The 55,521-nt window shown below is 68.6% G+C and carries 56 protein-coding genes and 3 pseudogenes (2 of these 59 running past the window's edge); 34 read left to right on the top strand and 25 right to left on the bottom strand.

Features of this window, described 5'->3' with window-relative positions; genetic code table 11:
* From LUX31_RS18295 to LUX31_RS18275, 5 genes are all read left to right on the top strand, one after another.
* Nucleotides 1–258, top strand: the end of a protein-coding gene (locus tag LUX31_RS18295; protein WP_235475850.1) for a phosphatase. 558 nt of this gene lie to the left of the window's left edge; 258 of the gene's 816 nt are visible here — the last part of the coding sequence; its start codon lies beyond the left edge, outside the window; the stop codon is at nt 256–258.
* Between the two features lie 131 nt (nt 259–389).
* Entirely contained in the window at nt 390–602 is a 213-nt protein-coding gene (locus LUX31_RS18290) for a helix-turn-helix domain-containing protein (RefSeq protein WP_004984898.1), read from the top strand.
* A 164-nt stretch (nt 603–766) separates the two neighbouring features.
* A complete protein-coding gene (locus tag LUX31_RS18285) occupies nt 767–865 on the top strand; it encodes a 30S ribosomal protein bS22 (protein WP_003948845.1) in 99 nt (32 codons plus the stop codon).
* A 145-nt stretch (nt 866–1,010) separates the two neighbouring features.
* On the top strand, nt 1,011–2,099 hold the full coding sequence (locus tag LUX31_RS18280) for an NAD-dependent epimerase/dehydratase family protein (RefSeq protein ID WP_235475849.1): 1,089 nt from the start codon (nt 1,011–1,013) through the stop codon (nt 2,097–2,099).
* 56 nt (nt 2,100–2,155) lie between these two features.
* Complete coding sequence (locus LUX31_RS18275) at nt 2,156–3,256, top strand: lysophospholipid acyltransferase family protein (protein ID WP_235475848.1); 1,101 nt, start codon at nt 2,156–2,158, stop codon at nt 3,254–3,256.
* 88 nt (nt 3,257–3,344) lie between these two features.
* Here the strand turns inward: LUX31_RS18275 and LUX31_RS18270 are convergent, their stop codons facing one another.
* The 3 genes from LUX31_RS18270 to LUX31_RS18260 form a co-directional block, all read right to left on the bottom strand.
* Nucleotides 3,345–4,655, bottom strand: a complete 1,311-nt coding sequence (locus LUX31_RS18270; protein WP_235475847.1) for a DUF5667 domain-containing protein — start codon at nt 4,653–4,655, stop codon at nt 3,345–3,347.
* Between the two features lie 352 nt (nt 4,656–5,007).
* Entirely contained in the window at nt 5,008–5,784 is a 777-nt protein-coding gene (locus tag LUX31_RS18265; protein WP_235475846.1) for an ECF subfamily RNA polymerase sigma factor, BldN family, read from the bottom strand.
* A 456-nt stretch (nt 5,785–6,240) separates the two neighbouring features.
* Entirely contained in the window at nt 6,241–7,185 is a 945-nt protein-coding gene (locus tag LUX31_RS18260; protein WP_235475845.1) for an HAD family hydrolase, read from the bottom strand.
* 102 nt (nt 7,186–7,287) lie between these two features.
* Between LUX31_RS18260 and LUX31_RS18255 the strand changes: the two genes are divergently transcribed.
* The 6 genes from LUX31_RS18255 to hemB all read left to right on the top strand — a co-directional run bounded on the left by LUX31_RS18255 (nt 7,288) and on the right by hemB (nt 14,442).
* Nucleotides 7,288–7,575 (top strand): glutaredoxin family protein, encoded by a 288-nt coding sequence (locus tag LUX31_RS18255; RefSeq protein ID WP_235475844.1) that lies wholly within the window; start codon nt 7,288–7,290, stop codon nt 7,573–7,575.
* Nucleotides 7,576–7,921: 346 nt separating this feature from the next.
* Complete coding sequence (locus LUX31_RS18250; RefSeq protein WP_235475843.1) at nt 7,922–8,731, top strand: redox-sensing transcriptional repressor Rex; 810 nt, start codon at nt 7,922–7,924, stop codon at nt 8,729–8,731.
* A complete protein-coding gene (locus tag LUX31_RS18245; protein WP_235475842.1) occupies nt 8,728–10,482 on the top strand; it encodes a glutamyl-tRNA reductase in 1,755 nt (584 codons plus the stop codon). Before LUX31_RS18250 ends, LUX31_RS18245 begins: the two co-directional genes overlap by 4 nt.
* A complete protein-coding gene (hemC, locus tag LUX31_RS18240; protein WP_235475841.1) occupies nt 10,479–11,459 on the top strand; it encodes a hydroxymethylbilane synthase in 981 nt (326 codons plus the stop codon). The genes LUX31_RS18245 and hemC overlap by 4 nt, the downstream gene beginning before the upstream one ends.
* Complete coding sequence (locus tag LUX31_RS18235; protein WP_235475840.1) at nt 11,456–13,165, top strand: uroporphyrinogen-III synthase; 1,710 nt, start codon at nt 11,456–11,458, stop codon at nt 13,163–13,165. Before hemC ends, LUX31_RS18235 begins: the two co-directional genes overlap by 4 nt.
* Nucleotides 13,166–13,452: 287 nt before the next feature.
* Nucleotides 13,453–14,442 (top strand): porphobilinogen synthase, encoded by a 990-nt coding sequence (gene hemB, locus LUX31_RS18230; protein ID WP_235475839.1) that lies wholly within the window; start codon nt 13,453–13,455, stop codon nt 14,440–14,442.
* Here the strand turns inward: hemB and LUX31_RS18225 are convergent.
* The gene (locus LUX31_RS18225) at nt 14,409–14,615 is read right to left on the bottom strand and encodes a hypothetical protein (protein WP_235475838.1); all 207 of its coding nucleotides are present in this window, start codon (nt 14,613–14,615) and stop codon (nt 14,409–14,411) included. The two genes, hemB and LUX31_RS18225, sit on opposite strands and share 34 nt — an antisense overlap.
* Before the next feature lie 273 nt (nt 14,616–14,888).
* Here LUX31_RS18225 and LUX31_RS18220 point away from each other — a divergent pair, with 273 nt between their 5' ends.
* Nucleotides 14,889–15,791 (top strand): SAM-dependent methyltransferase, encoded by a 903-nt coding sequence (locus LUX31_RS18220; protein ID WP_235475837.1) that lies wholly within the window; start codon nt 14,889–14,891, stop codon nt 15,789–15,791.
* Between the two features lie 108 nt (nt 15,792–15,899).
* Here LUX31_RS18220 and LUX31_RS18215 read toward each other — a convergent pair whose 3' ends face one another.
* The gene (locus tag LUX31_RS18215; protein ID WP_235475836.1) at nt 15,900–16,691 is read right to left on the bottom strand and encodes a DUF4253 domain-containing protein; all 792 of its coding nucleotides are present in this window, start codon (nt 16,689–16,691) and stop codon (nt 15,900–15,902) included.
* Nucleotides 16,692–17,072: 381 nt separating this feature from the next.
* Between LUX31_RS18215 and LUX31_RS18210 the strand changes: the two genes are divergently transcribed.
* The 5 genes from LUX31_RS18210 (at nt 17,073) to LUX31_RS18190 (ending at nt 19,951) form a co-directional block, all read left to right on the top strand.
* Nucleotides 17,073–17,429: a DUF805 domain-containing protein gene (locus LUX31_RS18210; protein ID WP_235475835.1), complete on the top strand. Its 357-nt coding sequence runs from the start codon at nt 17,073–17,075 to the stop codon at nt 17,427–17,429.
* Between the two features lie 116 nt (nt 17,430–17,545).
* On the top strand, nt 17,546–17,794 hold the full coding sequence (locus LUX31_RS18205) for a hypothetical protein (protein WP_235475834.1): 249 nt from the start codon (nt 17,546–17,548) through the stop codon (nt 17,792–17,794).
* A 266-nt stretch (nt 17,795–18,060) separates the two neighbouring features.
* Entirely contained in the window at nt 18,061–18,333 is a 273-nt protein-coding gene (locus LUX31_RS18200) for a hypothetical protein (protein ID WP_235475833.1), read from the top strand.
* A gap of 95 nt (nt 18,334–18,428) precedes the next feature.
* Nucleotides 18,429–18,965, top strand: coding sequence for an RNA polymerase sigma factor (locus LUX31_RS18195; RefSeq protein ID WP_235475832.1), 537 nt, complete (start codon nt 18,429–18,431; stop codon nt 18,963–18,965).
* Nucleotides 18,966–19,336: 371 nt separating this feature from the next.
* Nucleotides 19,337–19,951: a pentapeptide repeat-containing protein gene (locus LUX31_RS18190; RefSeq protein WP_235475831.1), complete on the top strand. Its 615-nt coding sequence runs from the start codon at nt 19,337–19,339 to the stop codon at nt 19,949–19,951.
* 10 nt (nt 19,952–19,961) lie between these two features.
* Here the strand turns inward: LUX31_RS18190 and LUX31_RS18185 are convergent, their stop codons facing one another.
* Together LUX31_RS18185 and LUX31_RS18180 are read right to left on the bottom strand one after the other, a co-directional pair.
* Nucleotides 19,962–20,195 carry a DUF397 domain-containing protein gene (locus LUX31_RS18185; protein WP_235475830.1) on the bottom strand — a complete coding sequence of 78 codons (234 nt, stop codon included), beginning with the start codon at nt 20,193–20,195 and terminating at the stop codon, nt 19,962–19,964.
* Nucleotides 20,192–21,034 (bottom strand): helix-turn-helix domain-containing protein, encoded by an 843-nt coding sequence (locus LUX31_RS18180; RefSeq protein WP_235475829.1) that lies wholly within the window; start codon nt 21,032–21,034, stop codon nt 20,192–20,194. The genes LUX31_RS18185 and LUX31_RS18180 overlap by 4 nt, the downstream gene beginning before the upstream one ends.
* Before the next feature lie 112 nt (nt 21,035–21,146).
* On the opposite strand from LUX31_RS18180, the pseudogene LUX31_RS18175 reads away from it, so the two are divergent.
* Together LUX31_RS18175 and LUX31_RS18170 are read left to right on the top strand one after the other, a co-directional pair.
* Nucleotides 21,147–21,320 (top strand): annotated as a pseudogene (locus LUX31_RS18175) (ATP-binding protein); the annotation flags it as partial.
* Between the two features lie 536 nt (nt 21,321–21,856).
* Nucleotides 21,857–23,317, top strand: a pseudogene (locus LUX31_RS18170) (reverse transcriptase domain-containing protein); the annotation flags it as partial.
* 47 nt (nt 23,318–23,364) lie between these two features.
* Here the strand turns inward: LUX31_RS18170 and LUX31_RS18165 are convergent.
* Nucleotides 23,365–24,545 (bottom strand): IS3 family transposase gene (locus tag LUX31_RS18165; RefSeq protein WP_235474007.1). Its coding sequence is split into 2 segments (ribosomal slippage): nt 23,365–24,281 and nt 24,281–24,545, totalling 1,182 coding nucleotides; the frame shifts between segments, so codons are not numbered across the junction.
* Between the two features lie 179 nt (nt 24,546–24,724).
* Here LUX31_RS18165 and LUX31_RS37885 point away from each other — a divergent pair.
* Both LUX31_RS37885 and LUX31_RS18160 read left to right on the top strand, forming a co-directional pair.
* Complete coding sequence (locus LUX31_RS37885; RefSeq protein ID WP_443045976.1) at nt 24,725–24,952, top strand: HNH endonuclease; 228 nt, start codon at nt 24,725–24,727, stop codon at nt 24,950–24,952.
* A complete protein-coding gene (locus LUX31_RS18160) occupies nt 24,945–25,370 on the top strand; it encodes an ATP-binding protein (RefSeq protein WP_235475827.1) in 426 nt (141 codons plus the stop codon). The genes LUX31_RS37885 and LUX31_RS18160 overlap by 8 nt, the downstream gene beginning before the upstream one ends.
* On the opposite strand, the gene LUX31_RS18155 is transcribed toward LUX31_RS18160, so the two are convergent.
* From LUX31_RS18155 to LUX31_RS18145, 3 genes are all read right to left on the bottom strand, one after another.
* On the bottom strand, nt 25,342–25,953 hold the full coding sequence (locus LUX31_RS18155) for a hypothetical protein (protein ID WP_235475826.1): 612 nt from the start codon (nt 25,951–25,953) through the stop codon (nt 25,342–25,344). The genes LUX31_RS18160 and LUX31_RS18155 overlap by 29 nt on opposite strands.
* Nucleotides 25,954–26,019: 66 nt before the next feature.
* Entirely contained in the window at nt 26,020–26,856 is an 837-nt protein-coding gene (locus tag LUX31_RS18150) for a helix-turn-helix domain-containing protein (RefSeq protein WP_235475825.1), read from the bottom strand.
* A 20-nt stretch (nt 26,857–26,876) separates the two neighbouring features.
* Nucleotides 26,877–27,728 carry a peptidoglycan-binding protein gene (locus LUX31_RS18145; protein ID WP_235475824.1) on the bottom strand — a complete coding sequence of 284 codons (852 nt, stop codon included), beginning with the start codon at nt 27,726–27,728 and terminating at the stop codon, nt 26,877–26,879.
* Nucleotides 27,729–28,110: 382 nt separating this feature from the next.
* Between LUX31_RS18145 and LUX31_RS18140 the strand changes: the two genes are divergently transcribed.
* Nucleotides 28,111–28,551, top strand: a complete 441-nt coding sequence (locus LUX31_RS18140) for a peptidoglycan-binding domain-containing protein (protein ID WP_235475823.1) — start codon at nt 28,111–28,113, stop codon at nt 28,549–28,551.
* 102 nt (nt 28,552–28,653) lie between these two features.
* Here LUX31_RS18140 and argS read toward each other — a convergent pair whose 3' ends face one another.
* Nucleotides 28,654–30,435, bottom strand: a complete 1,782-nt coding sequence (argS, locus tag LUX31_RS18135) for an arginine--tRNA ligase (RefSeq protein ID WP_235475822.1) — start codon at nt 30,433–30,435, stop codon at nt 28,654–28,656.
* Nucleotides 30,436–30,871: 436 nt separating this feature from the next.
* On the opposite strand from argS, the gene lysS reads away from it, so the two are divergent.
* Nucleotides 30,872–32,623 (top strand): lysine--tRNA ligase, encoded by a 1,752-nt coding sequence (gene lysS / locus LUX31_RS18130; RefSeq protein WP_235479968.1) that lies wholly within the window; start codon nt 30,872–30,874, stop codon nt 32,621–32,623.
* Nucleotides 32,624–32,702: 79 nt separating this feature from the next.
* Here the strand turns inward: lysS and LUX31_RS18125 are convergent, their stop codons facing one another.
* From LUX31_RS18125 to LUX31_RS18115, 3 genes are all read right to left on the bottom strand, one after another.
* A complete protein-coding gene (locus LUX31_RS18125) occupies nt 32,703–34,106 on the bottom strand; it encodes a DUF2637 domain-containing protein (protein ID WP_235475821.1) in 1,404 nt (467 codons plus the stop codon).
* A 79-nt stretch (nt 34,107–34,185) separates the two neighbouring features.
* Nucleotides 34,186–35,157: a DUF3558 family protein gene (locus LUX31_RS18120; RefSeq protein WP_235475820.1), complete on the bottom strand. Its 972-nt coding sequence runs from the start codon at nt 35,155–35,157 to the stop codon at nt 34,186–34,188.
* A gap of 136 nt (nt 35,158–35,293) precedes the next feature.
* A complete protein-coding gene (locus LUX31_RS18115) occupies nt 35,294–36,148 on the bottom strand; it encodes a DUF3558 domain-containing protein (RefSeq protein WP_235475819.1) in 855 nt (284 codons plus the stop codon).
* A gap of 241 nt (nt 36,149–36,389) precedes the next feature.
* On the opposite strand from LUX31_RS18115, the gene LUX31_RS18110 reads away from it, so the two are divergent.
* Nucleotides 36,390–37,583 carry an RtcB family protein gene (locus LUX31_RS18110; protein ID WP_235475818.1) on the top strand — a complete coding sequence of 398 codons (1,194 nt, stop codon included), beginning with the start codon at nt 36,390–36,392 and terminating at the stop codon, nt 37,581–37,583.
* Between the two features lie 44 nt (nt 37,584–37,627).
* Here the strand turns inward: LUX31_RS18110 and LUX31_RS18105 are convergent, their stop codons facing one another.
* Nucleotides 37,628–38,461 carry an LAGLIDADG family homing endonuclease gene (locus LUX31_RS18105; protein ID WP_235475817.1) on the bottom strand — a complete coding sequence of 278 codons (834 nt, stop codon included), beginning with the start codon at nt 38,459–38,461 and terminating at the stop codon, nt 37,628–37,630.
* A gap of 304 nt (nt 38,462–38,765) precedes the next feature.
* On the opposite strand from LUX31_RS18105, the pseudogene LUX31_RS18100 reads away from it, so the two are divergent.
* A pseudogene (locus LUX31_RS18100) lies at nt 38,766–39,948 on the top strand (cytochrome P450).
* 35 nt (nt 39,949–39,983) lie between these two features.
* Here the strand turns inward: LUX31_RS18100 and LUX31_RS18095 are convergent.
* The gene (locus tag LUX31_RS18095) at nt 39,984–40,208 is read right to left on the bottom strand and encodes a hypothetical protein (protein WP_235475816.1); all 225 of its coding nucleotides are present in this window, start codon (nt 40,206–40,208) and stop codon (nt 39,984–39,986) included.
* Nucleotides 40,208–40,987 carry an SDR family NAD(P)-dependent oxidoreductase gene (locus LUX31_RS18090; RefSeq protein WP_235475815.1) on the bottom strand — a complete coding sequence of 260 codons (780 nt, stop codon included), beginning with the start codon at nt 40,985–40,987 and terminating at the stop codon, nt 40,208–40,210. The genes LUX31_RS18095 and LUX31_RS18090 overlap by 1 nt, the downstream gene beginning before the upstream one ends.
* Nucleotides 40,988–41,165: 178 nt before the next feature.
* Here LUX31_RS18090 and LUX31_RS18085 point away from each other — a divergent pair, with 178 nt between their 5' ends.
* Nucleotides 41,166–41,603 (top strand): ester cyclase, encoded by a 438-nt coding sequence (locus LUX31_RS18085; RefSeq protein WP_235475814.1) that lies wholly within the window; start codon nt 41,166–41,168, stop codon nt 41,601–41,603.
* Between the two features lie 12 nt (nt 41,604–41,615).
* On the opposite strand, the gene LUX31_RS18080 is transcribed toward LUX31_RS18085, so the two are convergent.
* Entirely contained in the window at nt 41,616–41,951 is a 336-nt protein-coding gene (locus LUX31_RS18080) for a YnfA family protein (protein WP_235475813.1), read from the bottom strand.
* Between the two features lie 190 nt (nt 41,952–42,141).
* On the opposite strand from LUX31_RS18080, the gene LUX31_RS18075 reads away from it, so the two are divergent.
* A complete protein-coding gene (locus tag LUX31_RS18075; protein WP_235479967.1) occupies nt 42,142–42,615 on the top strand; it encodes a hypothetical protein in 474 nt (157 codons plus the stop codon).
* A gap of 24 nt (nt 42,616–42,639) precedes the next feature.
* Here LUX31_RS18075 and LUX31_RS18070 read toward each other — a convergent pair whose 3' ends face one another.
* Nucleotides 42,640–42,945: a hypothetical protein gene (locus LUX31_RS18070; protein ID WP_235475812.1), complete on the bottom strand. Its 306-nt coding sequence runs from the start codon at nt 42,943–42,945 to the stop codon at nt 42,640–42,642.
* Between the two features lie 148 nt (nt 42,946–43,093).
* Between LUX31_RS18070 and LUX31_RS18065 the strand changes: the two genes are divergently transcribed.
* The 4 genes from LUX31_RS18065 to LUX31_RS18050 all read left to right on the top strand — a co-directional run bounded on the left by LUX31_RS18065 (nt 43,094) and on the right by LUX31_RS18050 (nt 47,561).
* Nucleotides 43,094–44,185 (top strand): LLM class flavin-dependent oxidoreductase, encoded by a 1,092-nt coding sequence (locus LUX31_RS18065; protein ID WP_235475811.1) that lies wholly within the window; start codon nt 43,094–43,096, stop codon nt 44,183–44,185.
* 249 nt (nt 44,186–44,434) lie between these two features.
* Complete coding sequence (locus LUX31_RS18060) at nt 44,435–45,181, top strand: response regulator transcription factor (RefSeq protein WP_235475810.1); 747 nt, start codon at nt 44,435–44,437, stop codon at nt 45,179–45,181.
* Entirely contained in the window at nt 45,182–46,582 is a 1,401-nt protein-coding gene (locus LUX31_RS18055) for a sensor histidine kinase (protein WP_235475809.1), read from the top strand.
* 394 nt (nt 46,583–46,976) lie between these two features.
* Entirely contained in the window at nt 46,977–47,561 is a 585-nt protein-coding gene (locus tag LUX31_RS18050; RefSeq protein ID WP_235475808.1) for a GNAT family N-acetyltransferase, read from the top strand.
* Nucleotides 47,562–47,588: 27 nt separating this feature from the next.
* Here LUX31_RS18050 and LUX31_RS18045 read toward each other — a convergent pair whose 3' ends face one another.
* The 3 genes from LUX31_RS18045 to LUX31_RS18035 form a co-directional block, all read right to left on the bottom strand.
* Entirely contained in the window at nt 47,589–48,185 is a 597-nt protein-coding gene (locus LUX31_RS18045; protein ID WP_235475807.1) for a DUF305 domain-containing protein, read from the bottom strand.
* Between the two features lie 63 nt (nt 48,186–48,248).
* Nucleotides 48,249–48,695, bottom strand: a complete 447-nt coding sequence (locus LUX31_RS18040) for a DUF6153 family protein (RefSeq protein ID WP_328285670.1) — start codon at nt 48,693–48,695, stop codon at nt 48,249–48,251.
* An 86-nt stretch (nt 48,696–48,781) separates the two neighbouring features.
* Nucleotides 48,782–50,140, bottom strand: coding sequence for a histidine-type phosphatase (locus tag LUX31_RS18035; protein WP_235475805.1), 1,359 nt, complete (start codon nt 50,138–50,140; stop codon nt 48,782–48,784).
* Between the two features lie 180 nt (nt 50,141–50,320).
* Between LUX31_RS18035 and nagZ the strand changes: the two genes are divergently transcribed.
* Nucleotides 50,321–51,796 carry a beta-N-acetylhexosaminidase gene (nagZ, locus tag LUX31_RS18030; RefSeq protein ID WP_235475804.1) on the top strand — a complete coding sequence of 492 codons (1,476 nt, stop codon included), beginning with the start codon at nt 50,321–50,323 and terminating at the stop codon, nt 51,794–51,796.
* A 136-nt stretch (nt 51,797–51,932) separates the two neighbouring features.
* Here the strand turns inward: nagZ and LUX31_RS18025 are convergent, their stop codons facing one another.
* A complete protein-coding gene (locus LUX31_RS18025) occupies nt 51,933–52,100 on the bottom strand; it encodes a hypothetical protein (protein WP_235475803.1) in 168 nt (55 codons plus the stop codon).
* Between the two features lie 14 nt (nt 52,101–52,114).
* Nucleotides 52,115–53,374: a glycoside hydrolase 5 family protein gene (locus LUX31_RS18020; protein WP_235475802.1), complete on the bottom strand. Its 1,260-nt coding sequence runs from the start codon at nt 53,372–53,374 to the stop codon at nt 52,115–52,117.
* An 84-nt stretch (nt 53,375–53,458) separates the two neighbouring features.
* Between LUX31_RS18020 and LUX31_RS18015 the strand changes: the two genes are divergently transcribed.
* Together LUX31_RS18015 and LUX31_RS18010 are read left to right on the top strand one after the other, a co-directional pair.
* On the top strand, nt 53,459–54,616 hold the full coding sequence (locus LUX31_RS18015) for an N-acetylglucosamine kinase (protein WP_235475801.1): 1,158 nt from the start codon (nt 53,459–53,461) through the stop codon (nt 54,614–54,616).
* A 71-nt stretch (nt 54,617–54,687) separates the two neighbouring features.
* Nucleotides 54,688–55,521 carry the 5' end (the start) of a glycoside hydrolase family 3 N-terminal domain-containing protein gene (locus tag LUX31_RS18010; protein WP_235479966.1) on the top strand. Its footprint extends 1,383 nt past the window's final position, so only the first 834 of its 2,217 coding nucleotides appear in the window; the start codon lies at nt 54,688–54,690; its stop codon lies off the right edge, out of view.

Here is a 55,521-nt window from a genome sequence, read left to right as displayed (position 1 = left end):
CGGACCGTTCTGGGTGCTGTTGCCGACGTCGGCGGGGTGCTGCCGGAGCTCGTGATCGGGGACCACGGGTGGGTCTGCGGTGCAGGTCAGCTGGGGTTCGAGGCCATTGGGCTGGCCGATACGGACGACCCCGCGCTCTTCGTGGGGGAGGCGGAGGGATCCGTGTCCGTCGTCGTTCCACTTGATGACGCTGTGCGGTCTGATTACTACCGGCCGATTACCCGCTACGTACTCAATCGAGCGTGTCTGTCACAGTAGGCCGCCGATGGGTGCACCTCTTCCCCACTCGCATCACCCGCCCCTACATTGGGGAGTGAGCACGCAGCGACGAAGAGTCACCGGAAGGGGAAGCCGGTGGCCGGGTCGAGTGCGGAAGGTTCAGGTGTGTCATGGCTGCAGCTGGCGAGAGGCCTCTGAACGAGGTTCAGTTCCTTACCGTGGCGGAAGTCGCCTCGGTGATGCGAGTGTCGAAGATGACCGTGTACCGGTTGGTGCACAGCGGTCATCTGCCCGCGATTCGGGTGGGGCGGTCCTTCCGTGTCCCCGAGCAAGCGGTTCACGAGTACCTCCGCGAGAGCTATGTGGGGGTGGAGACAGCCTGACGGCGGTCGAGGGGGGCGTGGATGGGGACCCTCGGGTCCCTCCCTGAACTCCTCGGTTGTCCTCGATTACGACCTCAGCGCTCGGACGGGTAGGCTGGCCCCTTGTAGGTCGTATGGGCCCATGGCGCCCAACGCCGAGTGATGAGAAGTGAGCGAGGGTAGTCGTGGGCTCTGTTATCAAGAAGCGGCGCAAGCGGATGGCTAAGAAGAAGCACCGCAAGCTGCTTAAGCGCACGCGTGTTCAGCGTCGCAACAAGAAGTAGAAGTAGTAGCTGCAAGGCACTGCTTGCTGTGGCCCTCCACCGGTATTCGGTGGGGGGCCACAGTGACTTCATGCATCCGGCGGTCATCACAGCGCAACAACAACCCGCTAGGTTGGGCTTCACACACCGAAGGAAGGCGCTGATCTTGGGCAAGGTCGTGCTTGTGACCGGAGTGGCCCGTCAGCTGGGGGGCCGGTTCGTACGACGGATCCAGCGTGACCCGCAGGTCGACCGGGTCATCGCGGTGGACGCGGTTCCGCCCGAGCACCACCTGGGCGGCGCGGACTTCATCCAGGCCGACATCCGGCAGCCCACCATCGCGCGTGTGCTCGCCGAGACGAACGCCGACACGGTCGTCCACATGGACGTCACGGGTATCGCGCTGGGCAGCGTCAGCCGGGCCACGGTCAAGGAGACCAACGTCATCGGCACGATGCAGCTGTTGGGCGCCTGCCAGAAGTCGCCGACCGTCAAGCGGCTGGTCGTGAAGTCCAGTACGAATGTGTATGGGTCCGCTCCTCGTGACCCGGCCGTCTTCACCGAGACCACCCCGCCCAAGTCGCTGCCCAGCGGCGGCTTCGCCAAGGACGCGGTGGAGGTCGAGGGGTATGTGCGCGGGTTCGCGCGGCGGCGGCCCGACGTCGCCGTGTGTGTGCTGCGCTTCGCCAACATCCTGGGGCCGACCGCGGACTCGCCGCTCGCCCAGTACTTCGGGCTGCCGGTCCTGCCGACCGTGTTCGGCTACGACCCCCGGCTCCAGTTCGTGCACGAGGACGACGTGATCGAGGTCCTGCGCATCGCCTCGCACGACCCGGCACGCGGAACGCTCAACAGCGGCACGTTCAACATCGCCGGCGACGGGGTGCTGTTGCTGTCGCAGTGTTCGCGGCGGCTCGGCCGACCCACCGTGCCGTTGCTGCTGCCCGCCGTCACCTGGGCCGGCTCGCTGGTGCGTACGCTGGGCATCACGGACTTCTCGCCCGAGCAGATCCGGCTGCTCACGCACGGCAGGGTCGTGGCGACGAACCAGATGCGCGAGACGCTGGGCTACCGGCCGAAGTTCACGACCGCCGAGACGTTCACGGACTTCGCGCGTGTCCGCGGTCCCGGTCTGCTGCCGCCGGAGGCCCTCGCGGGGGCCGTCGACCGGATCGCGGCACTGCCCTTCGTACCCTTCCCGGGCGGTGGCGGTACCCCGGTCACGACAGCCGTGACACCCACGACAGCGACCTGACGGAGACGGCCTGAGGGTCAACCGACGCAGAGCGCCAACCGAGGAGCGCATCAACGATGGCGGATGCCAAGGTCATTCCGTTCGACGACGACAGGTCCCGCGCGGGCACCTCCCCGCGGCCGTCGCGCCGCCGGGGCTCGGGGAGCAGCCGGCGCAAGGGCGAATCGGCGGTAGTACGTGAGGTCCAGCCCCTGCCGGGACTGGCGCGCCCGCAGGATGATGTTCGTGTGACACGAGAGCAACAGCCGTCCCAGCCGCCCAAGGAACAGTCCGGGCAGCAGCCGTCTCCGTCGACCTCCCCGCACGGCGGTGTCGTCGGTGGTCTGGAGCGGCGGGTCGCGGGCGGTCTGTCCTTCCTGCGGCGCCGGCTCACCGGGGACTACGAGGTCGACGACTTCGGCTACGACGCCGAACTCACCGACCAGGTCCTGATGTCGCTGGTGCGCCCGCTGTACGAGAAGTACTTCCGGGTCGAGGTCAAGGGCATCGAGAACATCCCGACCGACGGCGGCGCCCTGATCGTCGCCAACCACTCCGGGACGCTGCCGCTGGACGGCGTGATGATGCAGGTCGCCGTGCACGACAACCATCCGGCGGGCCGGCATCTGCGGCTTCTCGCGGCGGACCTGGTCTTCATGCTGCCGGTGGTCAACGAGCTGGCCCGCAAGGCCGGTCACACCCTGGCCTGCGCCGAGGACGCCGAACGGCTCCTGGAGCGCGGCGAACTCGTGGGTGTGATGCCGGAGGGCTTCAAGGGCATCGGCAAGCCGTTCAGCGAGCGGTACAAGCTGCAGCGCTTCGGGCGTGGCGGCTTCGTGTCGACGGCGCTGCGGCAGGGTGCGCCGATCATCCCGTGCTCGATCGTCGGGGCGGAGGAGATCTACCCGATGATCGGCAACGCCAAGACGCTGGCCCGGGTGCTCGGTTTCCCGTACTTCCCGATCACTCCGACGTTCCCGTGGCTGGGCCCACTGGGCGCACTCCCGCTCCCCACGAAGTGGACGATCCAGTTCGGCGAGCCGATCCCCACGGACGGCTATCCACCGGAGGCGGCCGAGGACCCGATGCTGATGTTCAACCTGACGGACCAGGTCAGAGAACAGATCCAGCACACGCTGTACAAGTTGCTGGTGGAGCGGCGGTCTGTGTTCTTCTGACGCCGGTTCGTCTTCGGCCGGCGCTTGTACGTCGTTGGGGGCGCCCTTCCTGCGAAGGGCGCCCCCAACTGTCGTACTGCCTACTGCTCTAGCTCGCGTCCTCGCTGTCGATGCCCAGGCCGGGCAGCAGGCCCGGGAGGAGCGGGGGCAGGGTGACGTCCGGTTCGGTGGCTGACGGGGGCGTTGTCGACGGGGATGCCGTGCCGCTGTCCTCGGGTGGGTCGAGGAGGCCGCCGGTGTTGCCGCCGAGCAGGCCGTCGTCGACGGTGTCGGAGGTGGACGGTTTGGGGTTGCCGCTGCTGGACTCGCGCCCCTCGGTGGAGTCGCCGCCGGTGTCGCTGGGGGCGGCCGACCTGTCGGCGCCGGACGAACTCGTGCCCGACTCCGGTCCGGTGCCCTGCCGTTGGCCTCCGCCCGCACCGCCGCCGCCCGGACCGCTCTTGGCGGGGGGCTTCGGGAGCAGGGACTGGAGGGGGGCGACCTCTTGGTCTATGGCGTCGAAGACCGACGAGACCTCCTGGCTCACGTCCCCGAGCTGGACCGGGAGGCGGTCGCGCAGGGCGCCCCAGGCTTCGCGGTGGGAGCGGGAGAAGGCGTCGAGTGCCTGGATGGGGCCCAGGGAATCGGGGTCTCGCTGATATGCCTCGTGCAGCAGGCGGTGGCCCTCCGATGCGTCGTGCCGCATGCCGGACAGGGCACGGCGGATCTCGCCGAGCGACTCGTGGTCGAGCTGTCCGGCGCGGTCGCGCTCCATGAGCCTGCGGGCCTCGCTGAGCCTCGTCGAGGCCTGGTCGAGGTAGACATTGCCGCGTTCGCTGTCGCCGTCGGCCAGGTAGTTGAGCTTGATGTCCTCGATGCCGCGCTTCAGGCCGTACAGCGAATCACCGGGCAGGGCGTCGGAACTGGCAGCGGCGACGCCGCCGAAGGCTCCCGCGGCCACGCCCACGCTGAGCCCGCCCGCGGCGAGACCCTTCGTCAGCCGTGAACGCGGTCGCAACTTCCCCAGCCCGCTCGCCCGGTGCGCGCCCCTGGCCCGGGAGCGCTGCTCGGGCACCAAAGGGTCCGCCGCTTCGCCTCCCGGCACCGTGCCGTCCCGCAGCATGGCCTCCATCGCGGCCACCAACTGGGCCCGGTGGACGACCTTGACCGCGGGGTCGAGCACCGGCTTCGGCAGCTCGCCGAGACCGGTCGCGAGGGCCACCAGTCGGTTCGGTTCGGTGCGTTCCGCCCTGTGGTCCGCCCGGGGGTCCGTCCGTTCCTCGGCTGCCGGGGACGGCTCCGGGTCAGGGTCCGGTGCCGGTCCGTCGGGCTGCTCTGCCGCCGAGTCCCGGTCGGACAGCTCCTCCAGGGCCTGGGCGAAGGCGTTCGCCCGCCGGTGCGCCGAAACGTTCGCGATCACTGGCGGCACCTCCTCTCGTCATGACGGTCGACTCCCCAGGGGGTCCTGAGGGTTGCACGCCCCTGACCGCATCCACACGATCGAGTGATCGGAGACGGCCAGGGAGTGACCACAGGGAGCCTGTATCCCGCACAACGAGTGGCGCGGCACTTGGGTTACGGACGGCGGATGATCGGACCGCGAACTCAACGGACTTTCACGGAAGGTGAGTTGGCGGTCGCTGAGGGTGCGGTCGGTGGGTGTGCGAAAGCCCGGTGGACCGTGGGGAGCGGGGTGGGGTGCGTGGGGTGCCGGGTCGCTTCTTCCGGCTCGGGGGTGGTGCGGGCGTGCGCGGGGTGTTTCGTACGGCCCTTCAGCGCGCGTCTTCCGGGAGGAGCCGGGCGAGGGTGCGGACGGCGCGGTACTGGAGGGTCTTGATCGCGCCCTCGTTCTTGCCCATGACGCGGGCGGTCTCGGCGACGGACAGCCCCTGGAGGAAGCGCAGCGTCACGCACTCCTGCTGCTGGGGGTTGAGGCGTCGTACGGCGTCGAGGAGAGCGGCGTTCGAGAGGGACTCCAGGACGGAGTCCTCCGGTGAGCGCTCGACCTCGTTGGCGTCCAGCATCTCGCCGGTGGTCACTTCGAGCCGGAAGCGGCTGGACTTGAAGTGGTCGGCGACGAGGTTGCGGGCGATGGTGACGAGCCAGGCGCCGAAGTCGCGGCCCTGATAGGTGAAGGTCCCGATGCGGCGCAGGGCGCGCAGGAACGTCTCGCTTGTCAGGTCCTCGGCGGTGGCCTTTCCTCCCACGCGGTAGTAGATGTACCGGTACACAGTGTCGCTGTACTGGTCGTAGAGGCGGCCGAAGGCGTCGGCCTCGCCGGCCTGGGCGCGTTCGACAAGGTCCATCATGCGGGCGCTGTCGCTGTCGGCGGCGGGGCGTCGCGCGGTGGCGGCGCCGGCGCCGGCCGCGCGGCCTCGTCTGCCGACCGCGGCGGTGCCGTCGGCCAGGGCGTAGCACGGGCCGAGTGGTGCGGCGGTGGCGAATGCGGGTGCGGCGTACGCGGTGGGGACGAAGCCGCGCAACAGGTCTAGGACCGTTGCGCGCAGCGTAGCCAGGCCCGAGGCGTCAACCCCGACGTGTGGGTACACGGGACTCCCAGAGGCAGAGCTTCCATCACGTGCAGTGCGGGACCGTTCACCCGTCGTAGCGACGGAGGGGTACCGGTTTGCGTCTGAGGAGAATAACGCTTCGTACAGGCACTGCTACACCCGGTTGCTCAAATCATCGATTACGTCGCTTCTGTTACCTATTGGCGCCCGTTCAAGTGGCGCAGTGTGAGCGGTTGTTGATCGGATTCGGCCGAGTTGAGGTGTGCTTGGGGCGTGTTGTGGGTGCCGTGGGGGTGGGGGCGGGGGTACGTGGGTACGACGGCCCGAATACCTGTTTTCGCCCCCGCCGCCCCTACCCGTTCCCATCCCTGGGGGCTGCGCCCCCAGACCCCCCTTGTCGCGCTGAACGCGCTCGTCCTCAAACGCCGGACGGGCTGGAAGATCCAGCCCGTCCGGCGTTTGAGGACAAAGCCCGTCGAGGGCCGTAGTGGGTGGTCAGCGGCGGCGGCGGTGCAACGCGATTGCCGCTGCCGTGCCGCCCGCTACTGCGCCTACTCCGGCCGCCGCCGGGATTCCTACCTTTGCCGCCTTGCGGCCCGTGCGGTAGTCCCGTAGGCGCCAGTCCAGTTGGCGGGCGTGTTTGCGGAGTTTGGCGTCCGGGTTGATCGCGTAGGGGTGGCCCACCAGGGACAGCATCGGGATGTCGTTGTGCGAGTCGCTGTATGCCGCGCAGCGGGACAGGTCCAGGCCCTCCGCCGTCGACAGGGCGCGGACCGCTTCCGCTTTTGCCGGGCCGTGCAGGGGTTCTCCCACCAGCTTGCCCGTGTATACGCCGTCCACCGACTCCGCGACCGTGCCCAGCGCGCCCGTCAGGCCCAGGCGGCGGGCGATCACTGTCGCGATTTCGACCGGGGCTGCTGTTACCAGCCAGACCTTCTGGCCCGCGTCCAGGTGCGCCTGCGCCAGGGCTCGGGTGCCCGGCCAGATGCGTTCGGCCATGTACTCGTCGTAGATCTCCTCGCCGATCGACATCAGTTCGGCGACCCTGTGGCCCTTGACGATCGAGAGAGCTGAGTCCCGTGCGTCCTGCATGTGCTCCGGGTCTTCTACGCCGGCCAGCCTGAACCACGCCTGCTGCCAGGCGAATCGGTAGAGGTCGCGGGTCTCGAAGAACTTCCGCTTGTAGAGGCCCCGGCCGAAGTGGAAGATCGCGGCGCCTTGCATGACCGTGTTGTCGAGGTCGAAGAAGGCGGCGGCCCTGTCGTCGCCGAGGACCGGGAACGCCGGCTCCTCCTCGGTGCCCGGCGGGGCCGGGGCAGGAGTGAGTTCCTCCAGCTCCTGGGAGGATTTGCGCGCTGCCTCCGCCGAGGCCTCGCCTGCCAACACGCTCCGCGCGGTGGCGGAGCGCCTACGGGGAGTGAGCCATCCGAGAGCGGCCATGGCGTGAGCATAGCCAGTTTGTTCGGTGCTTCCGGAGTCGCGAGGTTTGGAGGCTGTGAACTCTCCGCGACCGCGCAGTTAAACAAGCGGGACAATGGGTTCATGAGTCCCCTCTTTCGGCGCAGTGAGTCGTCCGCTTCCCCCGAGTCCCAGCAGCCTCGACTCGTCACTCTCATCCGGAAGCCCGGGTGTCATTTGTGTGATGACGCACAGGGAGTTGTCGAGAAGGTGTGTGCCGATCTTGGGGTCCCCTGGGAGCAGAAGGACATCACTCAGGACGAGGAACTCCACCGTCAGTACTGGGAACAGATCCCCGTGGTGCTCATCGACGGGGCCCAGCACACCTTCTGGCGTGTCAACGAAGAACGTCTTCGCAAAGCCCTCACATAGATTCCCGGTCGATTGCCGAGTGGTCGAGTTCTGACCAAGTACTGACCGAGCAGTCCAGGTGGTCCGGAAAGTCGCTTAGGATCGAGGGCGGTTCAGATCTCGGGGGCGGGATTCATGAGGAGTGTGTGCGGTTTTGCCCCCGAACGGTGCCTGTGACGGCGAGGGACGGCGGTGCTTGTGCGCCGGTTCCATACGCGTGCGCCGGGGGTGCGTGACCCCGGTCACGTTGGCCGGGCAAATCGGACACCATCTTTGTGCACGCGTTCACAAAGACATAGCCTGCATTCGACGGGGCGGTCTAGGTACGTGTGACCGCCTGCAGCCCCGCGCTACCCGCAGGAGCACCGTGGCAACTGGCCGAACTCACCGACCGGCGACCCGCAGCCGAGGGATTCCCGAGGCCACCGTCGCCAGGCTTCCGCTGTATCTGCGTGCCCTGACCGGGCTGTCGGAGCGCTCGGTACCCACGGTCTCCTCCGAGGAACTGGCCGCCGCCGCGGGCGTGAACTCCGCGAAGCTGCGCAAGGACTTCTCCTACCTCGGCTCCTATGGGACGCGTGGTGTGGGGTACGACGTCGAGTATCTCGTCTATCAGATCTCGCGTGAGCTGGGGCTGACCCAGGACTGGCCGGTAGTGATCGTCGGTATCGGTAATCTCGGCGCCGCCCTCGCGAACTACGGCGGCTTCGCCTCCCGTGGATTCCGGGTGGCCGCGTTGATCGACGCCGATCCCGCGATGGCGGGAAAGCCCGTCGCGGGTATTCCGGTGCAGCACTCGGATGATCTGGAAAGGATCATCGCGGACAACGGCGTGTCCATTGGCGTTATCGCCACCCCCGCCGGTGCCGCTCAGCCCGTGTGTGATCGGCTTGTCGCCGCCGGGGTCACGTCCATTCTGAACTTCGCGCCCACCGTGCTGACCGTTCCGGACGGTGTCGACGTACGCAAGGTCGATCTCTCGATCGAGCTGCAGATCCTGGCTTTCCACGAGCAGCGCAAGGCCGGTGAGGAAGCCGATGCCCTCGCCGCTGCCGCCGACTCCGCTCCGGCGGTCGTCGCGGCCAAGGGCCAGGCCGGCAGCGACGGAGACAGCGGTGACGGCAGCGGTCGTGGCAAAGGGACTGACGGGGACGTTCCCGCCGTGATGCCGGCATGAGTCTTCTCGTCGTCGGGCTGAGTCACCGCAGCGCTCCTGTGAGCGTTCTGGAGCGCGCCGCGCTGTCCCAGGACGCGCAGATCAAGTTGCTTCAGGACACCGTCGCCGCCGAGCCGGCCGCCGAGGCCGCGGTGCTCGCCACCTGCAACCGCATCGAGCTGTACGCGGACGTGGACAAGTTCCACGCGGGTGTCGCCGAGCTGTCCACGCTGCTCGCCCAGCACAGCGGGGTGGGCTTGGACGAACTCACCCCGTATCTGTACGTGCACTACGAGGACCGGGCCGTCCACCACCTGTTCTCCGTCGCCTGTGGGCTCGACTCCATGGTCGTCGGCGAGGGCCAGGTCATCGGGCAGATCAAGGACTCGCTCGCGCTCGCGCAGGAGCTGCACTCCGCCGGGCGGCTGCTGAACGACCTGTTCCAGCAGGGCCTGCGCGTCGGCAAGCGCGCCCACTCCGAGACCGGGATCGACCGCGCCGGACAGTCCCTGGTCACCTTCGGGCTCCAGCAGCTGGCCGGTGTGCGGGGCGCCGGGGTCTCGGTGGAGTCCTGGGCCCTGGGCAAGAAGGCCCTGGTCATCGGGGCCGGGTCCATGTCCTCCCTGGCCGCCGCCACGCTCGCGCGGCTCGGGGTCGCCGAGATCGTCGTCGCCAACCGGACTTCAGAGCGTGCCGAGCGGCTCGCCGAGATCATCAACGAGAACAGCGGCGAACACGGGGAGGTGTTCGCCCGCGCGGTTCCGATGGAGTCGGTGCCGTTCGAGCTGACACGTGCCGATATAGCCGTTTCCTGTACCGGCGCGACGGGGGTCGTCCTCGGCGCCGAGACCATCGCGGCGGCCGTCGAGGGCCGGGTGCCGGCGGACGACGAGGCCGGACTGTCCCCTCGTACGACCATGACGAGTGACGTACGGACGGCGCTGCCGCCCACCAGCATCGGCACCGACGACGGGTGCCCGCTCGATCTGTCCGCCGCGCAGGCCGGGCAGGCCGTGCAGGAGTCGGCCGGGTTCTCGGTGATGGGTGAGGCCGCCGTCGCCGGGATGGACGCCGCGACGCTGGAGCAGCACGCGGCCTGGGTGGACAACGGGACCGTCGACCGGCGGGACGCCGCTCGTCGTACGCCCGACGACGACCGTGAGCTGATCGCCGCGCTCGCGCGCACCGCGGCGACCGTCGGGCGGATTCCCGAGCGGCGGCGGCCCGAGATCGTGGCCGGTGTGCCGCTGCCCGCTCCCGTGCTGTTCCTCCTCGACCTCGCCATGCCTCGCGACATCGACGCCGCCGTGCACCGGCTGGCCGGGGTGCGGCTCGTGGACATCGAGTCGCTGGCCGAGGCCTCCGCCGACGCGCCGATGGCGGCCGACGTCGACCAGGTCCGGCGGATCGTCGCCGACGAGGTCGCGGCCTTCGGCGCGGCCCAGCGGGCCGCGCACATCACGCCCACCGTCGTCGCGCTGCGCGCCATGGCCGCCGATGTCGTCGCCGGTGAGATCGCCCGGCTCGACGGGCGGCTGCCCGGGCTCGACGAGAAGCACCGGGCCGAGATCACCCAGACCGTGAAGCGTGTGGTCGACAAACTGCTGCACGCGCCGACCGTACGGGTCAAGCAGCTCGCGGCCGAGCCCGGCGGCGCCGGGTACGCGGACGCGCTGCGCACCCTGTTCGACCTCGACCAGGAGACGGTCGCCTCCGTGTCCCGGGCGGACGAGAATACCGAGACAGACGCCGAGAACCGAGGGCGAGCATGAGTGAGCCAGTACAAGGGGCGCTGAGACTGGGGACCAGGCGAAGTCAACTCGCCCTGGCCCAGTCCGGGCAGGTCGCGGACGCCGTGCACCGGCTGACCGGACGCCCCGTCGAGCTCGTCGAGATCACGACGTACGGCGACGTGTCCCGCGAGGACCTCGCCCAGATCGGCGGCACCGGCGTCTTCGTGACCGCCCTGCGGGACGCGCTGCTGCGGGGTGAGGTCGACTTCGCGGTGCACTCGCTGAAGGACCTGCCGACCGAGCAGCCCGACGACCTGGTGCTGGCTGCCGTACCGGAGCGCGAGGATCCGCGTGACGTACTGGTGGCGCGCGAGGAGCTGAAATTTACCGACCTGCCGCGCGGTGCGCGGATCGGGACGGGTTCGACTCGGCGCACGGCCCAGCTGAACGCGTACGCGCGTGCCCATGGGCTGAGCGTCGAGGTCGTACCGGTCCGGGGGAACGTCGACACCCGGATCGGGTTCGTGAGAAGTGGTGAGCTGGATGCCGTCGTCCTGGCCGCGGCCGGGCTCAACCGCATCGGGCGCGCCGACGAAGTGACCGACTTCCTGTCGGTCGACATGGTTCTGCCTGCCCCTGGCCAAGGGGCCCTGGCGATCGAGTGCAGAGCGGGGAACACCTCCCACGACTCCGACCTGATCGCGGCACTCGGCGAGCTCGACGACCCGTACACTCGGGCCGCCGTGACCGCCGAACGGTCACTGCTCGCCGCCCTGGAGGCCGGTTGCAGCGCCCCTGTGGGCGCGCTGGCCGACCTGCTGGCCGACGGGCAGATTGTCAAGGAGATGCGCCTGCGTGGCGTCGTCGGCACGACCGACGGCTCGACGTTGGTGCAGCTGTCCACCACCGGTCCCGTGCCCGAGACGTACGACCAAGCAATGGCGCTCGGCCGTGAACTCGCAGCCGAGATGCTTGCCAAGGGCGCGGCCGGTCTGATGGGGGAGCGAGCACAGTGAGCCCCACCACCCTTCCCGCCGGTCCGGACCACGGGCACGTCACCTTTCTTGGTGCCGGACCCGGGGATCCGGGACTGCTGACCCTGCGCGCCGTCGAGGCGCTGGCGAACGCGGACGTACTGGTCGCCGAGCACGAGGTGCTCGACGTCGTACGCGCGCACACCAGACAAGGCGTCGCCGTACTCAACACCGAATTGGACACGCCTATTGGCAGCACGTATCCAGGCACAGGCACGCCTCAACTAGCGGTTGTTGACGGCGCGTCAACGACCGCTGGTGTACCCGCTGTGCGGGATGCCGCACATCTTGTCATGGAGGCCGCGCGGGGCGGCAGGCGGGTCGTGCGTGCGGTGTCCGGGGATCCCGGGCTCGACGCGTACGCCGCCGAGGAGATGCTCGCGTGCGCCCGCGCGGGAGTTCCGTTCGAGGTGGTCCCGGGTGTCGCGGCCGCCGTGGGCGTGCCCGCGTACGCGGGTGTTCCGCTGCGGGACGCGCAGGGCGCGGACGTCCGGTTCGTGGACGCCCGGACCGCTTCCGACCGGTGCTGGACCGAGGTCGGGGCGTCCGACGGGACCGTTGTCGTCTCGACGACTTTGGACTCGGTTGCTTCGGCGGCCGGTGAGCTGGTCGCGGCTGGGCGTAAGCCTGATACGCCGTTGACTGTGACCGTGGCCGGTACTACTACTCGGCAGCGGACCTGGTCCGCGACTCTGGGGACCATCGCCCAGACGTTCAAGCAGGGCAAGGTGCTGCCGTCCCCGGATGGGGGCCGGCCGGTGATAGCCGTGGTCGGCGAGCGGTCCGCCGCTGCTCAGCGTGAGCAGTTGTCGTGGTTCGAGAACAAGCCGCTGTTCGGGTGGCGGGTTCTGGTGCCGCGTACGAAGGAGCAGTCGGCGACGCTCTCCGACCAGTTGCGGTCGTACGGCGCTGTGCCGCACGAGGTGCCGACCATCGCTGTCGAGCCGCCTCGGACGCCTCAGCAGATGGAGCGGGCCGTCAAGGGGCTCGTGACGGGGCGGTACGAGTGGATCGCTTTCACTTCGGTCAATGCGGTGAAGGCTGTTCGGGAGAAGTTCGAGGAGTACGGGCTTGATGCTCGTGCTTTTGCCGGGATCAAGGTTGCTGCTGTGGGTGAGCAGACCGCCAAGGCGTTGGTTGCCTTTGGGGTGAAGCCTGATCTGGTGCCCAGTGGGGAGCAGTCCGCTGCTGGGTTGCTGGACGACTGGCCTCCCTATGATCCGGTTTTCGATCCGATCGACCGTGTTTTTCTGCCTCGGGCCGATATCGCCACCGAGACGTTGGTGGCGGGGCTGATCGAGCTGGGGTGGGAGGTTGATGACGTTACGGCTTACCGGACTGTGCGTGCTTCGCCGCCGCCTCAGGAGACCCGGGAGGCGATCAAGGGGGGTGGCTTCGATGCCGTTCTCTTCACGTCGTCTTCGACTGTGCGGAATCTGGTGGGTATCGCCGGTAAGCCTCATAACGTGACGGTGATCGCGTGTATTGGGCCTGCCACGGCGAAGACCGCTGAGGAGCATGGGCTGCGGGTCGATGTCATGGCTCCGGAGCCGTCCGTGCACAAGTTGGCTGAGGCGTTGGCGGACTTTGGGTTGCGTCGGCGGGCTGCTGCGGTTGATGCGGGGGATCCTGTTACTCGGCCGAGTGAGCGGCGGCCGGGGGCGCGGAGGCGTCGTACTACTCAGTGAGCTGAGCTGAGCTGGTTGGGGTGGGGCGGTGGGGGCGGTAGTTTTTCGCCCCCGCCGCCCTTACCCGTTCCCATCCCTGGGGGCTGCGCCCCCAGACCCCCCTATCGCGCTGAACGCGCTCGTCCTCAAACGCCGGACGGGCTGATATGTCAGCCCCTCCGGCGTTTGAGGAGCGGGGGTTCGGGGGCGGAGCCCCCGAGGATGGGACGGGTAGGGGCGGCGGGGGCGGATCAGGTCCGACGTCGCGTCGGCAAAGGGGGGTGTGGGGCGGGCGTAGCGTGGTGGGTATGTCGAAGTACGGATCCTTTCCCGGTACGCGGCCCCGGCGGCTGCGTACCTCGCCCGTCATGCGCCGCATGGTCGCCGAGACCCGACTGCACCCCGCCGACTTCATCCTCCCCGCCTTCGTGCGGGAGGGTGTCAGTGAGCCTGTGCCGATCTCCGCCATGCCCGGTGTTGTGCAGCACACCCGGGACAGTCTGAAGAAGGCCGCCGCGGAGGCCGTTGCGGCCGGGGTCTCCGGGATCATGCTCTTCGGGGTGCCGGAGGAGGGGAAGAAGGACGCCCTCGGGACTCCCGGTACCGATCCGGACGGGATTCTCCAGGTCGCCATCCGGGATGTGCGTGCCGAGGTCGGCGATGAGTTGCTTGTGATGTCCGATCTGTGTCTCGACGAGACCACCGATCATGGGCACTGCGGGGTGCTCGATGCCGAGGGGCGTGTCGACAACGACGCCACCCTTGAGCGGTACGCCGAGATGGCCCAGGTGCAGGCCGATGCCGGTGCTCATGTGGTCGGGCCCAGCGGGATGATGGACGGGCAGATCGGGGTCGTCCGTGACGCCCTTGACCAGATCGGGCGCGAGGACGTCGCCATCCTCGCCTACACCGCCAAGTACTCCTCCGCCTTCTACGGGCCCTTCCGGGAAGCCGTCGGTTCCTCGCTGAAGGGGGACCGGAAGACGTATCAGCAGGACCCCGCCAATGTCAGGGAGTCGCTGCGGGAGCTGGCGCTCGACCTGGAGGAGGGGGCCGACTTGGTGATGGTCAAGCCGGCGGGTCCCTACCTCGACATCCTCGCCCGGGTCGCCGACGCCGTGGACGTGCCCGTCGCCGCCTATCAGATCTCCGGCGAGTACTCGATGATCGAGGCCGCCGCCGAGAAGGGCTGGGTCGACCGCGAGCGGGCCATCCTGGAGACCCTCACCGGCATCAAGCGGGCCGGCGCGCAGAACATCCTCACCTACTGGGCCACCGAGGCTGCTCGTATGTTGTGAGCCGTCGGGGGCTCGCCGGGTTCGCCGGGTTCGCCTTCGTGGTGCGCCGACGTTGTCGACGGGCCCTCGTCCCGTACGCCCTTGCCGTCCTCGCACGCCGTCAGGGTGGTGAGCGCGACGAGCGCGATCGCCGTGGCGGCGAACAGACGCGTACGGGAGGTGCGTACGGACATGGGGGTGCCCTTTCCGGAGGGAGGGGGGAGGGGGTGGTGGCCGGTGTTTGTTGCTCGGCCGGCATCAGCTTGTGCCGTGAGTCGTCCCGGCGCCATGTTTCTCGGGGAATCCGGGACGCCCGTCGACCCATCACCTCGGGGACCTGCGCAGACGCCGTCCCGTTCGGGGACGGTCCGGGACGGTCCGCGTTCGGTTTTCGATTCTCGAACATCAACTCCGGTCGGCGGCTAGGTTGTTGTTCGTTGAAGTTACTGCTCCCCAGAAGAGGCCTCATGAGCGGCGATGCTCTCAGTCAGGACCCCGCCGAGCTGAGAAGGAGGATCGACACCACCAAGGCCCATCCGGCTCGCGTGTACGACGTCTTCCTCGGCGGCAAGGACAACTACCCGGCCGACCGCGACGCGGCGGCCGCGGCGCTCGCCGCCAATCCGCGCGGGTACCTGGACGTGCGGCACAACCGCGACTTCATGCGCCGCGCGGTGACCACGCTGGCGGCGGACGACGGCATCCGGCAGTTCCTCGACATCGGTACCGGCCTGCCCACGCAGGACAACGTCCACCAGATCGCGCAGCGCATCTACCCGGACGCCCGGGTCGTGTACGTCGACAACGACCCGATCGTCCTCGCGCATGCGCGTGCCCTGCTCACCAGCGGGCCCGAAGGGCGTACGGACTACATCGACGCCGACTTCAACGACCCGGCCCAGATCCTCGAACAGGCCCGCAAGACCCTCGACTTCGATCAGCCGATCGCGCTCGTCCTCGCGGCGATCCTGCACTTCGTGGCGGAGCCGGAGGCGTACGACATCGTGCGCGAGCTGGTCGACGCGTTGCCGTCGGGGAGCCGGCTCGTGCTCAGTCACCTCACCGAGGATCTGAACCCCGAGAACATCCGCGCGGTGCAGCGGACGTACACCGAGCGTGGGTTCACCTTCGTGCTGCGGTCCCAGGCGGAGGTGGAGCGCTTCTTCGAGGAGAACGGGCTCGCCCTTGACGAGCCGGGTGTCGTTCCCGCCCATCGGTGGCGGCCCGACGGCAACGCGCCGGTTCCGGAGCAGGTCGAGGCCTCGTACTTCGACTCGCTCGACGACATTGAGAAGGTTCGTTATCGGGACATCAATGATGTTACGGACGCGGACATCAATGTTTACGGGGCCAGTGGGCGTAAGGGCTGATTCGGTCCGGGGGCGTGGTTTGTCGGGCGCGGGCCCGGTGGGGGCTGGTCGCGCAGTTCCCCGCGCCCCTTTCGGGGCGCTGTTCCTGGCCCGCGTTCAGAAGTTCTGCTAGTCCCACCAGAAGGACCAGGTCTGGGCGTTTAGGAGCTCCTGTTCGGCGTATGCGCTCAGGGTGTTGTGGGGGCCCTGGGTGATGTTGTCCGGGCAGAACGCGAAGTGTTCGGCGGCCACCGCCTCCGCCTCGGTGAGGGTGGTGGGCGGGGCCGCCACGGACAGTGTCAGCTGGTTGAAGGTGAGCGCTAGGACCCGTATGCCGAAGCGGTCCTCCCAGGAGCGCAGTACCGCGCAGAGGCGGGCCGTGTCGCTCTCGTAGTTCGCGGGGCCGGACCAGCCTATGGCGGCGGGGACGTCGGCCGAGCGGCGGGCCGGGACGAGGGCCAGGCGTGGTTCCTTGAAGGCGGAACCGGCGGCCAGGAGCGCGTCGGCGAGCTGGGCGGCCAGTTCGTCCGCGTCGGCCTGCCCGGCTTCGGTGGCGGGGGCCAGGCCGGGCCAGGCCTCGTCCTGTGCCGCGTACTCCTCCCAGAACTCGGTGAGGACCTCTTCGGCGTCGTAATCCCCGGGGTACGAGGTGTCGGCGGGCATCAACTCCCAGTCCTGCGGCCCGCCCTGGCCGCCGCCCACCTCTATGACCACAGGGACGAGGCCGGCCGCCCGGTACGCGTCGTGGTGTGCGGCCCAGTCGCCGGGGGCGGAGGGCGCGTCGGCGTGCCAGAGGAGGGGCTCGTGCCACGGGCCCTCGTCCGTCGTGTCGATCAGGCTTCCGGCGGGGAGCGCGAGGCCGAGCGTGCCGCCGGTCGGGTCGGCCGCGAGGTGGGGCAGCGGATTGGGAAGTGTCGCCATGTCGGTGACTGTAGGGCCTGCCACTGACAACGGGCCTGAGCAGGCCTGTTGGGTGGGCGGAGGGCAACGGTTCGAGATCATTCCGGTGTCGGCGCGGCCTCGATGTTGCGTCGGACTGGCGTCGGACAGGCGTCGGACAGGAGTAGAACTCGCGTAGAACCGGCAATGGAACGGCCATGGTTCGGTACACCGTCGATGATCTTGCGGTGGTCTGTCCTGGAATCGACGGTGGTGGATCGTCATCTGCCCTGTATGGAGGGTGGATTGCTACCCGTGAGCTGCAACGACCAACCGGATTGACGAGTTCCCGACAGTCTCCGTAGCTTCTCCCCCTGGCCTGATCCGCTCGGTAGGGCCCACAACGTTCCCTGGGGGGATCCCATGAACTACTTCCTCGATGTGCTCAAGAAGTACGCGGTGTTCAGCGGCCGTGCGCGGCGCAAGGAATACTGGATGTTCGTGCTGTTCAGCGTGATCATCAGCATCGCGCTGACGATCGTCGACTCCTTCATCGGCTTCCCGATCCTCAGCGCGGTGTTCAGCCTGGGCCTTCTGGTGCCCAGCCTGGCTGTCTGCGTGCGCCGACTGCACGACACGGGCCGCTCGGCCTGGTGGCTGCTGTTCGGGTTCGTCCCGCTCGTCGGCTCGATCACGCTGCTGGTCTTCACCTGCCTCGACGGTGAGGCGGGGGAGAACAAGTACGGCCACAGCCCGAAGGCCGTCCCCGCGTTCGCCTGATCGTTCGCACCGAGGGCATTGTCCCCATGCCTTCGTGCCCCTGCGCCCTGGCCGCCCGGGATTCCTCCGGGCGGTCTTCGCGCTTCCCGGGCACCCTTGGAAACCTTGTGCAGGCCGTGACCGTCGGGCCGTACGTCGTCGCGGTGCTCACCGGGTTCCGGGGCGCCGAGCCGGACGGCACGGGCCGCTATCGCTTCTCGGCTCGACTGGCCGGGTTCACCAGCGACCTGGTCACGCCCGTGCAGGTCGTACGCACGGACGTACCCGGTGCGGCCGAGGCGCGGCGCCTGCTGGGCAGGCGCCTCGACTCGGAATCCGGAGGGCCCGTCGCGTATGTGCGGAGCGGGGCCATTGGGGGGCGGTGATCAGCGGGCGGCGTAGCACGCGCTGCCCTCGTCGTTGCTGTGGCTGGACTTCCGCCAGGTGTACGCGACTTCGAGGCGCCGGCCATCCGGGCCATCCGGGCCATCCGGGCCGCCCGGTTTCGTTCGGGTGGCCTTCGCGTTTTTCTGAGATGTCCCGCTGAGTTCGCGGTATTTACCCGGGCACGGTTCACGCTGGGCGCTTCCGTCGGCTCTTGGAGGCACAGGGGTTGGCGATCGGCGCGGCCCACGGTGGGGAGGAGCGGCGCATGGATCCGGTCACGGGGTCGGTGCTGACGGCGCTTGTCGGCCTGGGAGTTCACGTCGTTGCCGTGGTCCGGCAGGAGGTGGGGCTACGGTGGCAGGCGCGACAGGAGAAGGAGCGTCGGCATCAACTCGCTCTACTGGCAAGGGTGTTGCCTCCTGGATGCCGGTTGGTCGAGGTGCGGGGGGACGGCAGCGAGGTGCAGTTGGTGATCGGGCGCGAGGGTGGCGACGGTGACGGTGACGCGGGCGGTCAGACAGGGAGGCCGGCGGCGTGACGACGGGGTTGGAGCCGCCGGCTGACGATGACGATCCGTTCCCTCTTGTTCCGGTGCCGGTGGGAGGTGGAGCTGCTCCGGAGGGGCCCGAACCGGTGCTGGTGGGTGCGCGGCCGGAGCAGTACGCGGAGGCGTTCAGCTGCTTCTACCGTGAGTTCGTCGCGAGGCTGGTCGCCTACATCGTGCACCAGGGGGCCTCGATGGACCTGGCCGCCGACATCGTGCAGGACACGATGATCAAGGCGTATCGGAAGTGGCCGGAGATCGAGTGCCACAAGGCGTGGGCCTACAAGGTCGCCTATCGGGAGTACCTGCGGCACGTCATGCGCGTGGTCGAGGCTCCCGTCGCCGAGATCTCCGAACCGACTCCGCTGCTGCCCTGTCCCGAGGAGGCCGAGGCCTGGGCTCAGGAGCAGGAGATCGTGCGGGTGGTGAGGGGGCTTCCGGGGCGGCAGCGGCAGGTCTTCGCGCTCTTTCTGGATGGCTGGACGCCTGCGGAGATCGCGGGCCTCTTGGGTATTGAAGGCCCGGCGGTGCGTTCGAGTCTGCGGAAGGCTCGGGTTGCTGTTGGTGCTGAGCTTCGGAGGGGCGAGGGCGATGAGAACGGGGAGATCGGGGAGGGGGAGGCATGAACGACGAAGCGGCTGATGAGCCGTTCGACGATCAGGACGATCAGTACGGCGACCTGCTCTCAGGGCTGGCACGCTTCCTCGACGCGGACAGTGGGTTGCGGGAGGCGCGGAGGCTCGCTGACCAGGGGGATCTGGTGCGTGGGCTGGATGTCGAGGGGGGGCTTGCGGCGGTTCTGGGGTCGGGGAGTGGGGGGACTTCGGGGGCTGGGGTTTCCTCCGGGGAAGACAATGGAGGGGGACGGACTGATGCGGCTGCGGCTGCGGCTGCGGCTGTCCGAGGTGTCGATGCGAGGACGTGGCTGGCTGCGCGCAAGGAGCCTGTTGTTGGCTGTGTTGTCAGCTGTGTTGTCAGCGAGCTTCTTGTGCGGACCGTGGACATTGCCCGGGAGATGCTCGATCCCCGGCGCCCCGACTGGGACTTCTACCCCGTTCGCCTTCGCGGCCGCGCCCTCGATCTTGTCAGTGACCTCGGCCTCGCCCGCGACCTCGCCCGCGCCCTCGCCCCCGCTCGCGCCCACGCCCTCGTTCTCGCCCACGCCCGCGCCCTCCTCTTCGCCGGCGACTTCGCCCTCGACCGCGCCCGCGACCTCGCCGGCGACCTCGCCCGCGCCCTCGCCCTCGACCACAGCCTCGTCGTTGACCACGCCCTCGCCCGCGACCTCGACCGCGACCACACCCGCGCCCTCGCCAGTGCCTGTACGGGCCTAGCGAGTTACAACCTCAACCTGAACTACGCAGAAGGCCTCGCCGCCGCCATCCTGGACGGTGCTCTGAACGACTTCACCGACGCCGATCTGACCGACGCCGACCTCACGAACGTCAACCTGTCAGGTATCCAGTGGTCGGAGAACACCCGGTGGCCGCCCGATACCGACATCGAGGCGATGCGGAGGAGGTCCCAGGAGACCTCGCCGAACTCAGGCGTCTATGTCGTCGAGCCGCATTCGGGAGGCACGGACCGTGACAGCAGCGACGTACGCTTGTAGCCGCCGCCAGTCACACCGAGCCCGCGAAGGCCTTCCAGGCACCCGAGTTGACCTGGAAGGTCGGCCCGTTCGGGTTCTTGGAGTCGCGGACGTGGATGGAGTGGGGGCAGGCGGCGACCTCCACGCACTGGCCGCCCTGGTCACTGCTGTAGCTGGACTTCCGCCAGGTGTACGCGACTTCGAGGCACGCGCCGCCCTCGTCGCTGCTGTAGCTCGACTTGAACCACTCAAGTGCGGTGCTCATACATCTCCTAGCAGGCGGTCGAGCAGGCCCCTGGACTCCCGTGGTGACAGGGCCTGTGACCGCAGCATTGCATATTTACGGGCCAGGATGGACACCTCATCCGGGTCGGAAACCCACTGGCTGCCGCGCTGGCTCTCGGTGTAGGCGACGTGCTGGTGGTCGGGTGTCTCCAGGAGCGTGAAGGGGCCGGCGAGACCGGCGTGCGAGAGTGAGTCCGTCGGCAGGAACTGCAGTGCCAGGCCCGGGAGTTCGGCGCATTCGCGCAGGCGGAGGAGCTGGTCGTGGCGGATCTCCGGGCCACCCACGCCGATGTGCAGTACCGGCTCCCAGACGACGAAGCTCATCGTCGGCGGACACTTGCGCTGGAGGATCTCCTGGCGCTTGATGCGGCCCGCTGTCATGGCCTGGAGGTTGTCCTCGTCGTACGCCGGTACGTGCTCGCTCATCACCGCGTACGCGTACGCCTCGGTCTGGAGCAGGCCCGGCAGGACCGCGTTGTCGTACCAGGACAGGGAGATGGCCTCGCGCTCGTGGTCCATGTACTCCTCCGCGAACAGCGGGAACTGGTCGATCTCCGGGAGCTCTTCGACTCCGGCCACCAACATCCCCTTCAGGTCGAGGAGTTGGTCGATCTGCTCCGCCAGGTCGTACATCAGAGCGCGGCGGCCCTGTTCGATCGAGGCGATCGTCTCCTCGTCGAGCAGGAGTGCCTCGGCCAGGGTGCGTTGCGTGTAGCCCGCCGCCTTCCGGGCCGCCTGCAACTGCTTGCCCAGCATCCTCATCGCCGAGTAGTTCTTCTTCCGCGAGTTCCGCGAGCGGTTTCCGTTTCCGTGACTCATGTACCCCAACTCCCCACGCCTGCCCGGCCCCGACCCTGGATGAACCCGTACAAAAAATCTGTACGGGTTCACGGGGTGATCCACGGTAGTCACTCTGCGCAACTCTCGTCCCGTGAATGAGACGACCCAACCCTGTCCGCTGCGCAAGAGGTTCTTCCGGCGCGAACGTCGTTCCGTGCCCGCCGCCAGGAAGTTGGCGTACGAGTTCCTGGCCGACTGGGGGCTCGCCGGTACCGAGCGGGGCGACGACGTGTTGCTGTGCGTGAGTGAGCTGGCAACTAACGCGCGTGCGCCATGAGGCGCTCTGTTGTATCCCCGGTTGAGCCGGGAGGAACTGAAGGGAGGTTCTTGGGCCTGATGACTTACCTGGACTCGAAAGGGGAAGGGGACCGCAGCATGTCAGGAAACCAGCGATCGTGTTCAAGTGTGGAAGCGATGCGCTGGGGGGCCCGCGCGATATGGCGAAAGCTGGATTGCCTGAACCCCAATCTCCAAAGGATGAAATGTGTCGCATCCGCCGGAAACCTGCACTTGCCACCGGCGCCGCATCCTGCGGTGGAGTAAATGCGTATCCACCGCACCCTTCGGATAGCGGAATGATTCCCAATGAGGGAATTCAAGGAGATGAGTGGGGCGCCTAAGTCGCGCTAGACACGTACAACAGAGACGAACATGGGATCACCTAAAGGATGCGAATCCCAAGGTGACGGAGGCCCCGTAGTAGTCGCAGGAGTAACGACCTGCCAAGGAGGACGGGAAAGCCGTCTACAGGGCGAAGGGGGCCAGGTGATTCGGACATCACGATGCTGGGAGGTATGCGTAATGCAGAGCGCCGAAGCGGTACTTGATGTCCTGCGTGAACGCGGCAGGCGCGGCCTGCCGTGCGATGAGCTGTATCGACAGCTGTTCAACCCGAACCTGTATCTGCTGGCCTACGGGCGCGTCTACGCCAACCATGGCGCGATGACCCCCGGGGCCTGCGGGGAAACCGCAGACGGCATGTCCGAAGCCAAGATCGGGCACATCACCGAAGCCATGCGCCACGAGCGCTACCGCTTCCGTCCGGTACGGCGCGTCCACATTCCAAAATCCAACGGAAAGACGCGCCCCCTCGGCCTGCCGTCCTGGTCGGACAAACTTGTCGGCGAAGTAATGCGTCTCCTGCTGGAGGCATATTATGAGCCGCGGTTCTCCGGCCGCTCCCACGGTTTCCGTCCCGGCCGGGGCTGCCACACGGCACTGTCCGAGGTGGCACACAAATGGACCGGGACAACCTGGTTCATCGAGGGAGACATCTCCGACTGCTTCGGCTCGCTCGACCATGAGGTCCTGCTGGCCATCCTGTCGGAGAAAATCCGCGACAACCGGTTCCTCCGCCTCATCCAACAGATGCTCAAGGCGGGATACCTGGAGGACTGGAAATGGCACGCCACCCTGTCGGGTTCCCCGCAGGGAGGTGTCCTCTCTCCACTCCTGTCCAACATCTATATGGACCGGCTGGACACCTTCGTCGAAACAGTTCTCATCCCGGAATACACCCGAGGGACCACCCGGAGGAAGAATCCGGAGTACCAGAAGCTGGAAAACGCGATCTGGAACACCCGGCAGCGGCTCGCCAAGAGAAAGGAGCACACCGAGTCCGCTCAAGTCCGCCAGTGGCGCAAGGAGTTGCGCCGTCATCCGGTCGGTGATCCGCATGATCCCGGCTACCGGCGGCTGCGCTACATCCGCTACGCGGACGATCACCTCCTCGGGTTCACCGGTCCCAAGGCCGAAGCCGAGACGGTCAAACAGCGCCTGGCCGCGTTCCTGCGTGACGATCTCAAGCTGGAGCTCAACCAGGGCAAGACGCTGGTCACCCACGGCCGCACCCAGGCGGCCCGCTTCCTCGGCTACGACATCACCGTTCAGCACGCCGACGCCAAGGTCTCCCGGGGCGGCCGTGTCAATCGCGGCATGCGCTCCATCAACGGGAAGGTGTCGCTCCGCGTGCCCAAGGACGTGATCAAGGCCAAATGCGCCCCGTTCCTCAAGCGCGGCAAACCCGCGCACCTGGACCCGCTGACTGGATGCACACCCTTCGACATCGTCAGTCTCTACGGAGCCCAGTACCGGGGCATCGTCCAGTACTACCTGCTGGCCGGCGACGTCTGGAAACTCGACCGGCTCAAGGGGGTCATGCTGACCTCCCTGCTCAAGACCCTGGCCGCCAAGCACCGGTCAAGGGTGACCTCGATGGCCAACCGCTACAAGACGACTATCAAGACACCCCAAGGACCGCGCAGGTTGAGGGGCCTCGCGTTTTCCGGACAGGTGTCTGACCGTCTGTTTCACGCGGTAATTCGCAACTTCTCGTATTCGGCGTGGACTTCGCGCGGAGGGCGGTAACCCACTGCCGAGTGGAGGCGTTTGCGATTGTACCAGAATTCGATGTAGCGAGTGATGTCCTGCCGGGCGGCCTCGCGGGTCAGGTAAGTCACCCTTGATGCACGCTCGTTCTTCAGGGCGCCGAAGAATGATTCGGCCATGGCATTGTCGAAACAGATCCCGGTGCGGCCGGAAGATCTGCGGAGTCCGTACCGGTCGAGCGTCTTCCCGAACTCGGCTGACATGTAGTTGCTTCCGCGGTCGGAGTGAAATATCGCGCCGGCCGAGAGGTTCCTGTTGCGTGCCGCGTTGTGGATCGCCCTGGATATCAGTGGGGTTTGGTAGTGGTCGTCCATTGCGTAACCGATGACTTCCTTCGTGCAGCAGTCGATGACCGTTGCGAGGTACAGCCAGCCTTCCCCGGTCGAGATGTAGGTGATGTCGCCGACGAGTTTTTCGCCGGGCGCATCCGCGGTGAAGTTGCGCCCGACGAGGTCCGGCACCTGGCCGGCCGCGGCCTTGGTGAGGCTGAACCTCTTCGGCTGCGGCTGGCAGGGCTCAAGGCCCAGCTCGCGCATGAGCCGGCGGACGAGCTCCAGTCCCGCGGTGACGCCCCAGCGGTGCAGCTGGGCCTGGATGCGCCGGTGTCCGTAGGTGCCGTCGGACATGTCGAAGGCTTTCTCGACGAGCAGTTTCAATTCTTCGCGCCGCTGGGTCGTCGCGGATTCCGGGCGGGATCGCCAGTCGTAGTAGCCGGATCTAGATACGCCGAGTCGGCCGCACATGAACTCGACGCTGTATGCGTACTCCTCGGTGTCGAGCCGCATCTCGTCGATGAACTCGTACTTGCTTGCTACCGGGGATCCTTCGCGAAGTACGCTGCGGCTTTTTTCAGGAAGGTAACTTCCATCTCCAGCTCGCGGTTGCGTCGTTCGAGTTCCTTCAGGCGCGCCCGCTCGGTTACCGTCAGTTCGGCGTCGGGAGCCGGTTCCTGCTGCTTCTGGTGCTTCTTGACCCAGCCGCGTAGTGTCTCCGGGTTCAGCTCAAGCTCCCGGGCGACTTCGGAGATCGTCTTGCTTGACCTCAACGCGATCTGGACGGCTTCCTCGCGGAACTCCGGCGAGTACTTACTGGGTGGCGCCACTTCTTCCTCGTTTCCTGTTCAGGACAACCCTATTGGGTCCCCGTCCGGAAACTTCGTGGCCCCTCAGGTGCTTCGAGGCCAGAATCGAACGAGAAGGCAGGAAACCACTGGTCGCACGGTTCGGTGGAATTCCCCTCACCCGGAAACGGACGGCCGTCCTCGACGACCTTCCGTCCACTATGTTCACCCCGCGCAGCCGCCCGCGCGGCAGCCAACTCATCGATCGGCTCCAACGCGGACGGTGTGAACTCTGCGAGAGGCGAACTGAGGTGCAAGTACACCAAGTTCGTTCCCTCGCGGAGCTACACGGCCAGAGAGAACAGCCAGCCTGGACGCTACTGATGCTCAAGAAGCGGCGCAGAACGCTCGTGGTCTGCCCGCCTTGTCACGGAAGCATCCATGCATGACCCGGGTGACGAACACGCAGTAGTCACTGGAGAGCCCGCTGCACCGAAAGGGTGCACGGCGGGTTCGGGCCGGAGGCCACTGGAAAAGGACCCGCACAGCGGAAACCTCGCCAGTGGCCTACCGGTACTGCTGCACGGCGTACCGCCCGGACGGCAGTTCATGCTGTTCCTGCGGTACGACGGGCGGGAGTTGAGGGTCGCCGTGCACGACAGTGGGCCGGGGGTGCCCCTTGTTGCCGAGCGCGCCGACGAGGGTGCCCACGAGGGCGGGCGCGGGTTGCTGCTCGTCGCCGCGCTCAGTGACAAGTGGGGGGTCGGGGAGCGGGAGCTGGGAAAGGTGGTGTGGTGCGAGTGGGACCTGCCGATCGACGAGGTGGTCGGGGCCGTGGTCAGTCCGTCACCGTCACGATCACGATGACCGCCGCCACGATCGTGTCGAGGACCAGGCAGAACTCGGCGAGCGAGCGTGTCACCACCTTGTCTATGCGGTAGTGGTACGCGTCCCACGCGGCGTGGGCCAGCAGGCCGCCCGCCACGAAGTACGCGCCCACCGTCTCCGTCACGCCCAGGGCGATGGCCGCGGCCGCTCCGAACGCCGCCATGGCGATCAGGTGGTACGGCCAGCCGCCGTACGGGGGTGGGGTGTCGGGGCTGCGGCGGCCTTGCAGCAGGCCGTGCGCCAGGAACGGGACGGCCAGCGCCAGGATCACCCAGGTCGGGTCCACGTCGCCGCCGCCCAGTAACTCGGTGGCGAAGATGACGACGACCGAGCCGAAGAACAGCGGCCATACGGTGGACGGTTTCCGGAGGGCCGCCGCGCCGAAGTAGACGAGCGCGGAGGCGGCGAGGGCGGGGGCCGCGTCGATGCCCTCGGACATGTCGAGCCCGATCAGGGCGGCTGCCGCGATGCCGGCCAGGATCGGCCAGTGGTCGGCGATGCGTGGGGTCGTGGACGGCTCGGACGGTGGGGATTCGGGGCGGTGCTCCGGGAGTTTCGTCATGGCTTCAACGTACGTACCCCTGGGGGGTATGTATAGGGATTTAGACCGTGCTCGAAATGTCGGGCTCTAAGGCACGCGGCCGTCGACGCACTCCCGCTCGCCGTTCGTCGCGGGTTCGAAGCAGACGCGGACGGTCGTACCGGGGCGGGTCGCTGTCATCGCGGTGTAGACGTAGTTCTTCGCGTCGATGTCGTCCTTGATCTCGGCACGGTAGGTGGCGCCGTCGGCGGTCACCTCGACGCGGTCGCCGACGCTCGTGTGCCATGTCCGGGCCCAACTGGCCCCGCACGCCTTGTCGTAGCGCACCGACACCCAGGCTCCGGTTGCCGTGCGGTGCTCCAGGAGCGTGTCGGGGGGACTGCCGCAGTTCATGTTCCACGGGTCCTGGCCCTCGCAGGCGGCTCCTTGGCAGCGGGCGCCGGGAAGGGGTGCGGCAGGAGACGAGGGGGAGGGGGGCGGCTGCGGTTCGTCGTCGTTCGGTCCTGGTAGTAGCAGGACGGCCAGCGCCACGATTCCGGCCGTCGCGGCACACGCCGACACCAGCGCTGCCTTGATCGCCGTACGCCGGTTACCGGTACGGGTGTCCTCCACCGGAGGTGGCGAGGGCGGGGGTGGTGTCGCCGGGCTTGGGGCGTCCGTCGGGCGCCAGGTCCACTCCGACTCCGCGATCTCCCACAGTGCCAGGCACCGGCTCTCCGGTTCACGGGCCAGGGCGCACAGTTCCTGGACCGCCTGGCGTGGGGGGAGTGCCTTGCCGTTGAGGTAGCGGTCCCAGGACGACTTGCTGTACGTCGTCTGTTCCGCCAGGCCCGCCAGGCTCAGGCCCGTGCGGTCCTTCAACTCCCGCAGTGTGGCGGCCAGTCGGGTGCGTTCCGGTGAGGGGGATGGTGGTGGCGATGGCATCGGGCCCGGTGTCGTCCCGCTCATTTCGCCGTGGCCCCCGTGTCGCGCCGCAGGGCCCCCCAGGTGTGTGGGCCGATGATGCCGTCGACAACCAACTCGTCCCGTTTCTGGATGCGTTCGACCGCCCGCTGCGTCAACGGGCCGAAGATGCCGTCTATTTCGCCGGCCGGTATGCCCGCCCGGCGCAACAGGCACTGTGCCTCGGCGACTTCGGGCCCTGCCTGGCCGGCGGCCAGGATCGTGTCCTGGGTGCGGCTGTTGCCCGAGTACCAGCGGCCGTCGATCCGCTGTATCCGGCAGGTGTACGTGATCGGCGACGCCGACGCCGACACCGACGCTGACGCCGACGCCGACGACGACGTGGTGGGCGATGTTCGGGGGGACGCCGTCGCGCCGCCGTCGCCGTCCCGGAGTTGTACGACCGCGATGACCGACGCGGAGGCGATCAGTACCAGGGCCACCGCTCCCGCCACGAGCGTGGTGCGACGCGGACCGTCTTGCGGCCGGGGCTCCTGTTCCAGGGTCTCCCGTGCTTCTTGTGCTTCTTGTGCTTCTTGCGTCTCTTGTGGTTCGGGCGTCTCTTGTGCGGGAGCCCCTGCGAGTCTGCTGCTCCACGCCTCCGTCGCCACCTCGTGCAGCGCGAGCAGCCTGGTCGCGTCGTCGCCGCAGGTCCTGGCCATCGCCTCGACGGCTTCCCCGGGCGGCAGCGACCTGCCGTTGAGGTACCGGTCCCACGACTTCGCGCTGTACCCGGTTTTCGCGGCCAACTGCCGCATGCTCAGCCCGCTGCGGTCCTTCAGCCGGCGTAATCGCATCACCAACTGGTGGACGCGGGGATCCAGTTCGGCCGGCAGCTCTTTCCAGCGCGGCATGTTCCCCCTACTTGCGTATCACGTACTCAGGAACTCAGGAACTCAGGAACTCAGGTGCTCAGGTGCTCGCGTTCTGGGCGCGGTCGGTGGTCGTGGTCGTGGGCTCCCGCGCCCCTTCGCATTCTGCAACAGGGTCGACGGCCCCCACCGGAACACGGTTCCCGCACGGGTAGGGAATCGGCCACCCGCCCGTCCCGGCCGTCCCGCCGGACCGTCCCGGCGTACGGCGTCCCAGCAGGTCAGCGGGCGGGGCGTCCCATGAAGACGTCACTTTCGCGGCAACTGTGGCAGCCGCTTCCGTTCACTGAGCATTCTCGTGTTGCCAGACCGGCGGCATGACCGAGCCGCCGCACTACCCCAAGGGGGAACAATGCGTCCGAACATGTTGACGAGGACCGCCATCAGCATCACCGCCGTAGTCGGGCTCGCGGCCGGCACGGTGGCGGCGGCGGGTACCAGCTTCGCGGCGTCCCAGTCGGCCGCCACCACCGCGGTGAGCGCCCAGGACGTCTCCATCCTCGCGGTGAACAACCTCGGCCTGGACACGGCCCGGGCCAAGAACTGGCAGTGCTGGCTGCGCGACACCGGTTACAACCCCGGCACGATCGACGGGCGGCTCGGCACCGACAGCTGGAAGGCGGCGCAGCGGAAGTTCAACGACCTGGGCTACAACGCCGGCACCGTCGACGGAGCGGTCGGCCCCAACACGATCAGGGCGCTGCAGCGCTACCTGAACACCTACAACTACAACCTTGCCGTCGACGGGGACGCCGGACCGGCGACCAGGGCCGCGTTCTGGGACTTCAACTCCATCGGCTGCTGAGCAGGCCTGACAGACCACCCCGGTAAAAGCCGCGGCCCGTCCTCCCTCGGGGGAGAGGACGGGCCGCGGGCAACTCTTGAGGCGTTTCAGGCGCGCAGGCGTTCAGAGCCGCTCGGGCGTCCTGATGCCCAGCAGGGCCATGCCCTGGTGGAGCGTCTTCGCCGTCACGTCGCAGAGGAACAGGCGGTTCTCCACCTGCTGTGCTGTCTCCGCCTTCAGTACCGGGCACTTGTCGTAGAACGTCGTGTACAGCGACGCCAGCTGGTACAGGTACGCCGCCAGCTTGTGCGGCGCGTACTCCGTCGCCGAGTCCGCCACCGTCTCCGCGAACCCGTCCACATGCAGGGCCAACGCCCGCTCCGCGTCGGCCAGTTCGAGTTCCGGATGCGGCTTCGGGCGTACCTCGCCGGCCTTGCGCAGGATCGACTGGATACGGGCGTACGCGTACTGCAGGTACACGCTCGTGTCGCCGTTCAGCGAGACCATCTGGTCCAGGTCGAACTTGTAGTCCCGGTTCGCCGACGTCGACAGGTCCGCGTACTTCACCGCGCCGATGCCCACCTGGGCGCCGCGCTCGGCGACCTCGTCGTCGGAGAGCTGGGACTGCGTGTCCTTCTCCCGTACGACCGTCGTCGCGCGGTCCACCGCCTCGTCCAGGAGGTCGACGAGCTTGACGGTCTCGCCCTCACGCGTCTTGAACGGCTTGCCGTCCTTGCCGAGGACCGTGCCGAACGCCAGCTGGTACGCCTTGACGTCCTCGTCGTTCAGCCAGCCCGCCCTGCGCGCCGTCTCGAAGACCATCTTGAAGTGCAGGGACTGACGGGCGTCGACCACGTAGATCAGGTTGTTCGCCTTCAGGTTGAAGACGCGGTCCCGGATCGCCGAGAGGTCCGTCGCCGCGTAGCCGTAGCCGCCGTCGGTCTTACGGACGATCAGCGGGACCGGGTTGCCCTCCGGGCCCTTGATGTCGTCGAAGAACACGCACAGCGCGCCCTCCGAGCGGACCGCCACCCCGGACTCCTCCAGGAGGCGGCATGTCTCGTCCAGCATGTCGTTGTAGCCTGACTCGCCGACGATGTCCGCGTCCTGGATGACCATGTCCAGCTTCTCGAAGACCGAGAAGAAGTAGATCTTCGACTCGTCGACGAACCGCTGCCAGGTGGCGAGCGTCGCGGGGTCGCCGGCCTGGAGGTCCACCACCCGGAGACGCGCCCTCGTCTTGAACTCCTCGTCGGAGTCGAAGAGTTTGCGGGCCGCCTTGTAGAGGCGGTCGAGGTTCGACATCGCCTCCTCGCCGGTCGCCTCGGTGTCCGTGATGGTTGTTTTGTGGTCCAGCTCGTGCGGGTGCTCGTCCAAGTACTGGATGAGCATGCCGAACTGCGTTCCCCAGTCGCCGATGTGGTGCCTGCGGATCACGTTCTCGCCCGTGAACTCCAGGAGTTGGGCCACCGCGTCGCCGATCACCGCCGAGCGGAGGTGGCCTACGTGCATCTCCTTCGCCACGTTCGGCTGGGCGTAGTCGATGACCGTCGTGCCGGGGTGGGTGGCGGTCGGTACGCCCAGGCGGGCGTCCGGGTCCGCTGCCCTGGCCGCGAGGTTCTCGATGATCGCGCTGTCGGTGAGGGTGATGTTCAGGAAGCCGGGGCCGGAGACCTCGATGTCCTTGATCACGTCGCCGGACACGACGTTGGCGACGACCTGGGTCGCCAGGTCGCGGGGGTTGGCCTTGGCCTTCTTGGCGAGGGCGAGGATGCCGTTCGCCTGGAAGTCCGCACGGTCGCTGCGTCGCAGCAGCGGGTCTGCGGGGGCCTCCGGCAGGGTTGCCGTGAGGGCGTCCGCGAGGCGCTGGTGGACGGTGGCGGTGAGGGACTTGACCGGGGCCATGGGAGTGGGTGCCGTTCTCCTGGTGGGTACAGGTTGATGGGGTCAGTATCCCATGGGGGGTAAAGGGGTTTTCTTGCGTGCGGGTGTGTGGGTGGGTGTGTGGTCTGTTTGTTCTCGCCCCCGCCGCCCCTACCCGTCCCATCCCTGGGGGCTGCGCCCCCAGACCCCCGCTTATCGGCCTGAACGGCCTCGTCCTCAAACGCCGGACGGGCTGGGGGGCGGGCCCTCCGTCCTCAGACGCCGGGCGGGCTGGGGGGTTGCCCTCCGTCCTCAGACGCCGGGCGGGCTGGGGGGTGGCCCTCCGTCCTCAGACGTCGGACGGGCTGGAGGGGGTCCCGGAAAGGCGTTTTCGTGGTTCTGGGGGGACCTGGGAGAATGGGGCTGTCAGTCGTTGACCGTACCGGCTGATCTTGAGGAACTCTTAGAAAAAGAGGACGTGCCGATCGTGGCTCAGAGCACCGAGACCACCGACTGGGTCTCCCGTTTCGCGGATGAGGTCATCGAGGAGTCGGAGCGTCGAGCCCCTGGCAAACCTGTCGTCGTCGCGTCGGGGCTCTCGCCCTCCGGGCCCATTCACCTGGGGAATCTCCGCGAGGTCATGACCCCGCATCTTGTCGCCGACGAGATCCGGCGGCGGGGGCGCGAAGTCCGGCATCTCATCTCCTGGGACGACTACGACCGCTATCGCAAGGTGCCCAATGGGGTGGAGGGGGTCGACGGCTCGTGGGCCGAGCACATCGGGCGGCCGCTGACCGCGGTACCGGCGCCGAAGGGGTCCGCCCATCCCAACTGGGCCGAGCACTTCAAGGCCGCCATGGTCGACGCCCTCGCTCAGCTCGGTGTCGAGTTCGACGGGATCAGTCAGACCAGCCAATACACCTCTGGTGTCTATCGGGCGCAGATCCTGCATGCCATGAAGCATCGGGGGGATATTGACGCGATTCTCGATCAGTATCGGACCAAGAAGGCCCCTGCCAAGAAGCCTCAGCAGTCTCAGAAGGCTCTTGACGCCGCTGAGGTCGACGCCGCCGAAGGGTCCGGGGCCGCCGCTGAGGACGACGGGAGTTCCGGGTCCGCCGGGTACTTCCCGTACAAGCCCTTCTGCGGTGGGTGCGGCAAGGACCTCACCACCGTCACCGCCTATGACGACGACACCACCGAGCTGACCTACACCTGCACCGCCTGCGGATTCTCCGAGACCGTCCTGCTGAGCGAGTTCAATCGCGGCAAGTTGGTGTGGAAGGTCGACTGGCCCATGCGGTGGGCTTATGAGGGGGTTGTCTTCGAGCCTTCTGGGGTTGATCACTCCTCTCCCGGTTCCTCGTTCCAGGTCGGTGGGCAGATCGTCGGGCAGGTGTTTGGTGGCAAGCAGCCCATCGGGCCCATGTACGCCTTCGTGGGCATCAGCGGCATGGCCAAGATGTCCAGCAGCAAGGGTGGCGTGCCCACGCCCGGTGACGCGCTGAAGATCATGGAGCCGCAGATCCTGCGCTGGCTCTACGCCCGGCGGCGGCCCAACCAGTCGTTCAAGATCGCCTTCGACCAGGAGATCCAGCGGCTGTACGACGAGTGGGACAAGCTCGACGCCAAGGTCGCCGACGGCACCGCGCTGCCGGCCGACGTCGCCGCGCACGCGCGTGCGGTACGTACCGCCGAGGGCGAACTACCGCGTACGGAACGGCCGTTGCCGTACCGGACGCTGGCCTCCGTCGCCGACATCACCGCCGGTGCCGAGGACCAGACGCTGCGGATCCTGAGCGAGCTCGATCCTTCCGATCCGCTTGCTTCGCTGGATGTCGTTCGGCCCCGGCTTGATAAGGCCGAGGCCTGGATCAATACTCAGGTTCCCGCTGATCAGCGGACCATCGTGCGTAGCGAGCCCGACACCGAGTTGATCAAGTCCCTCGACGAGCAGGGGCGGCAGTCGCTGCGGCTTCTCGTGGACGGGCTTGCCAGTAACTGGTCCCTTGACGGGCTTACGCATCTTGTCTACGGCGTGCCCAAGGTTCAGGCCGGGTTCTCGGCCGACGCCACGGCCAAGGAACTTCCCGCCGAGATCAAGGTCGCCCAGCGGACCTTCTTCGCCCTGCTCTACCACCTGCTCGTCGGGCGGGACACCGGGCCCCGGCTGCCCACCCTGCTCCTCGCTGTGGGGCAGGAGCGGGTGCGGGTTCTCCTCGGGGAGTAGGGCGGTCGTACCTGTTGTGCGTGAGGGGCGCCCGGCTTGTGCCGGGCGCCCCTTTCCGTCGTACTCGCACCGCTGGGTATTACGCGATGTGGTCTTCCTGGAGTTCCGCCGTGTGGCGGTTGGTGAAACGGTTGACCATGCGGTCGGCTTCGCGCTGCGGGAGCTTGGTGCCGTACGTCGCTTCCACATCGCCCCTGAACTGGCCCGAGGTCGGGTAGCTGCCGTCTATCGACTTCTTGAAGACCAGGTAGAAGTCCTCCTCCGTCGGCTCCGGGGGACCACCGCCCGCACCCATCTCACGGGTACGGCCCGGGCCGGCCGGGATCGGGAAGGTACCGGTGTCCTCCGGGGACGGCTCCGGGGCCTCCTCCTGGGCGGAGGCCGGCGGCTCCTCGAACTGCTGCGGGAACGTCTGCTGCTCGAACCGCAGCCGCTCCTCGTACTGCTGCCGCTGCGCCTCGAACTGCCGCTGGGCCTCGTACTGCTCGGCCTGCTGCTGCTCCTCCATCCACTGGATGTAGGCGGGGTCGTTGGCCGGGTCGTAGGTCGGGTCGTAGCCGCCCTGATACGCGATGGCCCGGGGGTCCCGCATCTGGAGCCATGGATTCTGGGGCTCGGCGTAGTCGCCCAGTTCCTGGGGGAGTTCGCCGCCTTCGGGGGCGGGGCGCTGCTGCTGCTGCGCCTGCTCCTGGGCGGGCGCCGCGTTGTTCTGTACGGCGGGAGGCGCGACCGCCTTCGTGGCTGCGGGCTCCAGTTCCGGCTGCGGGGCCGGGGCCGGTGGCAGCAGGGCCGGTTCGATGCCCGCCGCCGCCAGGCCCGAGGGGGCCGTCTCCGCGAGGGGGACGCCGTAGCGGGCCAGGCGCAGGGGCATCAGGGACTCCACCGGGGCCTTGCGGCGCCAGGCCCGGCCGAAGCGGGCGTGCAGGCGGGCCTGGTAGACGAGACGTTCCTGCTCCAGCTTGATGACCTGGTCGTAGGAGCGCAGCTCCCACAGCTTCATCCGGCGCCAGAGGAGGAAGGTGGGGAGGGGGGAGAGGAGCCAGCGGGTGAGGCGGACGCCCTCCATGTGCTTGTCGGCCGTGATGTCGGCCATACGGCCGATCGCGTGCCGGGCCGCCTCCACCGCGACCACGAACAGCACCGGGATGACGGCGTGCATGCCGACGCCCAGCGGGTCGGGCCAGGCCGCCGCGCCGTTGAACGCGATCGTCGCCATCGTCAGCAGCCATGCCGTCTGCCGGAGCAGCGGGAACGGGATGCGGATCCAGGTGAGGAGAAGGTCGAGGGCGAGCAGGACGCAGATGCCCGCGTCGATGCCGATCGGGAAGACGTAGCTGAAGTTCCCGAAGCCCTTCTGGAGGGCCAGTTCACGGACGGCCGCGTACGACCCCGCGAAGCCGATCGCGGCGATGATCACGGCGCCGAACACGACCACTCCGATGAGCACCCGGTGCGTTCGTGTCAGTTGGATTGGCGCGGACACCCGTACTCCCCTCCCTGTGCGTGCTGTTGCGCGCAACAGGGTGGCACATGTGTGCGGCGTACGTATTGCCGAGACAAAGTCAGTTCTTCTTCGTTGCCGAAGAGGAAGGTGACGTGGAAGTGGACTTCGAGGCGGACTTCGAGGCGGACGCGCTCGGCTTCGCCGACGAACTCGCCGACGAACTCGCCGAGGAGGAAGGGGAGTTGGAGGGGGCGGAAGTGCCCGCGTCCCCGTCGCCGTTCGTCGACGACACCTTCGCCACGGCTTCCTTGACCGCCTTCACCGCGGCCTTCGACAGGCTCTCCGCGCTCGGCGTCTTCTCGCCGGCGAGCCCGGCGCCGTTGTAGTCGAGGGTCACGACGACGTTCTCGATCCGGACGACCACCGTCTGCTGCCGGAAGGCGCCTTCCTTCTTCTTCAGGTCGTAGCGCACCGACGTCGCGTCGTCGCCCACCCCGGTCACCGGCTCCGAGGCGACGTTCTTCGCCCCCGACACCGACTGGGCGTCGTCCACCTGGGTCTCGTAGTACGCCTGCGCCAACTCGTCGCCGGAACCGCGCGTCACGTTCGACTCGAAGCGCAGCAGGGACACGTTCAGCCAGCGGAACTGGGAGCCCTTCACCCCGTTGTTGGTGAGGCTCGTCCAGGAGCAACTACCGCGCGTCGACGTGTCGTTGGAGGAACCCTCCTTGCCCGACTTCACACCCTTCGGGACAAGTTCCTTCAGCGTCTTCGTCGTCAGCGCCGTACACGGCTCCGGAATCTTCTGGTACGCGGCCGCCTGCACGGTCGGAGACGCGCTCACCGTCTCGCCCGCACCGGTGGCGTCCGTGTCCTTCGCCGCGTTGTCGGCGGAGCCGGCCGACCCGGAGTCGGATCCCGAGTCGGAGGAGCAGCCTGCAGCCACGAGGAGGAGGACGGGGACTGTGGCGAGGGCGGCGAGGGCGCGGTGCAGCCGCTTCGGCGTCACGGGGGCGGTCCGGCTGAGCTGGTCGTCTCGCTGTTCTCGCTGGTCTCGCTGTGCGGGTCGGTGCATGGTTCCTTCACTCATCGCGCTGTGGTTCCTGCGGCTCTCGGTTCCTGCGGTCGGATCGGGTCCGAGGGGCCACGGTACGCGGTGAGGGGCGCGCGGTGCCTGGCTTCACTCCCTTTGCGGAGGGCCGCCGGGAGGATGCTCGGGGCGTCTCTCAGTCGAACGCGCCGGCGAGCTGGGAGGCCAGTTTCCGCGCCCTGTCCTGCATTTCCTTGCTGTCCGGCACGGTGCCGAGAGTCGCCGGCTGCTCGACGTACTCGATGGTCACGATGACGTTGGACGTGCGGAACGCCACAGTCACCGTGCGCTGCTGGGCCGTTGAACCGGCGCTGCTCAGCTCGTCGTCGAGGAACGCCTCGTCGCCGAGGCCGTCGAGGAGGCGGGGCTGGAGGGCGGCGGCGGATTCGGCGTCGGCGCTGGCGTCCGGGGAGGCGGAGGTCGAGGTGGAAGCGGAGGCCGTGCCGGTGGGGGTGGAGGTGGAGGTGGCGGAGGAGGAAGGGGAGGCGGAGGCGGAGTCGGACGGAGACGCGGACTCAGTGGCGCTGGCCGAGGCGATGGGCTCCGGCAGATCGGCGGCCACGACCTTGGTCGCGAAGAGGTCCGTCGCCTGGCTGTCGTCGCTCACGGAGTTGTCGTACGACACGACCCGCTCGAAATCGACGAGGAGATGGTCGGTGGCGTCCGTGGACTCCACCTTCCAGCGGCAGCCGACCTTGCGGTCCGTGTTGTAGGTGAGGGTCGACTCGCCCTCGTACGCCTGCTCCTGCTGCTCCTCGTCCGTGAGCTGCGTGATGCCGGGCAGCAGCGAGTCGAGGGTGTCGTGACTGACCGCGCTACAGGGCTCGGGGAGCGTGTCGTACCGGCCGGGCTGGGCCGCGGCGGTCGTGGTGCCGGTGTCGCCGGGCTTGGCGTCCTCGGCGGTGTCGTCGCTGCCCGAGCCGCCGGTGCAGCCGGCCAGCAGCGCCGCGAGGAGCACGGCGACACCGGGTACGTACGCCTTGCGCTGCACGGTCGGTTCCTCTCGACGATGTGAACTATGAGCTATGTGAACGATGCGGACGATCTTTGTGGGGCGGTGCCGGTACCAGTGTCCCCGCTGGTTAATCGCTTGCCGCACAGGGGCGTCCCCGGCAGACAATGTGTATCGCACGCACCACCGTGAACGCCGGTCCGGCATCCCTTTTCGCTGACCTTGGCGCCGGTTTTGCGATTTGAGACTTCTGTTGGTTTTTCTGGGGGATGAGGGCGTTATGTCGTACGTAGAAGTGCCGGGTGCGAAGGTTCCCATCCGTATGTGGACCGACCCGGCGTCGGTCGAGGACGTCGCGATGCAGCAGCTGCGGAACGTGGCGACCCTGCCGTGGATCAAGGGCCTGGCGGTCATGCCGGACGTCCACTTCGGCAAGGGGGCGACGGTGGGGTCGGTCATCGCGATGCAGGGGGCTGTGTGTCCTGCGGCGGTGGGGGTCGATATCGGGTGCGGGATGTCCGCCGTCAAGACGTCGCTGACGGCGAACGATCTGCCGGGGGATCTGTCTCGGCTGCGGTCGAAGGTGGAGCAGGCTATTCCGGTGGGGCGGGGGATGCATGACAGTCCTGTTGATCCGGGGCGGCTGCATGGGTTCGCTACTGGGGGGTGGGACGACTTCTGGGGGCGGTTTGACGGGGTTGCTGAAGCGGTCAAATTCCGCCAGGAGCGTGCAAATAAGCAGATGGGGACGCTCGGAAGTGGAAATCATATGATTGAAATCTGTCTTGATCAGGCAGATTCGGTCTGGCTCATGCTGCACTCCGGATCCCGGAACATCGGCAAGGAGCTGGCCGAGCACCACATCGGCGTTGCCCAGAAGCTCCCGCACAATCAGGGCCTGGTCGACCGTGACCTCGCGGTGTTTGTCTCGGACACTCCGCAGATGGCCGCGTACAGGAACGATCTGTACTGGGCGCAGGAGTACGCCAAGTACAACCGCGCGATCATGATGGGGCTCCTGAAGGACGTCATCCGCAAGGAGTTCAAGAAGGCGAAGCCGGCCTTCGAGCAGGAGATCTCCTGTCACCATAACTACATGGCGGAGGAGAGGTACGAGGGCATGGACCTGCTGGTAACCCGTAAGGGCGCGATCCGCGCGGGCTCCGGTGAGTTCGGGATCATTCCGGGCTCGATGGGCACCAGCTCGTACATCGTGAAGGGGCTCGGGAACGAGAAGGCCTTCAACTCGGCTTCGCACGGCGCGGGTCGGCGTATGAGCCGGAACGCGGCGAAGCGGCGCTTCACGGTGCGGGACCTGGAGGAGCAGACGCGAGGGGTGGAGTGCCGTAAGGACTCCGGCGTGCTCGATGAGATTCCGGGTGCCTACAAGAACATCGACCAGGTGATGGAGCAGCAGAGCGATCTGGTTGAGGTCGTGGCGAAGCTGAAGCAGTTCATCTGTGTGAAGGGTTGACGTACGAGGCCCCCGGTCGGGTACCGGGGGCCTCGCTCAGCTGGTCATCGGTCGATCGGCAGGGGGACTTTGCCGGTCCGCAGGCGCCAGAGGCGGATGTAGCAGCTCTTCTCGGTTCGGCCGAGTTCCTTGGCTGCCGAGGCATCGTTGTTCAGTTGGAGCAGCATGCGGTCTTCCTGTGCCGTCCAGCGACGGCGGTCGGGTGCGACCCTCATGTCCGCCGGTCGGATCCATGCGCTCAGGGAGTCGGCGGCGGTCTGCTTGCGCTGGAGGGACAGGCAGTCCTTGTAGTAAAGGTCGGCTGCCAGCTCCTGGGCGTTCTCCTTCGTGTAGAGGATGTTGTAGATGCCGTCGCGGGCGTTGCGTTTGAGGGTTCGCTCGGCTCCTGTGATCTTTCCTGCGTAGAAGCAGAGGTAGGCGGCGATGGCCGTGCTGGCTGTTGTCAGCGAGACGAACGGAAAGCCCTGGCTCGTGTTGCCCACGGAACCGTCGGCGTCGATGACGCCACGGAGATAGTCGCGTCGCGAGAACTCGACGTGAGGCGGGGCGATTGTCTTCGATTTGCGGCCGTACGGCAGGCCGAGCTCATTGAGCCTGGTCCTGGCTTCGAGGGAACACAGGCTCCAGGTGGCCGAGCGGTGGGTCTCGGCGAAGTTAGTCGACCGAGTGCGCTCGGTGACGCTGCTGTAGTACGGCGTGAGCTTCTGGAACTTGCGCAGAAGGTCGATGTCTCGGGCGTTGATTTCGACGCTCAACCGGCCCTTCTTTCCGGGCCCTTGCTTTAGATGTCCGTCCGCCTGGATGAAGCCGAACATGTACGCGTACTCCGGGACCGCGAGGTCCATGAACCGGTGAGCGCTAGGCTCGCAGTCAGCCACAGGGAAGCTCCACTTCCGTGTTGGTCAGGCCCTTGGCCGGGATCGCACTCCCGGCCGGGGGCCGTCGTGTTGAGGTTGTGGCGTGAGCCTAGGTCGGGAGTTCTTCTGCCGTTCGGGTGATCGAGGATCACCACCCCTGTGGGCTAATTTGCATATAAGTCAATGTGACCTCGGCCACGGATGCATACCGTCAGGTTCCTGTCCGGGAATTGTCAGGAAGCCGCGATTCGATGGCGCCGCACGTCCTTGTCCCCCCACCACGAGGAGCGCCGGCGTCGTGACGACCCCCATCGCAGACTTCCCCATGCCCCGCGATTCCGCCTGTCCCTTCGATCCGCCCCCGGCTCTGCGGCAGCGGGATGCCGAGGAACCGGTGTCCAAAGTGCGGCTGTGGGACGGGAGTACGCACTGGCTTGTCACCCGGTACGAGGATCAGCGGGCCCTCTACGGTGATCAGCGGCTCAGTGTGGATACGACCCGGGCCGGGTTTCCGTATCTCAATGAGGCGTTTCGGGAAGTTGCGGCCAAGACGCCGCCCTCCTTTCTCAACATGGATGATCCCGATCATGCTCGTATCCGGCGCATGGTGACCGCCCCGTTCGCCATCAAGCGGATCGAGGCGTTGCGGCCCGCCATTCAGCGGATGACGGATGAGCTCATCGACAAGATGCTCGCCGGGCCCAAGCCCGTCGACTTTGTTGAGGCGTTGGCGCTTCCTTTGCCCTCGCTCGTCATCTGTGAGCTGCTCGGGGTTCCTTATGAGGACCATGACTTCTTCCAGAGCAACAGCAAGGTCGGGCTGCGTCGGGACGTGACCCCGGAGGCCGTGCGGGCCGCCAGTGGGGCCCTCTTCCAGTATCTGGACCGGCAGTTGGACCGGAAGATCGCCGAACCCGGCGACGACATGCTCTCCGAGCTGGGCGCGCGGTTCCAGGCGGGTGATCTCACCCGCCAAGAGGCCGTCATGCTGGGGCAGTTGCTGCTCGGTGCCGGGCATGAGACCAGCGCCAACATGATTGCGCTGGGGGTTCTGGCCTTTCTGGAGCATCCTGACCAGCTCGCCATCGTGCGCGACACGGACGATCCGAAGGTTCTCGCCAGTGCCGCGGACGAGATGCTGCGCTACCTCACGGTGGTCCACAACGGCCAACGGCGCCTGGCGCTGGAGGATTTGGAGGTCGGTGGGCAGGTTGTGCGGGCCGGGGAGGGGGGGCATCATCCCTGGCGCCACCGGGAATTGGGACGCCGGTCTCTTTCCCGAACCCGAGAAGCTGGACGTCAGCCGTGACGCACGCCGGCACATGGCCTTCGGGTTCGGGATTCATCAGTGTCTGGGGCAGCCGCTTGCCCGGCTCGAACTCCAGGTGGTCTACGGCACGTTGTTCCGCCGCGTTCCCGAACTGCGGCTGGCTGCCGAGCTGGAGAAGATTCCGTTCAAGGACGACGGCATCGTGTACGGGGTGTATGAGCTGCCCGTCACCTGGTAACGGTAGAACGGTAACCGGCAGCTCCCGCAGGGGAGTTACTTCGCGTGCTTCACCGCGTAGATCATCACGAACGCCACCAGGTGGATGCCGAAGAGGAAGTACGCGAGGTAGTACCAGACGTACCGTTCGCGTTTCTTCTCCAGGGCCAGGAGCTGTTGTTCCTGCTCCCGGTCCCGGTCCTGCTCCCGGTCCCGGTCCTGCTCCCGGTCGCGGTCGCGGGCGCTCGTGTCCTCCGCCTTTTCGGTCTCGTCGTCCGTCATCACACGTCCCGGTGGACCTTCGTGTTGGACGCCTGCGCGCGGGGGCGCAGGACCAGCAGGTCGACGTTGACGTGGCTCGGGCGGGTCACCGTCCAGGTGATCGTGTCGGCTACGTCGTCCGCCGTGAGGGGCTCGGCCACGCCCTCGTAGACCTTCGCCGCCTTCTCGGGGTCGCCGGAGAAACGGGTCAGCGCGAACTCGTCCGTCCTCACCATGCCCGGCGCGATCTCGATCACCCGGACCGGGGTGCCGACGATCTCCAGTCGCAGGGTCTCCGCCAGGACATGGGCGCCGTGCTTCGCGGCCACGTAGCCTCCGCCGCCCTCGTACGTGCCGTGGCCCGCCGTGGAGGAGACGACCACGATCGTGCCGTCGCCGCTCGCTGTCAGGGCGGGGAGGAGGGCCTGGGTGAGGTTGAGGGTGCCGATGACGTTCGTCTCGTACATCTGGCGCCAGTCGGCCGGGTCGCCGGTGGCCACCGGGTCGGCGCCGAGTGCGCCGCCCGCGTTGTTGATCAGGACGCCGATCGTCTTGAAGGCGGACGAGAATTCGTCCACCGCCTCGCGGTCGGTGACGTCCAGGGGGTACGCCGTCGCCTGGCCGCCGGTCGCGTTGATCTCCTCGGCCAGCGCCTCGATCCGGTCCTTGCGGCGGGCCGTCAGGACGACCCGGTAGCCGGCCGCGGCGAGCCGGCGGGCCGTCGCGGCACCGATTCCGCTGCTCGCGCCGGTGACCACGGCGATGCGGGAGGCGGCGGACGGGGCGGCGGCGGTTGCCATGGGACTGCTCCTCAAGGTGCCTGGGGTGAGATCGGGGTGCGGGTTCGCGCTGCCCAGGATAGGCAGGCGCGGCCGGCCGGTGGCGGGGTGTCCGGAGGGTGGGCTCCTGTGCGGGGCTGCCGGGGCCCGGCAGTGGTGGGAAAATGAGGTGGGTGATCCGCGGCAGTGGAGGTGGATCATGGGAGAAGCACGTGACGTCATGGACCGGCTCACGGAGGCGCTCACCACGACGCCCGACCTCAAGTCCGTCGCCGAGCTGTACGCGTCCGACGCGGTCGCCGTCACGCCCGACGGCGGGGAGATCCATGGGCGCGACAACATCGTCGAGTACTGGCGGCAGATGACCGACGCGATGCCCGAGGCGACGTACGAGCCCGTGCACTCGTACGAGATCGGTGACACGGCCGTCGACGAGGGCTACTTCACCGGGCGGAACACCGGGCCGATCCAGCTGCCCTCCGGCGAGCATCTGCCGGCGACGCAGAAGGAGGTCCGGGTCCGGGGGATCGACATCGCGACGGTCCGGGACGGTCACATCGTCGACTACCGGCTCTACTTCGACCAGATGGAGTTCCTGGGGCAGCTCGGGCTGTTGCCGCCCGACCCGCTCGGCTGAGGAGGTCCCGGTTCAGTTCCCTCGCGGGGCGTACATGATCACGGCCATGCCCGCGAGGCAGATCAGGGCGCCCGTCACGTCCCAGCGGTCGGGGCGGTAGCCGTCCGCCGCCATGCCCCAGGCCAGTGAACCGGCGACGAAGACACCGCCGTACGCGGCCAGGATGCGGCCGAACTCCGCGTCGGGCTGGAGGGTGGCGACGAACCCGTACGCGCCCAGGGCCAGCACGCCCGCGCCGATCCACACCCAGCCGCGGTGCTCCCGTACGCCCTGCCAGACGAGCCAGGCGCCGCCGATCTCGAACAGGGCGGCGACGACGAACAGGGCTACGGAGCGCAGGACGGACATGCGGGCAGCCTCGCATGTCCGTTCGCCAGGCATATCGGTTCACCCGTCACTCCGTTCACCCGTCACTCCGTTCACCCGTCACTCCGTTCACCGTCACCTGTTGGAGGGCGCCTGCGGGGCGCGTCAGGTGGGATACATCGCTTCGACGACGGTGACGGTCTTCTGGGCGAGGAGTGGGTTGGGTATGGGTATGCGGGTTTGGGTGCGTGGGCTGGTGGCCGGTGCGATGGCGGTCGGTGTGGTCGGGGCGGGGGGCTTCGCCGGGGCCGACAGTGGTGGGCCCGAGGCCGATCTCGCCTATCACGGGTCCGTCTCGCTGGATCGCGGGCGGATCGATCTGCGGGTGACGCCGCGCAATCACGGGCCGTCCGCCGTCGCCGACGCGACCGTGCGGCTGACCTGGTCGGCCCCGCTGGCCGCCCGGCAGCAGCTGCCGGACGGGTGTGCGCGGCTCGGGGCGCGGGTGGTGGTGTGCCGTACGGGGGCGTTGGCCGCCGACGGTGTGGGCGAGCAGCTCGGGCTCAGGATGCGGCTGCGGGGTATGCCCGCCGAGGTGACGCTGGAGATCGGTACGGTCTGGAGCGGCGGTGTCGTGGACCGCAACCGCGGCAACGACCAGCAGCGTGTGCTCGTCCTGGACACCGGGGACGCGTACTACTTCTGACGTCCCCTACCTCCCCCACCTCCCCTACGGGTTCCGGCTCGCGCGCGGCGTCACCGTCACCTCCGGGATGGTGCCGCCGCAGCGCAGTACGGCGTCCAGGGCGCGCAGGAACTCGGACACGTCGAGCAGGTCGCCGCGGAGATAGCCGCGTTGCCGCCAGACCGGGACGACCTCTGCGGCGTACGTCATGTCCCAGCCGTTGTTGAACTCGGTACGGGAGTCTCCCTCGCCGCCGCCGCAGTCCCTGACCGCGAACCGGGTGAAGCCGATCTCCGGGTGTTCGACGCGGTACGCCTCCACCAACACGACTCTCATCGCGGGCGCGGTCATGGAAGAACCTCATTCTCGCGAAGTGGAAATCTCCCTCCGTCGAGTTCTAGCGCGGGGTGGAATGCATGCGGAATACCTCGGGAAGGGGCGCGGTTGTCGCACGCGGACGCTATAGTTGAAGAGTAAACAACCTGGAGGGTGAGCGACCATGCAGTTCGGGATCTTCAGCGTCGGCGATGTCACACCGGATCCGACCACGGGACGTACGCCGACCGAACGCGAGCGCATCAAGGCCATGGTCGCCATCGCGCTGAAGGCCGAGGAGGTCGGCCTTGATGTGTTCGCCACCGGTGAGCACCACAACCCGCCGTTCGTGCCCTCGTCCCCGACGACGATGCTCGGGTACATCGCGGCGCAGACCGAGAAGCTGATCCTCTCCACCTCCACCACCCTCATCACCACCAACGACCCGGTGAAGATCGCGGAGGACTTCGCGATGCTCCAGCACCTGGCCGACGGGCGCGTGGACCTGATGATGGGGCGCGGCAACACCGGCCCGGTGTATCCGTGGTTCGGGCAGGACATCCGGCAGGGCATCAACCTCGCCGTCGAGAACTACGCCCTGCTGCGCCGGCTGTGGCGCGAGGACGTCGTGAACTGGGAGGGGAAGTTCCGTACGCCGTTGCAGGGGTTCACCTCCGCCCCGCGGCCCCTGGACGACGTACCGCCGTTCGTCTGGCACGGATCGATCCGCTCGCCCGAGATCGCCGAGCAGGCGGCCTACTACGGCGACGGCTTCTTCCACAACAACATCTTCTGGCCGGCCGACCACACCAGGCGGATGGTCGAGCTGTACCGCTCCCGGTACGCCCACTACGGGCACGGGACGGCTGAGCAGGCCATCGTGGGGCTTGGCGGGCACGTGTTCATGCGGAAGAACTCGCAGGACGCGGTACGGGAGTTCCGGCCGTACTTCGACGTCGCGCCGGTGTACGGGAACGGGCCGTCCCTGGAGGACTTCACCGACCAGACCCCGCTGACCGTCGGGTCCCCGCAGCAGGTGATCGAGAAGACGCTGGCGTTCCGGGAGTACGCCGGTGACTACCAGCGCCAGCTGTTTCTGATCGACCATGCGGGGTTGCCGCTCAAGGTGGTGCTTGAGCAGCTTGATCTGTTGGGTGAGGAGGTTGTGCCGGTGTTGCGGGAGGAGTTCGCGAAGGGGCGGGGTGTGGGGGTGCCGGATGCGCCTACGCACGCGTCTTTGCTGGCCGCCGCGCAGAAGGAGGGGGCTGGGGTGTGAACCTCGGTTTCGTGTCGGGTGGGGGAGCGCCGTAGCGGGGTGGGCTGTGTGGGCGGGTGCGGGTGCGTTGTGGCTGGTCGCGCAGTTCCCCGCGCCCCTGGGTGGGTGTCCCTAGGCCTGTTGTCTCAGAGGCCGCCCAACCGATCCACCCGCCTGACCGATTCACCCGGCCAACCGATCCACTCACCCACAGGACTCGCTCCCGAACAGTGAGAGGCGAGTAAGAGGGCGCCTTGGCACACTGGGCGGGTGTCCCAAACTGTGCTGCTCGCTGAGGACGACCGTGCCATTCGTCATGCCCTGGAGCGGGCGCTGACCCTGGAGGGCTACCGGGTCACCGCGGTCGCCGACGGGGTCGAGGCGCTCGCGCAGGCGCATCGCACCCCGCCGGACGTGCTCGTCCTGGACGTGATGATGCCCGGCATCGACGGGCTCCAGGTGTGCCGGGTGCTGCGCGCCGAGGGGGACCGTACGCCGATCCTGATGCTCACCGCGCTCGTGGAGACCGCCGACCGGATCGCGGGCCTGGACGCGGGCGCCGACGACTACGTCGTCAAGCCGTTCGACGTCGAGGAGGTCTTCGCCCGCCTGCGGGCGCTGTTGCGGCGCACCGGCACCGGGGAGCGCCCGGCCAAGGGCGCCGCCTCCGTCGGCGTACGCGCCTCGCACGTGACGAAGGAACCCGCTGTTCCCGAGCGGCAGCTCGCCGCCGCCGGGCTGCGGATGGATCTCCAGGCGCGGCGGGTGTGGCGCGGGGCGCGGGAGCTGGAGCTGACCCGGACCGAGTTCGAGCTGCTGGAACTGCTCGTGCGCAACGCCGGGATCGTGCTCGACCACTCCACGATCTACGACCGTATCTGGGGCTACGACTTCGGTCCTGGGTCCAAGAACCTCGCCGTGTACGTCGGTTATCTGCGCCGCAAGCTCGACGAGCCGGGCGCGTCGCAGCTGATCCACACGGTGCGAGGCGTGGGTTACGTCCTCCGGGAGGACTGAGTGACCTTGCGGAGGGCGGGACTGGCCTCGCTCCGGACCACCTTCGCCGTGTCGTTCGCCGCGGTCGCGGCCGGGGTGACGGTCCTTGTCGGGTTCCTGTCGTACGACGCCGCCGCGCGGCTGGTCCGGGTGGACCAGCAGTCCGCCTTCGCCGAGGTCGTGCAGGACCTCCAGGACGAGGTGCGGCACAACACGATGACGCCGCAGGACTTCTCGTCGTCCGAGCCGGGGCACGACATCGTCCGGCCCAGCCGTACCGATGTGCAGGTGCTCGGGGCGGCGGGTGAGGTGGTCGACAAGGGCAGTCCGGGACTGCCCGTCACCGCCGAGGACCGGCGGATCGCCGGCTCCCCGGTGGCGGGGCTCGCCGTGCAGCACAAGGACGTCGAGGTCGGCCAGGACGTCTACCGCATCGCGACCGTCGCGCTCGGCGACGGGCGGGGTGCTGTGCAGGTCGCGCAGGAGTTCAGCGATACGGAGGATCTGCTCCGCGAGCTTCAGCAGCGGACGGTCCTGCTGGTCGTCGCGGTCGTCGTCGCGGCCGGGCTGTTCGGGTGGTGGCTGGCCCGGCGGATCACGCGCCGGCTGCGCATCCTCGCGTCCGCCGCCGAGGATGTCGCCCGCACGCGTCGGCTCGGCATTCAGGTGCCGGTCACCGGGTCCGACGAGGTGGGGCGCCTGGGCCGGTCCTTCGACCGCATGCTGGGGCGGCTCGCGCAGTCGGAGGAGGACCAGCGGCGGTTGGTCCAGGACGCGGGGCACGAGCTGCGTACGCCGCTCACCTCCCTCCGTACGAACATCTCGCTGCTGCGCCGCATCGACGAACTGCCGCCCGCGACCCGGGAGGAACTGGTCGCCGACCTCGCCCTCGAAGCGCGTGAACTCACCGATCTGGTCAACGAGTTGGTGGATCTGGCGGCGGGGCAGTCGGACACCGAGCCCAAGCAGCGGCTGGATATCGCCGATATCGCGGATGAAGTGGCTGTGGTGGCACGGCGGCGGACTGGGCGGGAGGTCGTCGTACGGGCGGTCGGCGACACGTCCGCCGACGCGCGGCCGGCGGCGCTTCAGCGGGCGATCTCCAACCTTGTCGAGAACGCGGCCAAGTTCGACCGGGGTGGGACGGTTCCGATCGAGATCGCGGTCACTGGGGCGGAGCGGGGGCGGCAGGGGGTGATTCGGGTGGAGGTGCTGGATCGGGGGCCGGGGGTTGCGGAGGGGGATCTGTTGCGGTTGTTCGATCGGTTTTATCGGGCTGCTGATGCTCGTAGCTTGCCTGGGTCGGGGCTGGGGTTGTCGATCGTGCGGGAGGTGGCTATCGCGCATGGTGGGGCGCCGTTTGCCAATCGGCGGGAGGGGGGTGGGGCGGTTATTGGGTTCACTGTGGGGGGTCGGGGGTGAGGGGGTGTGGTTTCGGTGGGTGGGCTGTGTGGGCGGGTGCGGGTGCGTTGTGGCTGGTCGAGCCCACGCGGCGGAGCCGCATATCGATACAGCCCCGCGCCTCTGGGTGGGTGGGGTGGGCCCTCGTCGAATAGATCGGCCAGGACGCTCCCCGAAAAGCGACCCGGCCGCCCCTCGGCCGGAAGTCCCCTCGGCCGGAAGTCCCCCCGGCCGAAAGGCCCGTCGGCTCGGTTGGTGGCGAGGGATGGGTGTGATGCGGGCAGAGGAATTGGCGCATCTTGTGTGGGCCGAGCAGCGGGGCGTTGGTGGGCGGCCTGGGGCCGGTGTGCGGGTCTTTCGGCTGGGGACTGCCGTTGCTGTGGCAAGTCCGGGGCTGTCTCGGCGGGATCGGATCGTGGTCGCCGGGGAAGTGGGCGATGTGGTTCCCCTCGTACGGGATGTGCTGGCCGAGTTGGGGCCCAGCTATCGGTCGTTCGGGGAAGCGCGGTTGATTGATGCCGTTGTGGCGGGGGTGCCGGGGCTTGTGTCGTTGGCGCCGTTTTTGTGGATGGAGACCTGCTCCCCGGTCGGCGGGCCCTGCCCCGGCCCTGATGTGCGGTGGCTGGACACCGCCGCCGAGCACGAGGCCCGCCCCCTCTTCGACCTCTCCTTTCCGCACTCGCACGCTCAGCCCGGGCGGGTCGGAGTGCGGCGCTGGGCCGGGGTTCGTGATGTGGACGGTGGTCTTCTCGCTGTGGCGGCCGATGCCTGGTCCGGGGTCGGGTGTGGGCTGTTGGGTGGGGTTGTGGTTCATCCCGGGGCGCGGGGGCGGGGCCTGGGGGCGGCCGTTTCGCGGTTCGTCGTCGAGGCGCTCGTACGGGATTACGGGCGCGCCGCGCTCGTGGTCGACGCGGACAACGTGCCCGCGATCGTCGCGTACGAGCGGATCGGGATGCGCGGGGTGTTGTTCGGGGCGGCGGCGGTGAGCCGGCCGACCTGAGCGTCGTCGGCCGGCTCGCTCGCGGTGTCAGCTCTTGCCGAGGAGCTTGGTCATCTCGGTGATCTCGGCGTTCTGGGTGCGGATGACGTCGTCGGCCATGGCGGTGGCGGGGCCGTACGCGCCCTTGGCCTTCTCGGTCGTGGCCATCTTCACTGCGCCCTTGTGGTGCTCGATCATCATGGCGAGGAACGCCTTGTCGAAGTCCTCGGCCGCCGAGCCGTGGTTCATCCCCGGCATCGCCTCCATGGACTCCATGGACTCCATTCCGGGCATCGACTCCGTTGACGTCGGGACGTCCTCGCCCCATGTCTTCAGCCACCCGGACATGGTCTTGATCTCCGCCGTCTGGGCCTTCTCGATGCTGGCCGCGAGGGACTTGACCTCGGCCGACGAGGCCTGGTCCGTCGCCTCCTCCGCCATCTCCAGGGCGCCCTTGTGGTGGGGGATCATGCCCTGCGCGAAGGTGACGTCCTGGGCGTTGTGGTCCTCGGTCTTGCCGGCGCTGTCGGCGGCGGCACCGCTGCTCTCGCTGCTGTTGCCGTCGTCGCTGCCGCAGGCGGTGAGCGTGACGGCGAGCGCGGCGGAGGCGGCCATGACGACGAGGGTCTTGCGGGTCTTGCGCATGCTGGAACTCCTGTGTGGGGAAGGGGATCGAGGTCGCGGGCACGCGTGAGGCGTGCGGTGCCCCTAGATCCGCAGGAGTTGGAGTTCGGCCAGGGACGGTGGCGCTCTGGCGCCCTCGGGTGACCGGGGGAGGGAACGGCCGACGCCGTGGGCCAGGGGCGGGGCGCCGGCCGGGTCGGGCGTCAGGGCGGGGAACCTATGCCCCGCCGGGATCGCACCGGACGCGCAGGTCGCGTCCGCGTGGTGGACGTGGCCGCCGGGAGAGGCGGAGCCGTGGCAGACGGTTTCGTCGGCGGGGCCCGCCTGTGCGCTCATCGGCTCGGCCTGGTGGTGGCCGCTGCCGTTTCCGTGATGGGCGCCGCTCGTTGTCCCGCCGCCCGGCGCGAGGCCGTGCATCGCTACGACGCCCGCCAGCAGCCCGAGCACGACGAACGCACGCGCCCACCAGGAGGGTGGGTGCGCGCGCCGTAGTCGTCGCGATCGCTGTGCGCGGGCTGTCACGCGGGCCATGCTAGCCCGGCGAGCACATAGGGATACGGGGTACCCGTATATCCGTACCCCCTTCTATTTCTATCCCTACCCTCTTCGGCCGTACGTCAGGAAGTACGGCCGAAGCAGCGCTCCAGCTCATCCAGGTCGTAGAACTTGCTGCCCTTCGACACCGGACGGCAGCCCGCCTTGAAGGCGGTCTCCTTCTCGTTGTAGAGCATGCGTACGAGCGTGGTGTCGCCCTTGCGGAACACGTCCCACTGGATGTTCGAGGCCATCGGCGCCACGGCCGCGCCCCGCCACGGGTTGCTCGCGTACGTGTACGGCTTGGCGGCGGTCACCCCCTGCGTACTGCCCGGCAGGCCCATCAGCGCGGCCAGCGGGATGATCTCCTCGGCGTGCGTGAAGCGCAGCTCGGCGCCGAGGGTGTTGGTGCCGCTCTCGGCTCCCTCGGCCTTCTTGAAGAAGTCGTCGAGCAAAACGTCCGCCATCTTGTACGTGATGTCGCTGTCGGCGAAGCCGGGACCCTTCTCGTAGAAGTCCTCCGCGTCGCTCAGGTACCCGAACCAGGCGGCGTCCTGCTGCGAGATGTACCGGTTCATCTGCCAGCCCTTGCCGTCGGGGCTCTCGTCGCTCATCGCCGGGGCGATGCCGTACAGGTTGTAGACCGCCTCGGCCGCGTCCACCGCGCTGCCGATCGACGAGAACTCGCCGTCGACGACGCGCTGCGTGAACGACCGCGTGAAGATCTTCCGCAGTACGTCCGAGGCGGCGCTGTGGGTCTTCGGCTGGTCGGTGATCGACTTCAGGGTGGCCGCGAGACGCGTGTCGTTCGCGATGTAGGCGCGGTAGGCGGCGCCGCCGTCGGCCTTGTGGAAGTAGAGCAGGTCCTTGTCGGTGCGGGCCGCGCCGATGAGCGGCTTCAGCGCCGGGTCGGTCGCCGCGAGGGTGTCCGCGAAGAGCTGTCCGCTGTCGACGGCGCGGCCCTGTCCGGAGCTGACGACGTCGATCTTCTCGCCGTTCGCGGCGATCGCGTCGAAGAGGCCCGGCAGCCGCTGCTCCATCCGTACGGCCGTGCCCGCGATCTCGCTCCTGCCGCGCCCGCTGAGGTTGCCGTAGCCGACCTTGGACATGGCGGCGAGCAGGGCCCGTACCTTCGGGCCGAACTCCTTGCCGCGCGCGGTGAGCTGGCCCTCGCTCTCGGCCTGGTCCCACAGCTTGAGGATCAGGTCGCCGTCGGAGCTGTCGGTCGCGGCGCGGGAGCCGTGCCGGGAGACGTTCTCCGTGAACACCGGGACGAAGCCCTTCGGGGGCTTCTGGTAGCTGCGGAGGTTCTGCTGGGGGGCGTACGAGCCCTTGGTGCCGTAGCTGTCGGCGGTGGTGGAGCGGTCCGCCGCGTGGGCGGGAAGCGTGGTGGCCAGTAGGACGCACAGGGGTGCGGCGAGGGCGACGGTGGTGCGTTTCATGCGCGCATCGTGGGTGCCGTGGGTGAACCCGGGGCGTATGGGGCGTGGCGGGCGCGGGGCGTAATGGGCATGTCCGGGGCAAATGACCACGGAGAGTTTTGGTTGATTGATTCACCTTGTGCTGGAGTTTTGGTGACTTCTATCATCTAAGTCTTGTCCGTGAGACCCCAGAGGCGCCCGATGCAGCAGCATGAGTACTCCCTCGACGAAGCCGTCCACCGGTGTCTCGTCGCCGGATTCGACGGCACCGCCGGCGTCCCGCACACCCTCAAGCGGCTCATCGACCGGGGCCTCGGCGGCGTCATCCTCTTCACCCGTAACGTGCGCGACGCGGACCAGCTCCGCCGGCTCACCGACGAGCTGCGCGCCCTGCGCCCCGATCTCCTCGTCGCCATCGACAACGAGGGCGGCGGCATCGGCCACCTGGTCGCCGCGGGCGCCCCCGAGGTCCCCGGCTCGTACGCCCTCGGCGTCGTCGACGACCCGGACCTCACCGCCCGCTGCGCCGACGCCCTCGCCGGTCACCTCGTCTCGGTCGGCATCACCGTCTCGTACGCCCCCGTGGCCGACCTCCAGCACCACCCCGACAACCCGATCGTCCGCACCCGCTCCTTCGGTGCAGATCCGGAACTCGCCGCCCGTCATCTGCGGGCCTGGATCACGGCCACCGAGGCACGCGGTGTCGCCTCCTGCGCCAAGCACTTCCCCGGCCACGGCGGCACGGTGACCGACAGCCACCACGAGATGGCGGTCGACCGGCGGTCGTACGACGAGATCCGCGCCGACGTCGAGCCGTTCCGGGCCGCCGTGGCCGCGGGCGTGCCGATGCTGATGAGCGCGCACGTCGTGTACCCGGCACTCGATCCGGAGCGGCCCGCGACCCTCAGCCGTCGCATCCTGAACGACCTGCTCCGCCACGACCTCGGTTTCGACGGCGTCCTGGTCAGCGACGCCCTGGAGATGAAGGCGATAGCCGACCGGTACGGCGAGGCGGCCGGCGCCCGGCTCGCCCTCGCCGCGGGCGCCGACCAGGTGATCGTGGCCGTACCGGACCTGGCGGTCACGCTGGCCTGCCGGGACGCCGTGATCGAGGCGCTGCGCGACGGGATGCTCCCGGAGGAGCGGGTACGGGAGGCCGCCGGGCGGGTGCGGAAGCTGGCGGAGCGGTATGCGGGGGCGGTGGCGGAGGGCGCCGGTGGGCCGTGGGACGCGGAGGCCGGGCTCGACGCGGCTCGGCGGGCCGTACGGGGTGCGGGAGCCGGTGGATTTCCCGGGCTGCCCGGCGCCTATGTCGTCGACCTGTTCCCGCCGCCGCATCCCGCGCTGAACTGGGGCGGCGAGGACCTGCTGAGCGAGGTGCGCGCGCTCGACCCCACGGCGCTGGGCGTCGCGCTGAACGAGGCGCCGGTGGACCAGGAGGCCCTGGTCGCGGGCGTGCTGCGGCGGGCGGCCGGATCGCCGCTGGTGGTCGCCACGTCGGATGCCGGGCTGTATCCCTGGCAGGCGGAGCTGCGGGCGGCGCTGGTGGCGGGGCGTGGGGACGCGGTGCGCGTCGACACGGGACTGCCGGAGGGCGGCGCCCTGTGTTCGTACGGGCGCGGGAAGGTCAATCTGCGGGCGCTGGCCGAGGTGCTGGTGGGAGGCGCCGCACTCTGAGGCAGCTTCCTCTGAGGCAGCTCCCTCGAGGCAGCTCCCTCTGAGACTGCTTGCTCTGAGGCTGCCCCCGTTCCTTTCGGTACCGGCGCCGGTACCGAAAGGAACGGGAACAGAGACGTGACCTCTCAGGGCGCGGTCAGTCGGAGCAGAGCGTCAGGTTGATGGTGGCGCCGATCGGCACGGCGGTCGGGCTGTGCGGGGAGACCCCGGTGATCGTGTTGGGCTTGCCGAGGTTGTGGCAGCGCGTCTCCTCGACGTGACGGGCCCCGCATCTGCTGCACGGGCGGGATGTGAGCTGGGTCATGCGGCCAGTGGGGGTTATGCAGTCGGCGGGACCGTCTCCTTGATGCCCCGAGCCGCCAAGTACCCCTCGTCCTCGGCCCGTTCAGCCAGCACCACCGCCGGGCGCACGCCCTCTGCCCGCAGTCGCATCCACGCCTCGAAGTACGCGCCGCCAGGACCCGAGATCGAACGGTTCCCCGGGGTGCAGTCCAGCACGAGGGCGGTCGTACGGGGTTCTGCCGGGCGGGGTTCGGTGCGCAGCTCGGCGACCGTCTCCGCGAGGGCCAGCGCGATGGGCTTGGGCTCGCCCGAGGAGTCGAACAGGCCGAGCGTGTACTCCAGTTCGGGGAAGTCCGCGAGGGAGCGGTCCACGTCGTGGGAGCACCACCAGGTGACTCCGTACAGGCCCGTGCACTCGGCGGCGTTGCGTACGGTCGCGCGGGCGAAGCCGGGGGCGTCGGCCGCCGGGATGTGCGGTTCGGGGGCGCCGGTCTCCTGGACCCAGACGGGCCGGGCGGGGTCGTCGGCGTACGCCTTGGCCAGCTCCACCCCGTACTCCGCGAGATGCTGGACCTGCGGGGAGCGGGGGCCGTAGCGGCCGGCGCAGTTGGCCGAGAACACCCAGGGGTGGACGGTCGTCAGGTCGCCCTTGCGGGCCGAGGCCTCCGGGGTGAAGGGGTGGTCGTCGCTGTACCAGGCGGCGTCGTACGCGGAGTGCGTGACCAGGCCCGCAGTGCCTGTTGGACCCGCCGGGCCCAGTCCGGTGCGCGCGGCGGCGAGCAGCGTGTCCAGGTAATGGTCGATGTCGCTGACCGTCACAGGGTTGTGTTCGACCAGGTTGTTCAGCTCGTTGCCGAGTTGGAGGCCGAGGAGGTTCGGGCGGCCGGCGAGGGCGCTGCCGAGCGTGCGGAGGAGGGTGGCCTGTGCCTCGATGGCGTCCGGGTCCGTGAAGACGTTGCGGTGGTGCCAGCTGCGGGTCCACTCCGGGTAGAAGTCGAAGCTGGAGAGGTGGCCCTGCACGCCGTCCACCATGACGTCGAGGCCCGCCTGGCCCGCCACGTCCACGAGCTGCGCCACCTGGTCGACTGCGGACGCGCGGATGAGCGTGCGGTTCGGCTGGAGCAGCGGCCAGAGCGGGAAGATCCGTACGTGGTCCAGGCCCAGCCCGGCGATCTGGTCGAGGTCCTCGCGGGCGCGGGCCGCGTCGAAGTCGTACCAGGAGTGGAACCAGCCCCTGCGCGGCGTGTAGTTGACGCCGAAGCGGGGAGCGGAACGGGGGGCGGGGGGAGTGCTCACGTGTCCTCCTCGGACGTGCGTGACTGCGCCGGGCCGCGAGTCGGGTCTTGTCCTCGGCGAATGTATGAACCACCATAGTGCGCGATGAGCAATGAATTGAACCAGGATTCGGGTCGGGATTCGCGTCGGGATTCCGGCCGGGCCGAGGGCGGTCCTTCCGTGCGCGGCGCCCTCGTCGTCGGCCTCGACGCCGGCGGCACCCGTACGCGCGCGGTGCTGGCGTCCGCCGCCGACGGGCGCCCCCTCGGCGAGGGCGTGGCCGGGCCGGGCAACGCCCTCACCGTGCCCGTGCCGCAACTCACCGAGCACCTCGTCGAGGCCCTCACCCTGGCGGTGCCGGTGTCGGCCCGGCCCCGGGTCGTCGCCGTCGCGGGCGGCTTCGCGGGCGCCGCGGGTACGGCCGACGAACCCGGCCGCGTCAACGCGCTCACCGCACTCACGGAGGCCCTGCGGCGGCTCGGGATCCCGGCCGGCGACGGAACCGGGGCTGGTGGTGGCATCCGGATCTGCAGCGACATCGAGGCCGCCTTCGCCGCCGCCCCGGACACCCCGGCGGACGGTCTGTCCCTCGTCGCCGGTACGGGCGCCGTCGCGATGCGCATCACCGCCCGCCACTGCGAGAAGACGGTCGGCGGCGACGGCTGGCTCCTCGGCGACGACGGCGGCGGCTTCTGGATCGGCCGGGAAGCGGTCCGGTCCGCGCTTCGGATGGCCGACCGCCGGGGCGGCGACACGGCTCTGGCGGCGCTGGTGGGGCGGGAGTTGGGGGTGCCGGAGGCGGTTCTGACGTACGGGAGTGAGGCCTTGCCGGATGAGGGTTACGAGGGTGGGGGTTACGAGGGTGAGGGTGGCGCCCGTCTGCCCTGGCCCCGGTCCGCCCGCGAGGCCTACCGGCGGCACGTCCTCCCCGCCGTCATGGGTGAACCGCCGGTCCGGCTGGCCCGGTTGGCCCCGCTGGTCGCCGAGGCGGCCCGGGCGGGGGACGCCCTCGCGCGGGCCATCCTCGACGCGGCGGCCGGTCATCTCGCCGACTGCGTACGGGCGTTGGAGCCGACGCCGGGCGAGGCGCTGGTCGCGACGGGCGGTCTGCTCGGCCCGGACGGCCCGCTGACCGAGCCCCTGGACCGGCACCTGTCCGCCCTCGGCCTGGTGGCCCACTGGGTCCCCGACGGCAGCCGGGGCGCGGTCGCCCTGGCCCGACTCGGCCAGGGCCCCACCCCGCACCCGGAGACGAGCCAGTGACCGCCGTGACCCCCCTCTACCGCGACCCCGCCGCCCAGGTCGACGCCCGTGTCGCCGACCTGCTGGCCCGGATGACCCTGAGCGAGAAGGTCGGCCAGCTCAACCAGCGGATGTACGGCTGGGACGCCTACCGCCGCACCCCCGAGGGCGAGTTCGAGCTGACGCGGGCCCTGTACGACGAGACCGACCGCTTCGAAGGCCTCGGCGCCCTGTACGGCCTCCTCCGCGCCGACGCCTGGTCCGGCGTCGACCACTCCACCGGCGCCGGAGCGGAGGACGGCCCGATCCTGGCCGACCTGGTCCAGCGCCACGTCCTCGAACGCAGCCGCCTGGGCATCCCCGCCCTGTTCGTCGAGGAGGTACCGCACGGCCTCATGGCCCTCGACGGCACGGTCCTCCCCGTCAACCTGGCGGTGGGCGCCACCTGGGACCCGGACCTGTACGAGCGGGCGGCAGCCCACGCCGCCGCCGAACTCCGCGCCCGGGGCGGCCACTTGGCCCTGGTCTCGGCGCTGGACATCGCCCGCGACCCCCGCTGGGGCCGTACGGAGGAGTGCTTCGGGGAGGACCCGTATCTCGCCGCCCGCCTGACGGAGGCGCTGGTGCGGGGCATGCAGGGTGAACCCGCCGGCGCGGCGGGGGAGTTCGCGCCGGACAAGGCCCCGGTCGTCCTCAAGCACTTCGCGGGGCAAGGCGCCACGGTCGGCGGGCGGAACTCCGCCGAGTCGGAGCTGGGCCCCCGGGAACTCCACGAGATCCACCTCCCCGCCGCCCGGGCGGGCGTAAGGGCGGGCGCCGCTGCGGTGATGGCCGCCTACAACGAGGTGGACGGCGTGCCGTGCTCGGCCAACGGCCCTTTGCTGAACGGGTTGTTGCGCGACCGCTGGGGCTTCGAGGGCCTGGTC

Origin of the sequence: Streptomyces sp. GQFP (assembly GCF_021545335.1) — a bacterium.
Taxonomy (GTDB): Bacteria; Actinomycetota; Actinomycetes; order Streptomycetales; family Streptomycetaceae; genus Streptomyces.
This window is presented reverse-complemented; position numbering and strand designations above follow the sequence as displayed.

Coding starts and splice junctions, on each gene's coding strand:
- LUX31_RS18075 (WP_235479967.1), top strand. CDS start 42,142: ATGCGGGTTTGGGTGCGTGGGCTGGTGGCCGGTGCGATGGCGGTCGGT.
- LUX31_RS18015 (WP_235475801.1), top strand. CDS start 53,459: ATGAGCAATGAATTGAACCAGGATTCGGGTCGGGATTCGCGTCGGGAT.
- LUX31_RS18180 (WP_235475829.1), bottom strand. CDS start 21,034: ATGAGTCACGGAAACGGAAACCGCTCGCGGAACTCGCGGAAGAAGAAC.
- LUX31_RS18140 (WP_235475823.1), top strand. CDS start 28,111: ATGTTGACGAGGACCGCCATCAGCATCACCGCCGTAGTCGGGCTCGCG.
- LUX31_RS18065 (WP_235475811.1), top strand. CDS start 43,094: ATGCAGTTCGGGATCTTCAGCGTCGGCGATGTCACACCGGATCCGACC.
- LUX31_RS18260 (WP_235475845.1), bottom strand. CDS start 7,185: ATGGCCGCTCTCGGATGGCTCACTCCCCGTAGGCGCTCCGCCACCGCG.
- LUX31_RS18080 (WP_235475813.1), bottom strand. CDS start 41,951: ATGTCCGTCCTGCGCTCCGTAGCCCTGTTCGTCGTCGCCGCCCTGTTC.
- LUX31_RS18215 (WP_235475836.1), bottom strand. CDS start 16,691: ATGGCGACACTTCCCAATCCGCTGCCCCACCTCGCGGCCGACCCGACC.
- argS (WP_235475822.1), bottom strand. CDS start 30,435: ATGGCCCCGGTCAAGTCCCTCACCGCCACCGTCCACCAGCGCCTCGCG.
- LUX31_RS18090 (WP_235475815.1), bottom strand. CDS start 40,987: ATGGCAACCGCCGCCGCCCCGTCCGCCGCCTCCCGCATCGCCGTGGTC.
- nagZ (WP_235475804.1), top strand. CDS start 50,321: ATGCAGCAGCATGAGTACTCCCTCGACGAAGCCGTCCACCGGTGTCTC.
- LUX31_RS18155 (WP_235475826.1), bottom strand. CDS start 25,953: ATGACGAAACTCCCGGAGCACCGCCCCGAATCCCCACCGTCCGAGCCG.
- LUX31_RS18255 (WP_235475844.1), top strand. CDS start 7,288: ATGAGTCCCCTCTTTCGGCGCAGTGAGTCGTCCGCTTCCCCCGAGTCC.
- LUX31_RS18225 (WP_235475838.1), bottom strand. CDS start 14,615: ATGTCCGTACGCACCTCCCGTACGCGTCTGTTCGCCGCCACGGCGATC.
- LUX31_RS18290 (WP_004984898.1), top strand. CDS start 390: ATGGCTGCAGCTGGCGAGAGGCCTCTGAACGAGGTTCAGTTCCTTACC.
- LUX31_RS18245 (WP_235475842.1), top strand. CDS start 8,728: ATGAGTCTTCTCGTCGTCGGGCTGAGTCACCGCAGCGCTCCTGTGAGC.
- LUX31_RS18095 (WP_235475816.1), bottom strand. CDS start 40,208: ATGACGGACGACGAGACCGAAAAGGCGGAGGACACGAGCGCCCGCGAC.
- LUX31_RS18070 (WP_235475812.1), bottom strand. CDS start 42,945: ATGACCGCGCCCGCGATGAGAGTCGTGTTGGTGGAGGCGTACCGCGTC.
- hemB (WP_235475839.1), top strand. CDS start 13,453: ATGTCGAAGTACGGATCCTTTCCCGGTACGCGGCCCCGGCGGCTGCGT.
- LUX31_RS18045 (WP_235475807.1), bottom strand. CDS start 48,185: ATGCGCAAGACCCGCAAGACCCTCGTCGTCATGGCCGCCTCCGCCGCG.
- LUX31_RS18120 (WP_235475820.1), bottom strand. CDS start 35,157: ATGAGTGAAGGAACCATGCACCGACCCGCACAGCGAGACCAGCGAGAA.
- LUX31_RS18145 (WP_235475824.1), bottom strand. CDS start 27,728: ATGCCGCGCTGGAAAGAGCTGCCGGCCGAACTGGATCCCCGCGTCCAC.
- LUX31_RS18220 (WP_235475837.1), top strand. CDS start 14,889: ATGAGCGGCGATGCTCTCAGTCAGGACCCCGCCGAGCTGAGAAGGAGG.
- LUX31_RS18110 (WP_235475818.1), top strand. CDS start 36,390: ATGTCGTACGTAGAAGTGCCGGGTGCGAAGGTTCCCATCCGTATGTGG.
- LUX31_RS18150 (WP_235475825.1), bottom strand. CDS start 26,856: ATGCCATCGCCACCACCATCCCCCTCACCGGAACGCACCCGACTGGCC.
- LUX31_RS18210 (WP_235475835.1), top strand. CDS start 17,073: ATGAACTACTTCCTCGATGTGCTCAAGAAGTACGCGGTGTTCAGCGGC.
- LUX31_RS18160 (WP_235475827.1), top strand. CDS start 24,945: ATGCATGACCCGGGTGACGAACACGCAGTAGTCACTGGAGAGCCCGCT.
- LUX31_RS18025 (WP_235475803.1), bottom strand. CDS start 52,100: ATGACCCAGCTCACATCCCGCCCGTGCAGCAGATGCGGGGCCCGTCAC.
- LUX31_RS18040 (WP_328285670.1), bottom strand. CDS start 48,695: ATGGCCCGCGTGACAGCCCGCGCACAGCGATCGCGACGACTACGGCGC.
- LUX31_RS18200 (WP_235475833.1), top strand. CDS start 18,061: ATGGATCCGGTCACGGGGTCGGTGCTGACGGCGCTTGTCGGCCTGGGA.
- hemC (WP_235475841.1), top strand. CDS start 10,479: ATGAGTGAGCCAGTACAAGGGGCGCTGAGACTGGGGACCAGGCGAAGT.
- LUX31_RS18035 (WP_235475805.1), bottom strand. CDS start 50,140: ATGAAACGCACCACCGTCGCCCTCGCCGCACCCCTGTGCGTCCTACTG.
- LUX31_RS18085 (WP_235475814.1), top strand. CDS start 41,166: ATGGGAGAAGCACGTGACGTCATGGACCGGCTCACGGAGGCGCTCACC.
- LUX31_RS18275 (WP_235475848.1), top strand. CDS start 2,156: ATGGCGGATGCCAAGGTCATTCCGTTCGACGACGACAGGTCCCGCGCG.
- LUX31_RS18185 (WP_235475830.1), bottom strand. CDS start 20,195: ATGAGCACCGCACTTGAGTGGTTCAAGTCGAGCTACAGCAGCGACGAG.
- LUX31_RS37885 (WP_443045976.1), top strand. CDS start 24,725: ATGTTCACCCCGCGCAGCCGCCCGCGCGGCAGCCAACTCATCGATCGG.